Annotated in this window: 50 protein-coding genes (1 of these 50 cut by a window edge); 22 read left to right on the forward strand and 28 right to left on the reverse strand. The window is 63.6% G+C overall.

What is annotated here, in order from left to right:
- The 13 genes from C7450_RS07150 to C7450_RS07205 form a co-directional block, all read right to left on the reverse strand.
- A protein-coding gene (locus C7450_RS07150; protein ID WP_110373702.1) for a hydantoinase/oxoprolinase family protein crosses the window boundary here: on the reverse strand, positions 1-1,920 show its 5' portion. Its footprint begins 150 nt before the window's first position; the window shows 1,920 of its 2,070 coding nt (coding positions 1-1,920); its start codon is at positions 1,918-1,920; the stop codon falls past the left edge of the window.
- Positions 1,917-2,750, reverse strand: coding sequence for an ABC transporter permease (locus C7450_RS07155; protein WP_170147115.1), 834 nt, complete (start codon positions 2,748-2,750; stop codon positions 1,917-1,919). Before C7450_RS07155 ends, C7450_RS07150 begins: the two co-directional genes overlap by 4 nt.
- 4 nt (positions 2,751-2,754) lie before the next feature.
- Positions 2,755-3,633, reverse strand: coding sequence for an ABC transporter permease (locus C7450_RS07160; protein WP_110373704.1), 879 nt, complete (start codon positions 3,631-3,633; stop codon positions 2,755-2,757).
- Positions 3,630-4,712, reverse strand: a complete 1,083-nt coding sequence (locus C7450_RS07165) for an ABC transporter ATP-binding protein (protein WP_110373705.1) — start codon at positions 4,710-4,712, stop codon at positions 3,630-3,632. Before C7450_RS07165 ends, C7450_RS07160 begins: the two co-directional genes overlap by 4 nt.
- A gap of 75 nt (positions 4,713-4,787) precedes the next feature.
- The gene (locus C7450_RS07170; RefSeq protein ID WP_110373706.1) at positions 4,788-5,891 is read right to left on the reverse strand and encodes an ABC transporter substrate-binding protein; all 1,104 of its coding nucleotides are present in this window, start codon (positions 5,889-5,891) and stop codon (positions 4,788-4,790) included.
- 640 nt (positions 5,892-6,531) lie between these two features.
- A complete protein-coding gene (locus C7450_RS07175) occupies positions 6,532-7,155 on the reverse strand; it encodes a UbiX family flavin prenyltransferase (RefSeq protein WP_110373707.1) in 624 nt (207 codons plus the stop codon).
- Between the two features lie 7 nt (positions 7,156-7,162).
- Positions 7,163-8,140 (reverse strand): ABC transporter substrate-binding protein, encoded by a 978-nt coding sequence (locus tag C7450_RS07180; RefSeq protein WP_170147116.1) that lies wholly within the window; start codon positions 8,138-8,140, stop codon positions 7,163-7,165.
- Between the two features lie 38 nt (positions 8,141-8,178).
- Complete coding sequence (locus C7450_RS07185) at positions 8,179-8,958, reverse strand: ABC transporter ATP-binding protein (protein ID WP_110373709.1); 780 nt, start codon at positions 8,956-8,958, stop codon at positions 8,179-8,181.
- Positions 8,955-9,737 carry an ABC transporter permease gene (locus C7450_RS07190; protein ID WP_110373710.1) on the reverse strand — a complete coding sequence of 261 codons (783 nt, stop codon included), beginning with the start codon at positions 9,735-9,737 and terminating at the stop codon, positions 8,955-8,957. The genes C7450_RS07185 and C7450_RS07190 overlap by 4 nt, the downstream gene beginning before the upstream one ends.
- Before the next feature lie 12 nt (positions 9,738-9,749).
- Entirely contained in the window at positions 9,750-10,850 is a 1,101-nt protein-coding gene (locus C7450_RS07195) for a pyridoxal phosphate-dependent aminotransferase (protein WP_170147117.1), read from the reverse strand.
- Complete coding sequence (locus C7450_RS33880) at positions 10,847-11,569, reverse strand: maleate cis-trans isomerase family protein (RefSeq protein ID WP_170147118.1); 723 nt, start codon at positions 11,567-11,569, stop codon at positions 10,847-10,849. The genes C7450_RS07195 and C7450_RS33880 overlap by 4 nt, the downstream gene beginning before the upstream one ends.
- Positions 11,566-12,603, reverse strand: a complete 1,038-nt coding sequence (locus C7450_RS07200; protein WP_170147119.1) for a DUF4392 domain-containing protein — start codon at positions 12,601-12,603, stop codon at positions 11,566-11,568. Before C7450_RS07200 ends, C7450_RS33880 begins: the two co-directional genes overlap by 4 nt.
- Entirely contained in the window at positions 12,590-13,933 is a 1,344-nt protein-coding gene (locus C7450_RS07205) for a UbiD family decarboxylase (protein ID WP_170147120.1), read from the reverse strand. Before C7450_RS07205 ends, C7450_RS07200 begins: the two co-directional genes overlap by 14 nt.
- Before the next feature lie 132 nt (positions 13,934-14,065).
- Here C7450_RS07205 and C7450_RS07210 point away from each other — a divergent pair, with 132 nt between their 5' ends.
- From C7450_RS07210 to C7450_RS07220, 3 genes are all read left to right on the forward strand, one after another.
- A complete protein-coding gene (locus C7450_RS07210) occupies positions 14,066-14,917 on the forward strand; it encodes an IclR family transcriptional regulator (RefSeq protein WP_110373714.1) in 852 nt (283 codons plus the stop codon).
- 313 nt (positions 14,918-15,230) lie between these two features.
- Positions 15,231-15,776 (forward strand): isochorismatase family protein, encoded by a 546-nt coding sequence (locus C7450_RS07215; RefSeq protein ID WP_110373715.1) that lies wholly within the window; start codon positions 15,231-15,233, stop codon positions 15,774-15,776.
- Between the two features lie 132 nt (positions 15,777-15,908).
- Positions 15,909-16,544 (forward strand): helix-turn-helix domain-containing protein, encoded by a 636-nt coding sequence (locus C7450_RS07220; protein WP_281064261.1) that lies wholly within the window; start codon positions 15,909-15,911, stop codon positions 16,542-16,544.
- Positions 16,545-16,628: 84 nt separating this feature from the next.
- Here C7450_RS07220 and C7450_RS07225 read toward each other — a convergent pair whose 3' ends face one another.
- From C7450_RS07225 to C7450_RS07245, 5 genes are read right to left on the reverse strand one after another with little or no spacing between them, the layout of a single operon-like run.
- A complete protein-coding gene (locus tag C7450_RS07225; RefSeq protein WP_110373717.1) occupies positions 16,629-17,696 on the reverse strand; it encodes an ABC transporter ATP-binding protein in 1,068 nt (355 codons plus the stop codon).
- Position 17,697: 1 nt separating this feature from the next.
- Entirely contained in the window at positions 17,698-18,495 is a 798-nt protein-coding gene (locus C7450_RS07230) for an ABC transporter permease (RefSeq protein ID WP_110373718.1), read from the reverse strand.
- Positions 18,492-19,412 carry an ABC transporter permease gene (locus C7450_RS07235; protein ID WP_110373719.1) on the reverse strand — a complete coding sequence of 307 codons (921 nt, stop codon included), beginning with the start codon at positions 19,410-19,412 and terminating at the stop codon, positions 18,492-18,494. The genes C7450_RS07230 and C7450_RS07235 overlap by 4 nt, the downstream gene beginning before the upstream one ends.
- A gap of 29 nt (positions 19,413-19,441) precedes the next feature.
- Positions 19,442-20,641 carry a cysteine hydrolase family protein gene (locus C7450_RS07240; protein WP_110373720.1) on the reverse strand — a complete coding sequence of 400 codons (1,200 nt, stop codon included), beginning with the start codon at positions 20,639-20,641 and terminating at the stop codon, positions 19,442-19,444.
- A gap of 54 nt (positions 20,642-20,695) precedes the next feature.
- A complete protein-coding gene (locus C7450_RS07245) occupies positions 20,696-21,754 on the reverse strand; it encodes an extracellular solute-binding protein (protein ID WP_110373721.1) in 1,059 nt (352 codons plus the stop codon).
- 345 nt (positions 21,755-22,099) lie between these two features.
- Here C7450_RS07245 and C7450_RS07250 point away from each other — a divergent pair, with 345 nt between their 5' ends.
- The 17 genes from C7450_RS07250 (at position 22,100) to C7450_RS07330 (ending at position 40,634) form a co-directional block, all read left to right on the forward strand.
- The gene (locus tag C7450_RS07250) at positions 22,100-22,915 is read left to right on the forward strand and encodes an enoyl-CoA hydratase/isomerase family protein (RefSeq protein ID WP_110373722.1); all 816 of its coding nucleotides are present in this window, start codon (positions 22,100-22,102) and stop codon (positions 22,913-22,915) included.
- 22 nt (positions 22,916-22,937) lie between these two features.
- On the forward strand, positions 22,938-25,061 hold the full coding sequence (locus C7450_RS07255; RefSeq protein WP_170147121.1) for an acetate--CoA ligase family protein: 2,124 nt from the start codon (positions 22,938-22,940) through the stop codon (positions 25,059-25,061).
- Positions 25,062-25,086: 25 nt separating this feature from the next.
- Positions 25,087-25,491 carry a thioesterase family protein gene (locus C7450_RS07260; protein WP_110373724.1) on the forward strand — a complete coding sequence of 135 codons (405 nt, stop codon included), beginning with the start codon at positions 25,087-25,089 and terminating at the stop codon, positions 25,489-25,491.
- Positions 25,488-26,492 (forward strand): D-2-hydroxyacid dehydrogenase, encoded by a 1,005-nt coding sequence (locus C7450_RS07265; protein ID WP_110373725.1) that lies wholly within the window; start codon positions 25,488-25,490, stop codon positions 26,490-26,492. Before C7450_RS07260 ends, C7450_RS07265 begins: the two co-directional genes overlap by 4 nt.
- 513 nt (positions 26,493-27,005) lie before the next feature.
- On the forward strand, positions 27,006-27,620 hold the full coding sequence (locus tag C7450_RS07270; protein ID WP_245449512.1) for a TetR/AcrR family transcriptional regulator: 615 nt from the start codon (positions 27,006-27,008) through the stop codon (positions 27,618-27,620).
- A 357-nt stretch (positions 27,621-27,977) separates the two neighbouring features.
- Positions 27,978-28,709: an SDR family NAD(P)-dependent oxidoreductase gene (locus tag C7450_RS07275; protein WP_245449513.1), complete on the forward strand. Its 732-nt coding sequence runs from the start codon at positions 27,978-27,980 to the stop codon at positions 28,707-28,709.
- 86 nt (positions 28,710-28,795) lie between these two features.
- Positions 28,796-30,004 carry an acyl-CoA dehydrogenase family protein gene (locus tag C7450_RS07280; protein WP_110373726.1) on the forward strand — a complete coding sequence of 403 codons (1,209 nt, stop codon included), beginning with the start codon at positions 28,796-28,798 and terminating at the stop codon, positions 30,002-30,004.
- A 129-nt stretch (positions 30,005-30,133) separates the two neighbouring features.
- Entirely contained in the window at positions 30,134-31,156 is a 1,023-nt protein-coding gene (locus tag C7450_RS07285; protein WP_110373727.1) for a phosphotransferase family protein, read from the forward strand.
- A 110-nt stretch (positions 31,157-31,266) separates the two neighbouring features.
- Complete coding sequence (locus C7450_RS07290; protein WP_110373728.1) at positions 31,267-32,112, forward strand: SDR family NAD(P)-dependent oxidoreductase; 846 nt, start codon at positions 31,267-31,269, stop codon at positions 32,110-32,112.
- Between the two features lie 31 nt (positions 32,113-32,143).
- On the forward strand, positions 32,144-32,884 hold the full coding sequence (locus tag C7450_RS07295) for an SDR family NAD(P)-dependent oxidoreductase (protein ID WP_170147122.1): 741 nt from the start codon (positions 32,144-32,146) through the stop codon (positions 32,882-32,884).
- A gap of 199 nt (positions 32,885-33,083) precedes the next feature.
- On the forward strand, positions 33,084-34,652 hold the full coding sequence (locus tag C7450_RS07300; RefSeq protein WP_170147123.1) for an ABC transporter substrate-binding protein: 1,569 nt from the start codon (positions 33,084-33,086) through the stop codon (positions 34,650-34,652).
- Between the two features lie 71 nt (positions 34,653-34,723).
- Entirely contained in the window at positions 34,724-35,827 is a 1,104-nt protein-coding gene (locus tag C7450_RS07305) for an ABC transporter ATP-binding protein (protein ID WP_210206388.1), read from the forward strand.
- Positions 35,824-36,846: an ABC transporter ATP-binding protein gene (locus C7450_RS07310; RefSeq protein ID WP_110373731.1), complete on the forward strand. Its 1,023-nt coding sequence runs from the start codon at positions 35,824-35,826 to the stop codon at positions 36,844-36,846. Before C7450_RS07305 ends, C7450_RS07310 begins: the two co-directional genes overlap by 4 nt.
- Positions 36,843-37,784: an ABC transporter permease gene (locus C7450_RS07315; protein ID WP_110373732.1), complete on the forward strand. Its 942-nt coding sequence runs from the start codon at positions 36,843-36,845 to the stop codon at positions 37,782-37,784. The genes C7450_RS07310 and C7450_RS07315 overlap by 4 nt, the downstream gene beginning before the upstream one ends.
- A 71-nt stretch (positions 37,785-37,855) precedes the next feature.
- Positions 37,856-38,710: an ABC transporter permease gene (locus C7450_RS07320; RefSeq protein ID WP_110373733.1), complete on the forward strand. Its 855-nt coding sequence runs from the start codon at positions 37,856-37,858 to the stop codon at positions 38,708-38,710.
- Positions 38,711-38,889: 179 nt separating this feature from the next.
- Positions 38,890-39,582, forward strand: a complete 693-nt coding sequence (locus C7450_RS07325) for a hypothetical protein (RefSeq protein ID WP_146227279.1) — start codon at positions 38,890-38,892, stop codon at positions 39,580-39,582.
- A gap of 50 nt (positions 39,583-39,632) precedes the next feature.
- Entirely contained in the window at positions 39,633-40,634 is a 1,002-nt protein-coding gene (locus tag C7450_RS07330) for an NAD(P)H-quinone oxidoreductase (RefSeq protein WP_110373735.1), read from the forward strand.
- Positions 40,635-40,690: 56 nt separating this feature from the next.
- Here the strand turns inward: C7450_RS07330 and C7450_RS07335 are convergent, their stop codons facing one another.
- The 10 genes from C7450_RS07335 to C7450_RS07380 form a co-directional block, all read right to left on the reverse strand.
- Positions 40,691-41,485, reverse strand: coding sequence for an amino acid ABC transporter ATP-binding protein (locus C7450_RS07335; protein ID WP_110373736.1), 795 nt, complete (start codon positions 41,483-41,485; stop codon positions 40,691-40,693).
- A 16-nt stretch (positions 41,486-41,501) separates the two neighbouring features.
- Positions 41,502-42,137 (reverse strand): amino acid ABC transporter permease, encoded by a 636-nt coding sequence (locus C7450_RS07340; RefSeq protein ID WP_110373737.1) that lies wholly within the window; start codon positions 42,135-42,137, stop codon positions 41,502-41,504.
- Between the two features lie 5 nt (positions 42,138-42,142).
- Positions 42,143-42,811, reverse strand: coding sequence for an amino acid ABC transporter permease (locus C7450_RS07345; RefSeq protein WP_245449514.1), 669 nt, complete (start codon positions 42,809-42,811; stop codon positions 42,143-42,145).
- 79 nt (positions 42,812-42,890) lie between these two features.
- Entirely contained in the window at positions 42,891-43,763 is an 873-nt protein-coding gene (locus tag C7450_RS07350; protein ID WP_110373738.1) for a transporter substrate-binding domain-containing protein, read from the reverse strand.
- 302 nt (positions 43,764-44,065) lie between these two features.
- On the reverse strand, positions 44,066-44,512 hold the full coding sequence (locus C7450_RS07355) for an RrF2 family transcriptional regulator (protein WP_110373739.1): 447 nt from the start codon (positions 44,510-44,512) through the stop codon (positions 44,066-44,068).
- 108 nt (positions 44,513-44,620) lie between these two features.
- The gene (gene cysE, locus C7450_RS07360) at positions 44,621-45,436 is read right to left on the reverse strand and encodes a serine O-acetyltransferase (RefSeq protein ID WP_110373740.1); all 816 of its coding nucleotides are present in this window, start codon (positions 45,434-45,436) and stop codon (positions 44,621-44,623) included.
- 179 nt (positions 45,437-45,615) lie between these two features.
- A complete protein-coding gene (locus C7450_RS07365) occupies positions 45,616-46,506 on the reverse strand; it encodes an ABC transporter permease (protein ID WP_110373741.1) in 891 nt (296 codons plus the stop codon).
- On the reverse strand, positions 46,499-47,443 hold the full coding sequence (locus C7450_RS07370) for an ABC transporter permease (protein ID WP_110373742.1): 945 nt from the start codon (positions 47,441-47,443) through the stop codon (positions 46,499-46,501). Before C7450_RS07370 ends, C7450_RS07365 begins: the two co-directional genes overlap by 8 nt.
- A gap of 23 nt (positions 47,444-47,466) precedes the next feature.
- Positions 47,467-49,038 carry an ABC transporter substrate-binding protein gene (locus tag C7450_RS07375; protein WP_170147124.1) on the reverse strand — a complete coding sequence of 524 codons (1,572 nt, stop codon included), beginning with the start codon at positions 49,036-49,038 and terminating at the stop codon, positions 47,467-47,469.
- Positions 49,039-49,105: 67 nt separating this feature from the next.
- Positions 49,106-50,044 (reverse strand): 2-hydroxyacid dehydrogenase, encoded by a 939-nt coding sequence (locus C7450_RS07380; RefSeq protein WP_110373744.1) that lies wholly within the window; start codon positions 50,042-50,044, stop codon positions 49,106-49,108.
- Positions 50,045-50,218: 174 nt separating this feature from the next.
- On the opposite strand from C7450_RS07380, the gene C7450_RS07385 reads away from it, so the two are divergent.
- Together C7450_RS07385 and C7450_RS07390 are read left to right on the forward strand one after the other, a co-directional pair.
- A complete protein-coding gene (locus tag C7450_RS07385) occupies positions 50,219-50,962 on the forward strand; it encodes a GntR family transcriptional regulator (protein WP_110373745.1) in 744 nt (247 codons plus the stop codon).
- Positions 50,963-51,212: 250 nt separating this feature from the next.
- Positions 51,213-51,844: leucine zipper domain-containing protein (locus C7450_RS07390; RefSeq protein WP_110373746.1), on the forward strand; the 632-nt coding region annotated here is incomplete at its 3' end.

The raw sequence follows: 51,844 nt of genomic DNA on the forward strand, positions 1-51,844 counted from the left end.
CCGGTCGTAGAAGGCCGCCTGAACCGTTATCCCGTTCTCGATGATCGGCAGATGCCGGACAGCCTCGGGCGATGACCCCGGCGCCGCGTGACGGGTGAGCGCGGGCTGGGGCACCTTCGGCGTGATGCCGAGAACGGTGACGCGGACGTTCGTGATCTCGATCGCCCCGGCAGGATCCGAAAAGCCGTAGATCCGCTCATAGGCGGCGTGGAACGCCTCAATCAGGGCCGGCAGTCCGGACGGATCGAATGCGTCACTGTCCAGCGGGACCGTCAGGTCGAAGGACTGGCCGTGATAGCGCATATCGGCCGACAGGCGGATACGCTTCTCAAGGACCGCGATCGGCTGGTTTGCCAGCCACTGCGACGCCTCGACGACGAGTTCGTCATAGCCGGCAACAAGGGCCTGGGCGTTGGGATGACCCGCCGGCATCGTGCGGATGAAATCCTGGCGGAGGTCGGCGGCGAGGCTGCCCTGGGCACAGAGGGTTCCCGGAGACGCAGGCACCACAACCGCTTCCACGCCGATTTCGCGCGCCAGCAGGAAGGCGTGCTGCGGCCCCGCACCGCCATAGGCGAGCAGGCGGAAGTCGCGGGGATCGAGCCCCTTGCGCGCCATCAGCGGCATGAACTGGGCGAACATGTTGGCGGTCGTCACGTCCAGGATGCTCTGCGCGACTTCGGCCGTCGTCAGGCCGAGCGGTCCGGCAAGGGTGGCGAGCGCCGTCTCCGCGCGCTGGTGATCGAGCGTCAGGCCGCCGCCGAGCACCCGGCCGGGCGAATAGAGGCCCATCCGCACATAGGCGTCGGTCACGGTCGGCTTGTCGCCGCCATGGCCGTAGGACGCCGGCCCCGGCATCGCACCGGCGCTCTGCGGCCCGACCTTGAGGATGCCGGCGCTGTCGAGCCATGCGATGGAGCCGCCGCCGGCGCCGATCGAGGAAATGTCGACCGCCGGCATGATGAGGGGAAAGTCGCCGATATGGCTCTCGGTGGAATAGAGCATATCGCCGTCGATGATCGCGACATCGACGCTCGTGCCGCCCATGTCGAAGCCGATCAGCTTGCGGTTGCCGCTGGCGAGGCCGGTCATCAGAGCGCCCATGGCGCCCGAGGCCGGCCCCGACAGGAGCGTCTCGACCGGCGACCGGGCCGCCGAGGCGGCCGCCATGATGCCGCCGTTCGACTTCGTCGTCAGCACCGTCGCCTTCAGCCCGACCTCCGCCATGTCGTCGTGCAGGCGGTCGAAATAGCGGCGCATGCGGTGGCCGATGAAGGCATTGATGGCGGTCACGAGGCCGCGCTCGTATTCGCGCTGCTGGGGCCAGACCTCGTGGGAGGCGCAGACATAAAGCTCTGGCAGTTCGCGGCGCAGATGGTCGGCCAGCAGCTTCTCGTGCACGGGGTTGCGATAGGCATGCATCAAGACGATCGCGACGGATGTGACGCCCTCGGCCATGAGACCGCGCGCCGCGTCGGTCGCGGCGTCGAGGTCGAGCGGGGTGAGTATCGTGCCGTCGACGCGCAGCCGCTCATCGATCTCGCGCACATGCCGGCGTGCGACGAGCGGCTTGATCCGCTCGACATAGTAATTCGTCGGATCGGGGAGGCGCAGGCGCCCGATTTCGAGGAGATCCCGGAAGCCGCGCGTGACGAGAAGACCGGTTGTGGCGCCGTTGCGCTGCAGCAGCGTGTTCAGACCAAGCGTCGTGCCGTGGACGAAGTAGTCGATCTCGTGGGGCGCAATGCCGTGCTCTTGGCTGAGGATATTGATACCGTTGAGCACCGCCCGCGCCGGATCTGCGGGAACGGAGGGCGTCTTGAACGTCAGGAGCCGCCCGCTGTCCTCCTCGACGACGGCGAGATCGGTGAAGGTGCCGCCGATATCGACACCGAGGCGGTAGCGCGGACGATGGGTCATTGTTTGCCTGAGGTCATCATGCGAAGCAGCTCATTGCCCTTGACCGCGAAGGGAACGGCAAGAGCGATGAAGAACGTGAAGGCGATCAGGAGGGTCGAGAGCGCCGCGATCGTCGGGTCCTGGTATTGCTCGAGGAAGTGGTACATCTCCACCGGCAGGGTGTTCACGGCGGGCCGGACCACGAAGAGCGTCGTCTCCACCTCATCGAACGACGTGATGAAGGCGAAGATGCCGGAGACAAGCAGTGCCCCCTTGATCTGCGGCAGAACCGCGAGCCTGAAGGCGGCGATCGGGGAGGCGCCGAGATCGCGTGCGGCCTCCTCGACGATCGGGTCCACCTCGCCGAAGCTCACGGTGAGGATGGCGACCACGAAGGGCAGCATCAGCACGCAATGGGCGAGAATGACGCCGGTGAACGTGCCGTAGAGCCTGAGGCCCGTCGCCGTGCCCAGGGCGACGAAGAGGACAAACATCGCAAAGCCGATGGCCACGCGGGGCACGATCAGCGGTGCAAAGAGAATCGCCTTAAGGCCCGTCACGCCGCGGAGCCTGATCCGCGCGAGCGCATAGGCGATGGGCGTGCCGAGGACGAGGACGATTGCCGTCGAGATCACGCCGATGATCAGTGAGTTGACGGTGCCGCGCTGGAACGCCGGATTGGCGAGCACCTTCCTGTACCAGTCCAGCGTGAAGCCATGCGGAGGCCAGGCGTTGAAGGCGCTCGCGTTGAACGAGTTCACCACGACGATCAGGATGGGCGCGAGCATGAAGGCGAGGGTGGCCGCGAGAAAGATGTGCAAGGCCCAGCGTTTGATGGCGGATTCCTGCATCGGTCTAGTCCTGTCGCGCGGCATGGGTGGCGCGGTTGACGCGTTCCAGGACGAACAGCACCGCGAGCGCGGTTGTCAGCAGCACGATCGCCTGGACCGCCGCCATGCCCCATTCGATCAATCCGATGTTGTCATAGAGCATGCGGGACAAAGTCAGCACACGCCCCCCGCCGAGCAGGCTCGGCGTCACGAAAGCACTGATCGACAAGGCGAAGATGATCTCTGCCGCGACGATGACGCCCGGCAATGTCAAGGGCAGCGTCACCTGCCGGAAGACCGTCCAGCCGGATGCGCCGAGATCGAGCGCGGCTTCCCGGTAGACCGGCGGCACTTGGGTCATGATGTTGAGAATGGGCAGCACCGCATAGGGCAAGAGCACATGCACCAGGGCGATGATGACGCCCGTCTCGTTGAACACCATGCGATAGGGACCAAGGCCGAAAAGGCCAAAGGTCTGGTTGACGAACCCGGTATCCGACAAGAGCAGCAGCCAGCCGTAGGAACGTGAGATCACGCTGACGAGGAGGGGCGAGAACAGTGCCACATAGGCGACGACGAGATAGAAGCGATTGCGCACGCGCAGGAGGGCGGCGGCCGTCGGATAGGCGATGAGAATGGTGATGACCGTGGACAGTGCGGCGAGCTGGACACTGCTCCAGATGACACGCCAGTTGAAGGGGTCGCCCAGGAATTGCGACCAGACCGACAGGCCCAATCCCGCCCCGGTGGTATCGCGCAGGTTCAGCGAATAGGCCCCCAGCAACGCCATCGCCGCCACGAAGGGAAGCACGACGCAGATGAAGCCCGGGCCGAGCAGCAGCCCGAGCCGCGCGCCGCGCGACAGCCTGCGTCCGCTGGCGGGAGCCGCCGCGACGGCGCTCATTCGACGTCCTCCGCGACCGTCGTGCTGCGGATCGACACGGCGGCATCCTTGCCCCAGCCGAGCCTGACCGCCGTTCCCTCGGCGAGCGGCGGGGTATCGGCGAGCGCCTGGACGAACAGGATCCGGCCATCGGCGATCCGCATGCGGTAGAGCACCGTCGCGCCGAGGAACTCGACCTCTGCGACGGTGGCATCGATACCATTGGCCATCGGCGTCTTCGGCGCGATCACGATGCGCTCGGGCCGCAGCGAAAGGACCGTGCGGCCGTTGTCCGCGGGGGCGTCCGCGTCGTCGAGGACGACCGACAGAGCCCCATCTGTGACGCGGGCCTCGCCGCCGGCGAAGGTGGCCTCGCCCGCGATCAGGTTCGTGCGCCCGATGAAGCTCGCGACGAAGCTCGTCGCCGAATGAAGGTACATGTCGGCCGGCGAGCCGATCTGCTCGACGCGACCCTCGTTCATCACCGCCAGCCGGTCCGACAGCGTGAGCGCCTCGGCCTGGTTATGCGTGACATAGATGAAGGTGGTGCCTGTCGACCGCTGGATCCTCTTCAACTCGCGCTGCAGCCGGAGCTGCAGCTTGAGATCGAGCGCGCCAAGCGGTTCGTCGAGAAGCAGCACCGCCGGGGCGTTGACCAGCGCCCGCGCGATGGCGACGCGCTGCTGCTGCCCGCCCGACAATTCCGTGACACGGCGGCGCTCGAACCCCGCGAGGCTGACCACATCCAGCATGTCATCGACCCGCCGCGCAATCTCCGGGCGCGGCAGGCCCTTGAGCTTCAGCCCGAAAGCGATGTTGTCGAATACGTCGAGATGCGGAAACAGCGCCAGTTTCTGGAACACGAGATTCGTCGGCCGCCGGTTGATCGGCACATCATTCATGCGTTCGCCGCGAATGAGGAGGTCACCCGAGGTGGGGGTTTCCAGCCCGGCGATCATGCGCAGCGTCGTCGTCTTGCCGCAGCCCGAAGGACCAAGCAGCGAAAAGAATTCGCCCTGATTGACGGACAGGTCGATGGATTTGACGACCCGCTCGGAGCCGAAGACTTTCTCGACCGCCTTCAGCACAACATCGGCCATTGGTTGTTCCTGACCCTTCACCGGGATAAGGGAATGCCGCCGCGGGAAACGCAGCGGCACCCGTGTCGCGCTGCGTTACATGTTCGCCTTCACGCGCTTGTTCCACATATCCGCCCATTTCGGGCCGTTCGCGGCGATCTTGGCGTAGTCGAGCTGAATGGCGGATGCGATCGCCTTCGGCTGGATGGTGGGATCCGCAGCGACGCTGTCGGGCAGCTTGACGTTATCCATGAGGGGGATGACGTCCGCCGTCAGGCAGTAGTCGAGCACGTTCTCGGGCGACAGCGAGATATTGATGAGGTCGCGGCAGACGGGGAGCTGCGTCTCGCTTGTGCCGTTCACGAGCTGGAAGCCTTCCGGGAACGCCACTTGTCCCTCGCGCGGCATCGCATATCCGATGGGCGCGCCCGCCTTGGCCCAGGGCAAGGCGACGCCCCGGAAATGCGGTGCCAGGACCACCTCTCCCGACACCAGCAGCTGCTGCATTTGGGCGTTCGATGTCACCATGGAATGGAACTGGCCCGCGCGCGCGGCCTTCTCGTACAGGGCGATGGCGGGCTCGATGTTATCCTCGCTGCCGCCATGGAGTTTCGCGATGACGACAAGCCCGTTGCCCGGCCAGAAGCCGTCAAACAGCGCAATCTTGCCCTTGAGCGCCGGATCGAACAGGGCGTCCCAGCTATCCGGGACCGACTGGCCGAAGTATTTCGTGTTGTAGACGAGCCCGCCGGCATCCATGCAGAAGAACGCGCCGAGATCCCCCTTCTGCCGGAATTGCGGCAGAATGTGAGCCACGTTCGGCACGGTTGCCGGGTCGATCGGCAGCCACATGTCGACAAGCCGGCCGCGCTCGGAGGCATCGAGATTGAAGAAGCCCAGGTTGAGGAGCGGCGCCTTGGGGTCGATGTCGCGCGAAGCGGCGAGCTTGGGATAGGTCGCCCCGTTCGTTCCGGCAATGATGTCGATGGTGACGCCCGGATGCGCCTTCACATACTCGGCCGCGATACGACGGGGAACCGGCTCCTGCGCGCCTGTCCAGATGAACTGGGTGACCTTCGTCGCCGCCTGGGCCGAACTCCTGCCCGGCAGGAGGCTCGATAAGCCGGCACCGGCGGCGCCTGCCAGCATCGCGCGGCGGCTGATTGCTGAACGGGCGCCGGATTTGTCTATGGCTGTCATTATTATGTCCTTTCACGGGTTGCCGGCGTTGCCGCCGGTCTTGTCAAAGGCGGCTGTTCCCTGCGCGCCCCTCTGGAACGTCTTGACGGCGTGTAGAGCCCGGCGGCGTGTCGGGACATGGGAGATGTCGTGATCGAGCCCGCAAAGCGCGTCTGGGGAGGACGCGTGTCTCCGCTCGGCCTGAAATGAGGGTGACCTTACAAGCCTTCAGCATCTCCACGACGGTGTCCGCGCCGTTCATGCGCTTATCACCTGACAGACCGCTACTCCTCACCCGCGTTCAACTCTGTATGCGCATCATTATACAGCTCGGAATAATGGTCAATATCGCACCGTGTCGAATTTGCGCGCGGCCCAACGACGGGGCTTGCGCGCCGGTCAACTGATGGTGCGCAGGTCGCGTCACGGTGATCAGGAAGATGTCGCTCCAGCGCCATGACCCGCGGCACGGGTTGGGCATGACGGCACCTACCGGCAAGGCGAGGTTGGCTGGCTGGTGTATGCCTCAGGCGGCACTGCGCAATACGCCTGGATCACGACAGATCAGCTGGGGCGGAGAATCGGAATGAGCGTAAGGGGGCCAGGGCACGGCCGCGTGGTCTGGTGTCCGCGGCCCCGTGCCCCGCCTCTTTAGCCGGCTCTAGATGTGGTCAGCATCAGGGCCTCGTGGATCGCGCGGCTCGCCCCAGCGGCGAACGGTGCCGGTGTCGATGTCGAAGAGATCGAGCGCCCGGCCGACGCTATGGGCGACCATCTCGTCGAGATCCCGGGGCTTCGCGTAGAAGGCGGGTACAGGCGGCATGACGATGGCGCCCATCTCAGTCACCTGGGTCATGCTGCGCAGATGCCCGAGATGCAGCGGCGTCTCGCGAACCATGAGGACGAGGCGCCGTCGTTCCTTGAGGACGACGTCGGCGGCACGGCTCAACAGCCCCGCGGTCACGCCGCTGGCGATTTCCGACAGGCTGCGGATCGAGCACGGCGCGACCAGCATACCCATCGTCCGGAACGACCCGGAGGATATCGGCGCGCCGATATCTTCCGCCTTGTAGACGACACCCGCCAGGGCATGAACCTCAGCCACTTTCAGCGACATTTCATGGGCGAGCGTGATCTGCGCCGAGCGGGTCATCACGAGATGCGTCTCGATGCCAAGCCGGCGCAGGATTTCGAGCGCCCGCACGCCGTAGACGATGCCGGAGGCGCCGCTGATGCCGACGATCAGCCGGCGCGGACCCTCACCGTCGTGCGTTGCGCGTGTCATTGTCGTCTCACATCTTCGGCAGGAAGTCGTTGGTGTAGAAGACCGAGACGTCGTCAACGGTCTTCGTCAGACCGCCGTAGTCCTTCATCAGGGTCTGCGCCTCTTCCCAACGCTGCTTGCTGGAATAGCCGATCCCGTGCGTCTTGGTGTCCGGGGTCTCCAGCAGGGGCGCGGTCGCCTTGAGCTTGGCGACCTCGACTTCGGCCTTCAGCGAAGGCGCGCGCTTGATGAGCGCGGCGACGGCTTCCTCGGGATGCTCGATGGCGTAGCGATAGGCGCGGATGCTGGCCTTGACGAAGCCGGCGACCACCTTCGGCGAGGAGGCGATCGTGTCCTTATGCGCGGCGATGCCGTCGCCCATCGTGTCGATGCCGAATTCCGAATAGGCGAAGCACTGGACCTCGTTATTCGTCGTCGCCGCCAGCCCGATATAGGAATCGTTCGTGAAGCCGGTGATGGCCTGCGCGCGTTTTGCCAGGAAGGTCTGGGTGCGGGTGCCGCCATCGGACGCGACGATCTGCACGGCATTGCGCTGCACGTTGTTCTTGGCGAGGAGCGCATAGAGCATCGTGGTGGTCGTGTCGCCCTGCAGCGTCGCCACCACCTTGCCGACGAGATCGGACGGCTTGGTGATGTTCTGGTCCTTCCAGCTGATCAGCGCGTTGGGGCTCACCTGGTAGATCTGGGCGACCGTGCGCACCGGCATGCCCTGGGCCGCGCCCAGCATGAGGGACGGCGGATCGACGATGGTGAAGGTGTCCTGCCCGCTTGCCACGAGCTGCATGGAGGAGGTGACGCCCTTGCCTTCCAGGACCTCCACATCGAGCCCTTCCTCGCGGTAGAAGCCCTTGTCCACGCCGAGGAGATAAGGGGAGCGATGGCCGTTGTAGTTGAAGGCCAGCCGGACGGTCGCCTTGGTGAGGCCTTGAGCGCGGGCGAAGCCGCCTGTCAACCCGAAGGTGCCGGCAGCAACGGTGCCGGCCATGAATGAACGCCTGGAAAACATGTGGTCTTACCCCTCTGTCAGTATTTCTTGAGAACGCCGTGACGCTCGAAGAGATGGCGCACATGCGCCACGATCTCGACGAAACGTCGCGATTCCATGGTCTCGGGCCTGCGTGGAAAGGGCAGGTCGACCTCGACAATCTCCGCGATCCGTCCGGGACGCGGGGTCATCACCAGAACGCGCTGCGCGAGCAGGATCGCCTCCTGGATATCGTGCGTGACGAACATCACGCTCTTGCGCTCCCTCAGCCAGAGCTGGTGGAGCTCCATCACCATCTGCTCGCGCGTCAGGGCATCGAGCGCGCCGAAGGGCTCGTCCATGAGAAGGAGCGGCGGGTTGTGGATGAGCGCCCGGCAGATGGACACGCGCTGGCGCATGCCGCCCGATAGCTCATACGGGTATTTGTCCTCGAAGCCGGCGAGGCCGACGAGTGCCAGCAGATCGCGCGCCTTCTGCTCGTAAGCTTTCAGATCAAGCCCGCGGATCTGCGGCTGGATCATGACGTTGTCGAGAACCCGCCGCCAGTCGAGCAGCACGTCTGTCTGGAAGACGATGCCGATATCGGTCACGGGGCGATCGATGCGCCGTCCCGCTTGCTCGACCGTTCCGGAGGTCGGGAACTCGAGGCCCGAGGCAAGCGACAGCAGCGTGCTCTTGCCGCAGCCACTCGGCCCGAGAATGGAGAGGAACTCACCCTCGGCGATGCGAAAATCGATGCCGTCCAGCGCCTGCACCGGCCCGCTTGCCGTGCGGTAGATCTTGCCGACCTCGGTCAGCGCGAGTGCCGCCGCGGTCATGGGCTGCCTCCATGCTTCAGGCGCTGCGACACATGCCAGGGCAGCGCCCAGCGCTCGACGCGATCGACCAGTGCGAACAGGGCGACGCCCATGAGGCTCAGCACCACGAGCACGGTGAAGGACAAGGTGACGTCAAGCGCCCCGTTGGCGACGATCAGCTGGTAGCCGAGGCCACGGTCGGCCGCGACGAACTCGCCGACGATGGCCCCGACGATGGCAAGCGTGCTCGCCACTTTGACGCCGGCGAAGATATGCGGCAACGCCGCCGGGACCTGGAAATTCACGAAGGTCTGCCAGCGCGAGGCGCCCATGGAACGGGCCAACCAGCTCACTTCCTTCGGGGCGGAGCGAAAGCCGACCAGGGAATCGACGACGATCGGGAAGAAGCAGATCAGGAAGGCGATGAGCACCTTCGGCATCAGGCCGAAGCCGAACCACACGACGAGCAGCGGCGCGATGGCGACCTTCGGGATGGTCTGCGAGGCGACCAGCACGGGATAGAGCATCCGCTCAAAAATCCGGATCTGCGCGAGGAGCGCTGCGAGCGGAATGCTCACGACGATCGCGAGGACGAAGCCGATGACGACCTCGAGTGTGGTGGCAGCGAAATGGTAGAGAAGCTGGTCCCAATCGGTGAAAAGACGCTGTGCGATTGCTGAGGGCGGGGGGAGGAGATAGGCCGGCACGCCCCCAATCCTGACGCCTGTTTCCCAGACGATGAGGATGAGAAGGCCAACGATCGGGCCATCAAGCGAGGTGGGAATACGGAATCGGTCCATGGTGACTCCCCCTTAAGCGATGGTCCGGATGGCGGCGACGAGCCGTTCGTTGTCCGCCCGCCCGCGCAACGACACCCTGAGGGCGCGATGATTTTCGAGGCCGCGGAATGAGGTCGCGTCCGCAACGACGAGGCCCTGGGACGCGAGGGCTTCCGCCGCCGCCGCGGGTGCGTGATGTGCGAGGTCCATCAGGATCATATTGGCGTTGCTGCCGCGGATGGAGATCCCCGGCGTCGCCTCCATGGCTGTGATGAAGAAATCCTTCTCGGCGGTGAAGGTTTGCTTGCAGCTTGCGAGAAATGCCTCGTCCGCCAGAGCCGCCACAGCGGCTTCGACGGAAGGCGCCGCGATGTTGAAAGGCGGACGTCCCACCTCGGCCACGGCAACGAGATGAGGGTCGGCCACCGCATAGCCGATGCGCAGTCCCGCCAGGCCGAAATATTTGGAAAAGGTCCGGAGCACCACGACGTTGGAGAGCCGCTTGGGCAGGGCCATAGCGCCATCCTCGGCCGGATTGATCAAGGCCTCGTCGACCACGAAGATCGTATCCGCGTGGCGTGTCGCGAGATCGGCAGTCGCCTCGATCGCAAAGCGCTCGCCGGTCGGGTTGTTCGGCGAGCAGATGAAGGCGAGCGCGACGTTCTCGCGGGCGAGTGCGGCATCGAAGGCCGCGAGGTCCGTCTTTTCGGGCGACGGGCTTTCGACGGCGACGACGCGGCAGCCGCGCAGATTGGCCTCGAGCTCGTAGCGCGGGAAGGTCGGCACGTGGACAAGGACGGTACAGCCCTCGGTGGTCCAGGCATGGATGACGAGCTTGATGACGTCGTCAAGCCCGGCGCCGAAGAAGAGCCAATCTTCGGGAACATCATGGCGCAGCGCCACCGCCTGGCGGAGCCGGGCAAACCTAAGGTCCGGATAGAGATTACTGGTCGCAAGCGCGGCCTGTGCGGCCGCAATGGCGGCCGGCGGCGGCCCGAAGGGATTGACGTTCAGCGAGAAGTCCAGGATGGCGGCAGGGTCGAGACCATGCTTGGCGGCGATTGTCGCCACCGATGTCTCGGCCTCGTAGAGCCTGACCGAGGCAAATTCGGCATTGCGCGGATTGAGTGTCACGCCATGAGCCTCCCATAGCCCTGGAGCTTCGGCGTGACGCCCAACGCGCGAAAGATCGCCCAGAGCGTGACCTGATTGCTGGTCAGCACGGGCTTGCCGAGCTCCGCCTCCAAGGCGCCGGCCACTTCGAGAGCCCGGAAATCCGTGCAGCTCACGAAGATCGCCTCGCTGTCCGGCGTATCCGTCGCGCGTACCAGTGCGGCCACCTCCGCGGGGGGCACCTCGCGGATCGCCTTGCCGGACAGGCCGAGCCCCCGCACTGCGGTGACGGTGAAGCCGCGGCCTGCGAGAAAGCGGCTTTCCGCTTCGTTGATCACGTCGAGATAGGGCGTGGCCAGCGCGAGGCGGCGCAAACCAAGGGCCGCACATGCCTCGACGATCGCCCGTGATGTCGCGACCACCGGGCAGCCGGTGATGGCGCCGATGGCCTCGATCTGCCGTGAAAGCCCCGCCTCACCGTCGATGAAGCTGCCGCTTGTGCAGGCGAAGGCGACGACCTCCGGAGAAACGGACGCGATCAGCGTGGCGGCTGCGGCGACGCCTTCATTCATCGCGCGCAAGCCCTCGGGGGTGGTCTCGCGCAGCATCACGCGGGTGGCGTGGAAGGTCAGGCCCGGCGGGGCGATCGCGGCACAGTCGGGCTCGATGACGGCGTTGACGGAGGGGATGATGAGCCCCACCCGGCGCGCGCTGTCAGGCCTCGGGAAGGCGGTGTTCATTTCAGCTTCTGCCAGGATGTCTGATAGCCCGCGATGTTGCCGCTCTCCCGCTGGCTGAGCACGACGAGGGAGCGCAGCAGGTCCACCATCGCGGCATTGGTGCGCGCGTCGGTGCCGTCCACATAAAGGCGCAACTGGCCGCCGACCGGATCGATCGCGCCGGCGCGCACGCAGGCTTCGATCAGCCGCACCTCCTCGGCGCCGTCATGGAAGGCGGCGTCGTTGCCCGTCAGTGCCGCGAGACAGGCGGCGATGCCGTAGGCGCCCCAGTTGGAAATATTGGCGATGACCGCGACATCCGCCGGCTGCACCGCCGCGATGGTCGCGCCGAGCGGCACCTCGCGGCGCACCTCCTCCGCGACGACGCCCATGCCGAGCTCGTTGCCGAGATCGCCCACGCCGATCGTTGGGATGCCGCGCTTGCGCGCCTCGGCGAAAAGGATGTCGGTCTTGGCCGTGAAGGACGAAATCTCGAAGCCGCCGCCGCCGTGATACGCGCCGTCGCTGCCGGCGCCCGGCCGCTCCACGGCGACCAGAGCTTTCGGCTGCAGGCGGTCGAGAAGGGCGATCGCGGCAACCTCGGCGTCTGCCGGGTCGACTGGAAAGCCCACCAGCGCGCAGCGATTGCGCGCGGAATGGATCTCGTCGAGCGAGGCCGGAATGAGCCCTGTCGTGGAGAAGCAGGCCTCCATGCAGGGCACGACGGAGTCTTCCGACACGCCGACCGGGATCGCGCCGAGGCCGACGGCAAGCGCCTTGGCGATGACGGCGGCGCCGATCGGCCCGTCGGTCTCCGGCCGGCCATAGCCGCGCATGATGAAGCCCGAGAGAATGAGCACCGTGTCGCCTTCACCGACATTGTCGGCGAGCAGCCGGCTCGCGGCGAGCGTCAATGGCTGGCCGCCTGCCTTCTCGCGCGCCGCAGCGTAGAGCTTGAGCAGCGGGATGTCCTTGAGGATCGTCCAGTTCGACATCGGTGCCGTGACGAGGTGGTCGAGCGCCTCGCCGATCCGTTCGATACTAATGCCCGACATCGATGTAATCCTCCAGGCGGACGCTTTCCTCACCGGGGAAACGCCTGCGTTCGAACAATCCCTTGAGATGGACCGGCACGGTCGCGTCGATGCCGACCTTGCCGCGGTGGACGTCACGCACATCCTCGCGCGTGTAGCTCGGAATGCGTGGCACCGTATAGATCCCGGTCTCCGGCGTGCAGCGGGTCTGGATGGCCCAAAGCACGTCGGCGGCATTGAAGGGATCGACGTCCTCGTCGACGACAACGACCACCTTCGTCCAGGAATAGCCGCCGATGGCCGCCAGCAACGCGTTCTTTGGCTGGTCCTCGTTCTGCTTCTCGATGGCGATGACGCAGCCGAAGACATAGCCCGGTGTCGCGATATCCTTGATCTTCGGCACGAAGGCCGAGACCTTCTTGTAAATCTCGGTCTGGATCGGCACGCCGACCAGGTTGAGATCCTCGGTGCCGCCGGCGAGGATGGCGTGATAGACCGCGTCGCGCCGGCGGGTGATGGCCTTCACCTTGAAAACGTGGTTCTTCATCACCGGCACATAGCCGTCGGTGAATTCGCCGAACGGTCCTTCATCTTCGCGCGTGCCGCAGATGACCTCGCCCTCGATGACGATTTCCGCATCGGCCGGCACATCGACGGGGATGGTCTTGCAGCGCGTGACACGCAGCGGCTTGCCCTGCCAGGCGCCGGCGACCTCGAGCTCGTCCACCTCGTAGGGCACCTTGGATGCCGCCGAGAACATGAGGCCGGGAGGGGCGCCGATGACGATGGCGCAGGGAAGGTTCTGGCCCTTGGCTTCCGCCTCGGCGTGATAGCGGCCGAGATGTTGCGGCGGCATCATGCGCACGCGCAGCTTGTCGTCGCCGACAAGCTGGCAGCGGTTCCACGACGCGTTGTACACGCCGGTCTCGGGATGGGGGGCGATGAGCACGCCGGCCGTGATATAGGCGCCGGCGTCATGTTCGGCATAGACGATCTGCGGCAGGTCGCGCGCGACGTCGATCTCCGCGCCGATCTTGACGATCTCCTGCACAGGAGCATCCGTGACCCGATCGACCGGCAAACGGCGGTTTTCCTGCGCGACAAGAGTGCGCAGCAGGTTGCCTTCCTCGAGGCCCAGCGCGGCGGCCACGGCGCTGCGGAAGCCGAAGACATTGGTGGCGACGGGGATTTCGCTGCCTTTAACATTCTTGAACAGAAGCGCCTTGTTGTCGCCCTTCTGCATGTGCCGCATCACCGCCGTCAGTTCGTGCCGGGGATCGACGATGCGTGACACCGTGGCGACATCGCCCTTCTGATCCATCCAGTCGAGCAACTGGCGAAACGTTTCCATCGCTTGCATGCCACCGTACCGATTGATTGACCGCGCTTCGCGGATTATTATGTGTTGGCTATTGCGCAACGTCGTTGCGCAGAACTATAGTTCCACGCCGCGTCCGATTCAGTCAAGGTTTGGCAAGCGACCATGAGCGTAAAAAATAAGCAGCCTTCCGCTCAAAGAACGGCCAAGCGTGAGCCGACCGTCCACGCCGTGCGCCATGCCGTGGAATTGCTGCGTTGCATCGCGCAGGCACAGCCGGAAATCAGCATTTCAGAGGCGGCGCGGCGTGTGGGTCTCCACAAGAGCTCCGTCTCGCGGCTGATCGCCACGCTCGTGGCCGAGCATCTCGTGGAGCGCAATCCGCAAACCGATGGCGTGCGGCTGAGCTTCGGGCTCGTGGCCCTGGCCGCGCCCCTTCTGTCCGGCACGGGCCTCCCGCAAGTCGCGCGTAGCCGGATCACCGCGCTCGCCGAGCGTTCCGGTGAGACGGTGAATCTCAGTGTCTGGGATGGCGCGCAGGCGATCAGCGTTTTCCAGGCCCTCGGCACCAACGCGATCACCCACTATGCAGCGCCTGGGCAAAGTAACCCGGCCCATTGCACGGCTTCCGGCAAGTTGCTGCTGGCCTTTGCCTCACCGGGGGAGATCGAGCACATTCTGGCGGAGCCGCTCACACGTTATACGGAGAACACCTGTACCGATCCGGCTGTCCTGGCGCGCGAGCTGCCGCAGATACGCAGCGTGGGGAGAGCCGTGAACCGGGGGGAATTCGCGATCGACGTGGGCGCCGTCGCTGCAATCGTGCGGGACATGGATGGCCGGGCCAGGGCTGCGGTGACCGTGACCTTGCCAATGTATCGCTTTTCGCCCGAGCGGGAGGCGGATCTGCTCGCCATGGTCGAGGCGACGGCATCCGAGATTTCCGCGCAGCTGGGCTATCAGCGCGGATCCCCTGTCGACGCTTTTGCAGCTGGATTTCTTCCGGCCGGGCTCTGATCCGTGCCGAGATGCCCGGCTCTCGGGAAGCGAATGCGACAGCTAGATCCAGCCTCACATCGCAGGCGGCGCGCTGCAATTCGGCGGTTTATTGTACACGGCGTGATCCAGATCCGAGATCTGTGCGCCTGTGAACGCAGCGTCACTGGATAGGTTGCAGGTTTCGCCCGCGATGTTCGAGCGTCGCCGTCTGCCGCTTTCCGTGGATCGTCGGTCCGCGCGGCACGATCCAATCCGGGCAAACTTATAGCTATTGTGATGGTGTTCGATATTTTTTATTGTCATTCAAATTTCCAATGCACGGAGTGCAGGTATGCCGCTGCTCGATCGCGATCGATGCCGACTTTTGGTGGTCGACATCCAGGAGAAGCTTCTTCCCGCCATGGACGCGCAGGAGAGTTTCGTCCGGAATGCCGCGATCGTCCTGCAAGCGGCACGCACGCTTGGTGTTCCGAGCCTCATCAGCGAGCAGTATCCGCAAGGGCTGGGATCGACGATCGCGCCGATCACGAGCCTCGCACCGGATGTCCCGAGGTTGTCGAAAACGACGTTCTCCTGCGCTCTCGAGCCCCGAATGCGGGAATGGTTCGATCTGAACGCGAGCGGACAGATCGTCCTCATCGGCCTCGAGGCGCATGTCTGCGTTCTGCAGACCGCGATGGACCTTCAGCGGGATGGTTTCGAGGTTTTCGTCGTTGCCGATGCCGTTTCGTCACGCAGGGCGACCAGCGTACAGACGGCCCTCTCGCGCCTCGCGGCCGCATCCGTTTCAATCGTCACGACGGAGATGGTTGTCTTTGAATGGATGCGCACGGCGGCTTCTCCTCATTTCAAGGCACTCAGCAAGCTCATCCGCTGATTCGAAGGGAAAGCCCGCGTCGGCGAAGCCGGCATTGCCGGACCGATTTCGGCAATTTCTTGCAGGGCACGCCGGCTCAGCAGACCGCGTGCCTCGGACGCCGGAATCGTGTAGTCTTCACTCGGATTTAAAGTGGGGAAACCGTTGGCCCGTATTCGACGCAAAGACCCGGGAAGTGCGACGACCGCCGCAAGCGAGGCGGCCGCGCAGCTCCTACCCCAAATCGGGGACCGAATCCGCACCATCCGCACGACCAGGCGGATGACCCTGCAGATGCTCAGCGACCAGACGAGCCTCACGCCGTCGATGTTGAGCCTGGTTGAACGCGGCCGAACGATCCCGTCGATAGGGTCACTGATTGCTATCAGTCACGCGCTTGGCGTCAGCGTCGGCGACCTGATTTCCGATGGCAAATGGGTGACAAATGATGTCGTTGTGCGATCCCGTGATGTTGTTGCCGTCGAGACGTCGCAGCGGCTCCTGCGACGCGTGCTCCGTGACGATGCCCTCAACGGTGCATTGATCTCCACGACCCACTACAGACCCAATACAAGCAGTTCACCTGTTCTGCGGGCGCATGCCGGCTATGAGCACGGCTTCATCTTGAGCGGTAGTCTTACCGTCGAGCTGGATGGGACCGCCTATATACTGGGTGAGGGCGATCTGATCTCCTACGATTCCAACCGGCCGCATCGCATATGGAACCACACGAAGAAGGAAGCGACGGCCTTGTGGATCAATTTTGGCGACGCCGGCACGTCCCTATGAACGGGTGGTAACGCAGTTCGTCGTCCTGGAGAGGCGTATGTCGCCAGCCGCCCGCTGTGTGGGGAGATGAGGGGATGAGCTGCGTTACGCCCGGAAGAGATGGATGTCCTCCGGGCTCCAGTGCGCCCGGACATTGCTGCCGACCGCGAGGCTCGCCTCCGGGCTCTGCTGCTGAAGGGCGATGATGGATCCCCCATCCGGGAGGTCTACGACATAGCGGGATGCATTTCCGTGATAGGTGATCTGCCGAATATGTCCTTCGAGGAAACACATATCCGCCGCCGATAGATGCCCGATCATGACTTTCTCGGGCCGTATCGCCAGCTTTACTGCCTCGCCCGGCGCGATTGTGTCCTTTACGCTCGTGGAGAACACAGCCGATCCCACCCGGACCTTGGCCGAGCTCGAATCTGAATCGACGACTTCGCCCGGCAGGAAGTTGGTCATGCCCATGAAATCGGCCACGAACTCCGTTCGCGGCGCGCGATAGATCTCTGCCGGGGTACCGAATTGTTCGACGCGCCCCTTGTTCATGACGGCGATGGAATCGCTGAGCATCAGCGCTTCTTCCTGGTCGTGGGTCACGAAGAGCGCGGTGATGCCCAACTGGCGGGTGAGTGCGTGCAACTCGACCTGCATCGCCTCGCGGAGTTTGCGATCCAAAGCGCCGAAGGGCTCGTCCAGAATGAGGATGCTTGGCGTCACGGCGAGCGCCCGCGCGAGGGCCACACGCTGCTGTTGTCCGCCGGACATCTGCGCCGGATAGCGATCCGCGAGATGGTCGAGCCGGACGATCTGGAGCATCCGTCGAACCTGGTTCTCGATGTCCGCCTGCGGCATCTTCTTCATGCGCAGGCCGAAGGCGACGTTATCGGTGACCGTCATGTGCGGGAACAGCGCCAGGCTCTGGAAAACCATGCCGATGTTGCGCTTGGCCGCGCTTACCGCGGTGACGTTGCGACCATCGAACTCGACCGCGCCTTCATCAGGCTGCAGGAGACCCGCGACGATGCGCAGCGTGCTGCTCTTGCCGCAGCCGCTCGGACCCAGGAGCGTGACGAACTGGCCCGACTCGATTGTCAGTGAGACATGATCAACGGCGAGGAAGCTGCCGTAGCGCGCGACGATGTTCTTGAGTGCGACCTGCGCCATATCAGTGTCCTGCAAAAAGCCGTTTGAGGCCGAACATGCGTTCGAGCACAAGGGTGATCACAAAGGTCATCGCAATCATGAGCGAGGAAATCGCGGCGACCGACGGATCAAAACTGTATTGCAGATACGACATCACCGAGATCGGGAGCGTCGTCGTCCGCGCATCGACCAGGAAGAGCGAGACATTGACGTCATCGAAGGACAGAATGAAACCGAAGATCATTCCCGCCACGATGCCCGGCCGCACCAGCGGCAGGATGATTTCGAACAATGTCTGGCGATAGCTGGCACCGAGGGTTTCGGCCGCTTCCTTGAGCGACGGATTGATCTGCGCAAGGCTCGCGAGCGTCGTCCGGATGACATAGGGCAGCACGATCAGCACATGCCCTATCAGAAGCTTGACGGGGGCAGCCCGCATCTCCACGGCTGAGAGGGCCACGAGCAGGGAAATGCCCGTCACGAGCCCCGGCACGATGATCGGGGCGATGAAGAGGGCCTCGAGCGCGGGCTTGAACCGCGAGGAACTGCTCCAAAGTCCGAGCGCCGCCATCACACCGATCGGTGTGGCGATGAGGGTCGCTCCCAGGGCAACCCAGGCACTGACGAAGGCGCCGTTGACGAAATTGCTGTTGCGCAACGCCTCGCCATACCAGCGCAGCGACCAGGCAGAAGGCGGGAAGCTCTGCACCGGCTCGTAGTTGAACGATACGATGACGACACAGACGAGCGGAGCCAAGAGAAAGATGTAGAGCGCCCAGACGACGATGCGGAAGCTATAGCCTTGCACGATGTCGGTCATTGCCGCACCATCCACTTGCGCGTTCGCCGCGCGAATTCAAAAAGGATCACGGCCACGAGAACGAGCGATACCGCCAGCAGGATCGCGACCAGCGTAGCGCCGAACTGCCAGTTAAAGGTGACGACGAACTGCTGATAGATCAGCGTCGTGATCATGCCGGAATCGGGCCCGCCCATGAGGGCCGGCGTGATATAGGATGACATCGACAGGCTGAAGACGATGGTGATGCCGCTGACAAGGCCGGGTGCCGCCAGCGGCAGGACCACCTCGGTCGCCGTGGTGAACCGGCTGGCGCCCAGCGTGTTGGCAGCCTGCGGGACATTCGGGTCGATCCGGTCGAGAGCCGTGAGAATGGGTAAGACCATCAACGGCAGGAAGACGTGCAGGAGCCCGACGATGACGGCGCCGTCGGTGAACATGAGGCGTAGCGGTTCATTGATCACGCCGAGCGACATCAAGGTGGAATTGATCAGCCCGTTGTCGCCGAGGACGATCATCCAGCCGAAGGTTCGCGTGACGATACTCACCAGGAGCGGCGAGATCACCACGATGACGATCACGCCGCGCAGATGCTGCGGCGCCCGCCAGATGGCCATCGCCAGGATGGCCCCGAATACCGTGCAGAGCGTCGTCGTCATGGCGGCGATGTAGACGGTCTTGCCGAGGACCCGCATGTAGAAGGGCGACCAGAGGAAGCGGGTATAGTTGGCGAGCGTGAAATTGCTGCTGAGCTCGATGACGCCGGGCTGTGACCGGTTCAGGCTGAGCAAGAGTACATTGGCAAGAGGGATAAGCAGAGCAGCCGCAATGACGATACAGGCGGGCAGTACGAGGAATGTAGACTTGTCCACATGCCGGACGCGCCGCGTCGAGGCGGGTGTATTCGAGAGTGGCTTGATAGCCAGAACGGATGACATGACTTCGGTAATCCTCGGGACTGCCGCGCTCACGCCGGCGAAAGGACAGTGCCCTTTGCGAATTCGCTTTGAGCCCACTGCGCCATGATGACGTCTGAAGGTCGGACCAGACCGAAATAAAGCCCGAGAGACTCGAGGGTTGCGCGGTGGAGATCAGCGAGGTGGTCCTTGACCGCGACACAATCCTCCGCCACGACCAGATGAAAGCCGCGCATCACCGCCTCGCGCGCCGTCGTCTCCACGCAACAATTGGTCGTCACACCGGCGACGATCAGGCTGGAGATGCCGCGCGCGCGCAGAAGCCGATCAAGTCCCGTGTCGGCGAAGGCGCCGAAACGATGTTTGGCAATCACGGCTTCATCGGCCTGGGGCTCCATGCCATCGACGAATTCGGCTCCCCAACTTCCGGACAGGCAGACCTCGACCGCGGTATTCGCGAAGCGGTCCACCTGTGAAAGGTCGGCTGCGGATGCTGTCCAGACCGCAGGTTCCCGGCCGCCGGGCGTCGGAAAACGGTAGGGGGACCCGATCGACCTGAAAGCTTCCCCGTATTCCGCGCGGACGTGAACAATGCAGAGGCCGGCCTTGCGGGCCGCCGCAAGCAGGTCGCGGGTGCGCTCGACGGCGGCCTTGATCATCGTCATCGGCTGGCCGCTGCGCCCGGTCGCCCCTGCATCGGCGCAGAAATCGTTCTGGAAATCGATCAGGACGAGAGCCGCGTGACGAGGCGACACCCGCGCGGCCAGATCCGGCAGGACGGTGGGCGGCCGGTCGCTGAGGTCGCGCGCTTGATCGATGCGGTCGTCAAACGGCCCGGTCCGCCATTCGATCGCGTAGCCCTGCAGGCCGGCGAAGGTGTCGAGGGTCCGGCGAAACTCCGGGTTCCAGCTGCCGGTGAAGAGCAGGCGGGATACCCCATGCGTTCGCAAGAGCAGATCGACGCAAGACACCAGATAAACGCCGGCCGCATCACCATGGATGACAAATCGGCGGGCGTCCATATCCGGAACCACGCGGCAGCCGTTGGGCTGGCCTGGTGCGGCTGGACCGCACCAGGGCCCGTCGGGCGCAGCGACCTCATGGAGGTCCAGGATGAGCCAGCCGCGTTCTCCCGCAGCCTGGCGCCAGCCGTCCTGTCGCCAGCCGTCCTGGAGCGAGGCATCTTGAGCCGATCCGCACAGGATGAAAACGGCTGTGTCTGCTGCAGGAGGAAAGATGGAACGCGTCATTGATGGGTCAACTCATACGCTGGTTGAATCTCATTTCAAAAACGCGCCCTCTTGTCAAAAGGCGACCTCCTGATTCCAGCGGTCGGCAAGCTCCGACATCTGGGGAATGATCTTGGCCCAGCTGAACAGCTGGAGATGCTCACGCGAGGGCACGCGCTGCCGGGTCCGTTCGTTGACGACCGCATTGATATTCGTCGGTGCGGCCACGACGCCGTTGCAGAAGTTCTCTTGCACATCCTTGCCGAGCGCGAAATTGATGAATTTCTTGCATGCGTCGGCGTTCTTGGAGTTCTTCGCAATGTGGTAAGATACTGCACCCGCCATTGCGCCTTCGGACGGATAGATGAACTTGACCGGCTTGCCGGCATCGATCAATCCATAGGCCGGAATATTTGTCGTCATGCCGCAAACCCAGGCCTCGCCACTGCCGAGCAGGTTAGCGATATCGACACCGCTTTTGAAGAACTGTTTGATATTGGGCTTGAGACGCTTCAGCGCGGCAAAGGCAGGCTCCATATTGTCTTCACTTCCGCCGTTGAGGCGCGCGGCGACGACGAGCAGCTCCCATGAACCCCACTGGCCGATCTCCGGGACGGTCACCTTGCCCTTATAGGCGGGATTCCACAGGTCCTGCCAGGACTTGGGCGGCGTCGGCACGAGGTCTTCGCGATAGGCGATGCCGTATCCGACATAATCGAGGCCAATGCCGGCCTTGTCGTACTGGTCATACCATTCGGGTGCGATCTGGGAAATATTCGGGATATCAGCGACGGTCAACGGCATCCCGAGGCCTTCCATCGTCGCCTTGATACTATCGGGATAGGGCAGAAGAAGAAGATCAATTTCCGGAGATCTGCGATTGACGATGGAATTTGTCAGCCATTCACTCGACAATCCTGTCTTGGTCAAAACCTTGATGCCGGTTTCTTTCTCGAACGGGTCGATGATGTGCTTACGGTATTCGCGCTCATAGACGCCGCCAAACACCGTCGACACAAATTCCTTTGACTGGGCCTGCGCGGGCGCGCCGAAGCCTATCGTGAGGCCGGCGGCTCCCGCTGCGCCGAGAAAGCTGCGACGGTTCATGGTGCTTGAGAACTGTTCGTTGCCCATTATGATTTCCCCTCATGTCCGTCTGGTCGGACGTTCTGCGAGTTATCCCGCTGGAATTATGAAACTCGCATGAGTGGGCTCAGCCTAGCCGCATATTTAATAATGTTCAACATATCCGCTTCAAAAAATTATTCAGCGGTCGCGCCGCCGATCCGCTGGCCTCCAGAGAATCATTAAAAAACAACGTATTAACGGCTAGGGCGAGAGGCTCTTTGGCCGGCGGATGGTTGTTAATAGGAATAAAAAATCTTGATCTGCGCTTTGGTCCAGCGTTATCAAGGTCCCATCGTCCTGGCGCTCGCCGACCCTATCGTGGACCGACCGCCTTTCGGGAGTTGAGCCCGCATGTCCGACACACGACCCATCTATTATGAGCGAAAGGACGGCATTGGCTATGTCGTCCTCAACAGGCCCGACAAGCTAAACGCAATTTCCGAGCCAATGAAGGCCATGCTGGTCGAGGCCTTCGCCGAAGCCGATCGTGACAAGGAGACATGCGTCACAGTGCTGCGCGGCGAGGGGCGCAGCTTCTGTGCCGGACACGATATTTCCGGCGATGACGAAGACAATCACGAGGAAAACGCCATCAATTGGCATGAGCACCTCGCCGGCAGCGTCAGGTCCGAGATGGCGCCGTTCGAGGCGGCCAAGCCGGTGATCGCTTCGGTTCAGGGGCATGCGCTCGGCGGTGGCTGCCAACTTGCCATGTTCTGCGATCTGGTGATCGCGGCCGACACGGCCAAGTTTGGCGAGCCGGAAGTGAGGCTGGGCTATGCGGGTCCGGCCTTCATCATGCCGTGGATCGCCGGCTTCAGGCGCGCCCGCGAATTCATCTATTTCGGCGATCATATCACCGCCGAGGTTGCTCACGCGTATGGCATTGTGAACAAGGTCGTTCCGGCCGACACCCTGTCCGCGGCGACGCACGCTTATGCGAAACGGCTGTCGCTCGTCGGCCCCGAGGTCCTGATGCGCACGAAACTGGCCCTGAAACGCGGGCTCGAGGCCGCCGGCTTCCGTAACGCCATCAATGCCGGTCACGACATCGTGGCGGCTCTCTATGCCACGGAAACGCAGGTCGGCCGCGAATTCAACAGCATGGTCGAGCGCGACGGCTTCAAGGCCGCGCTCGGCTGGCGTTCCAACCAGTTTAAGACGTGATCGCCTGTCGCCCGGAGCTCCCATGACAATCGATGCCTTGCTGAATGCCCGGTCGATTGCGATCGTCGGCGCCTCTGAACGACCGTCTGCTGGACGCAATATCATCGTTTCGCTGCAGCGCATGGGATTTCCGGGAGCGATCTATCCGATCAATCCCAAGCGCGACGTGATCCTTGGATATCAGGCGTTTCCGCGCCTGACGGACGTACCAGGCCATATCGATACGGTGGCCTTCTGCCTCGGGAACGCGCATTTGCCGACGGCCTTTCAGGACGCTGCCGAGAAAGGTGTCGGCGCGGCGGCGATCTATGCCGGAGGGTTCTCGGAATCGAGCGATCCCGAGGCCCAGAAGCTTGGCGCGTTCATCACGGGATTGAGCAACGAGGCGGGCATCGCACTCTGCGGCCCCAATTGCATGGGCGCGCTGAGCCCCTCGACTCGCACCTCCACCTACCTGCATGAGGTGCTCGACCCAGCCGGGGTGAATGGGAATGTGGGCCTGATTTCCCAGAGCGGGGCGATCTGCATCGCCTTGGCCTCGGATTGCCGCCGCTTCGGTTTCAGCCACATCGTCTCGTCCGGCAATGAGGCGGTCCTGACGACCTGCGATTTCATGGACTACATGATCGCCGACCCTGAGACGCGCACCATCGCCCTGTTCCTGGAGTCCGTGCGCGATCCGGACCGCTTCGTTGCGCTCCTCGATCGTGCGGCCGATGCCGGCAAGCCTGTCGTCGCCCTGAAGGTGGGCAAAAGCGCACGCGCCAAGCATTCCATCACGACGCATACGGGCGGCCTCGCCGGCGAATCGCGGGTCTTCAGTGCCGTGCTCGCTGCCCATCGCGCGATCGAGGTGGAGACGCTCGGGGCGATGACAGAGGTGCTGGCGGCGGTGCAGGGCGGGCGCTACCCCGCGGGCTCGCGGCTTGCGGTCATGACCGGCTCCGGCGGGCAGGCGGAACTCGTGCTCGATATCGCCGAGCAAGCGGGCTTCGACCTTCCTGCACTGGCTCCCACCGAGCGCGAAGAGGTCGAATCTGTCGTCGGCCGCATAACGGGCGATGGAAATCCGCTCGACGCCTGGGGTTCGGGCGACCCCAACACGAATTATCCCCACGCGCTCCGTGTGCTTGGCCGATCCCCGCATTACGACGCGGTCGCGCTTCTCTGCGACGGCATGGATGGGCACCCGCTCGACGAACCCGCCGAGGATCTCGTCTATGCGCATATGGTTGCCGATGCGGCGCGCGCGAGCGACAAGCCCTTTTTTCTGTTGTCTACCCGTGCCGGCGTTTTTCGGCGGGACCAGGAGGCGATCATGCGGGCGGCCGGGGCCGGCGGCGTGCTGAGCGGCATCGTCGAAGGACTGGGGGCTGTCAGGAAGCTGGCGCACTGGGCGCGTCCGCCCTTGCCGGAGCGCCATGTCAGCTTGAAGGCGACAGCAATCGCGACTGACCGCGCCACGATCAACGAGCGGGATGCCAAAGTGCTGCTCGCCGAAGCCGGCGTCTCGGTGACCCGGGAATGCCTGGCGCGCTCGTTGGACGAGGCGACGGCGGCCTTCGCCAAATTTGGCGGCGCCGTGGTGCTGAAGGTTGCATCCGACGACATTGCTCATAAGTCCGAATACGGTCTCGTCGCGCTGAACATCCGGGACGAGGCGGAGCTTCGTGCCGCATGGGCCCGTCTCGAAGACCGTTTGAAGGCCGTGCCGGGCCAGCCTGTCGTTCAAGGCATGCTCATGCAGGAAATGGTGCCCGGCGGCGTCGAGGTGTTTGCGGGCGTGAACCGGGATCCCGAGTTCGGACTGGTCCTCGCCTTCGGCCTGGGCGGGACGCTCGTCGAGGTCCTGCGCGATATCTCCTTGAGGCCGCTGCCGCTGCGGCAGGGCGATGCCGAGGCCATGATTGCGGAAACATCCGTGGCGGCTCAGGTTCTCAATGGTGTGCGCGGCGCGCCGCCTGCCGATATCGAGGCGCTGGCGGCGAATATCTATGCCCTTGCCGATTTTGCATGGGCCAACCGGGACAGCATCGACGAAATTGATGTGAACCCGATCAAGGTGTTGGAGCGCGGCCGGGGATGCGTGGCGGTCGATGCGCTGATCATTCCGCGCCGTTCCACGTCAACGCAGCCAGCCCATTGATACGCGATCTTCGAAGGAATTCTCCATGAGCGAGCATAAGTCCACGTTTGTCGTTACGCCGGAGATGAGCGCCGAGCAGCATGGCAATCCCGGTTTCCCGGTGCTGGCGACGCCCGCGCTCCTCGGCTTGTTCGAGAAGGCGGCTATCGCTGCCATGGCGGATCGTCTGGCGGCCGGCGAAGGCTCGGTCGGGACTGGCGCATCGCTGCAGCATCTGGCAGCAACGCCGCTCGGCGAGCGCGTGACGATCATCGCGCGGATCACCGGAGTCGAGGGCAAGCGGGTGAGTTTCGCGCTCGATGCCCATGATGAGCATGAAAAGATCGGGACATGCAGTCACGACAGATTCATCGTAGATATTGCTCGCTTTGGTGACCGTCTCGCCAAGAAGACTGCAAATAAAGCCTCAGATTCGCCCGCACAGTCATGAAGGCGGCGCTGCTGACCAGCATCGCGCGCGATAGCATCGCGGCTTCTCTCGCGCCCTTCGGCGACGTGCGGCTGGTTGCCGACGTGCAGGATCTTCACCAGGCGATCGACGGCGCGGACGCTCTGGTGATGAGCAATCCGGGTCTTTATACGGCGGAATTTGCCGATGAGCTGTGCCGTCATGGCGGCGCGCTCAAGTGGATCCAGTTCCTCTCCGCCGGTTACGACGGGGCTCGGCTTCACGGCATCCCGGCGGGAACCGTGCTCACTAATGCGGGCGAGTGCTGGTCGCCGACCGTTGCCGAACACGCCGTGATGCTGCTCTTGGCCCTAGTGCGGCGGCTGACGGATTGCCACCAGGCCCAGGATGAACGGCGCTGGGATGCGGGTATACGTCCGCGCCTCAGCTCGTTGGAAGGCAAGACCGTCACCGTCCTTGGCTTTGGCAGCATCGGGCGGGACATCGCGACACGTCTGCGCCCGTTCGGCGCGCATGTCGTTGGCGTCACCCGCAGCGGCAAGCCGGCGGAGGCCGGCCCGGCGCCTGATCGCATGGCCGCGGTTGGCGAGTTGGACCGGCTTCTGCCTGAAAGTGACGCGCTGATCGTGACGCTGCCGCTTTCCCAAGAGACGCGGCATATCATCGACGCGGATAGGCTTGCCCGTCTGCCCGCCCATGCCGTGCTGGTCAACGTCTCGCGCGGCGGAACGGTGGATGGGGTGGCGCTCGCGGAGGCTCTCAAGGCAGGTCGATTGGGGGGCGCCGCCCTCGATGTCACGGAGCCGGAGCCACTGCCCGCGACCGATCCGCTCTGGACGACACCCAACACCATCATCACCCCGCATATCGCGGGCTTTGGCAGCGGCGCCCTCGATGGGCGTCTGGCCGCGCTTGTCGCCGAAAACGCCAGCCGCTTCGCCGCCGGGCGCGCGCTTCTCCATCGCGTCGATGTGCCGGTCCGGCCGGCCACGGCTGGCGGCCAGCACCGCGATCCGGCTTGACGGGATAGTCGGTACCGCCCAGGCCGGCGTCGCGTCGGGCTGCCGGCCCCTGGTGAGGCGATCGCAGCCACTCCCTCCAAGACAACGCTGTTCGACGCGAACCGGCGCAGGCTACCGTGAGCCTGACCGCGTCGCGCACCGGCTGGACCATGCTGATTTGATAGGGAAAATCCGCCGCCGTCCCGGGCTTGGGCTTTGCGGCCCGCCTCTGGAATGACGAGGGTGGATGTCACGTCGCTGAAAAGGTCCGGATTCGCGACGCGTCCCGATGGGAAAACGCAAGCGGTTGCCTCAGAAGGCGCGTAAAGGCTAAAGAAACGTGAGGCACTCTCGAGCCTATCACGTCATGCGGGGTGAAGATTCGGTGGTACGGCGGTGGTGGCTGAGGGATATGCAGTGATTGACGAGCAGGTGGAGCTGACGCGCATCGGCGACTTCTCGATGAATGGTCTCTGCTCGGCCATCCTCGAACAGCATCAGAGCACAATCCGCACGCGCAAGCCGCATGTCGCGGTGGCGAAACTCGCCAAGATCGTCGACACCATTCTCAAACTTTCGAACAAGCAAGGTTTCCACGCCACATCGTTGCGCGAGATCTCCATCGTCTCGGGCGTCAGTATGGGGGGATTATATTCCTATTTTGACAGCAAGGATACGCTGTTGATGATGATCCTGGGGCAGGTGTCGACCTCGGTCACGGCCGTGCTCGAAAGCGCCCCGGCCTCGGTCGCGGGCGATCCGGCCGCCCATCTGCGCTGGCTCATCAAGGCTCATGTGACTTTGACCGAAACCATGCTGCCATGGTTTGTCTTCTCGTTCATGGAGGCCAAGTCCTTTCCGCCGGTCGGGCGAAAAATGGCTGTCAAAAGTGAGGAATGGACCGAACGGGTTTTTTCCGATGTTCTGAGCCGGGGCGTCGATGCGGGTGTGTTCGCGATCGACCGACCGGAATTCACCGCCTCGCTGATCAAGCCAATGTTGCAAGACTGGTATGTGAAGCGGTCGAAATGGCGGCGACGGAGCATTTCTGCGCCGGAATACTCTGAAATGGTCTGCGCGTTCATCGAGGCGGCCATTGGCGTGAGACCTGGCAGCCGCGCGGAGGAGACCCCGCGGCCGCAGGCTTAGGTCAGGTTCTGTAAACCCCGGCTCACCGGCGGTACTTTAGGTCTTCGTTTCTGCGCATGGTCTTCACGTGAACCGGTTGCCGCTTCGCGCGCACAAGCCGCCCGTGCCGCCCGTGCCGCCCGTGCCGATCCGCTGTTCGCGGCTGGCCCTGCCAGAAAATTAGCAAGCCGAATCACCAGCTTGAAGGATGGCATAGAATTCCCTTCACACTGCATCTGCGCTGAGTTGGGCCCCTTGCCGACGCTGTCCGATCCCTTTCTCCAGACGCTTGCGCGGGAAGGCGCTTGCAAAGTTTCGCGCTTCAGATATAAAGCGAGCACTCGCTCGAAAAATGGCAAGAACATGAAACTGAGGGGAATGAGTGCGCTGGTGACCGGCGCGTCGTCGGGTCTGGGGCGGCATTTCGCGCTGCTCCTGGCCGCCTGCGGGGCAGAGGTCATCGTGGCGGCACGGCGCCGGGAGGCACTGGATGGCTTGTGCGCGGAAATTGCGGCCGCGGGTGGCTCCGCCTCGGCCCTGCCGCTCGACGTGACGGATGCTGAAGCGGTCGAACTGGCGATCGCCGGGCTGCCGCAACCGCCTGAGATCCTGGTCAATGCCGCGGGGATCAGCCCTGCCAAGCCGGCGCTGGCGCTCTCCTGCGCGGATTGGGACAGCACGCAGAACACCAACTTGCGCGGCGCCTTTCTTGTCTCGCGCGCCGTTGCAGAACGGCTCGTTGCTGCGGGGCGGGGCGGCGCAATCGTCAATGTCGCCTCGATCCTCGGCCACCGTGTCGCGGGGAACCTCGCCGCCTATGCCGCGAGCAAGGCCGGACTTGTGCGCCTGACCGAGGTGCTGGCGGTGGAGTGGGCCCGTCATGGAATCCGCGTCAATGCTCTATGCCCCGGCTATATCGAAACAGATCTCAATCGCGACTTCTTCCGGAGCGAGGCCGGTCAAGCGCTGATCAAGCGCATCCCGCAGAGGCGATTGGGGCGCCCGGAGGAATTGGACGGTGCGCTGCTGCTGCTGGTGTCGGCCGCCGGCAGCTTCATGACCGGGACATCTCTAGTCGTCGATGGGGGACATCTCGTCTCGCCGCTCTAAGTTATTGTTTTCACGCATTTTCGCCACGCGAACCGGTGTCCGCTTCGCGCGAAGATGCTCTCGGACCGCATTCTCAGGGAAGCGCAATGGACTACAGGATTTCCCGGCAGATCGACCGCTACCGCGCCCGCATCTCTCGTTTTGTGGAGACGCATCTGCTGCCGCTGGAAGGCAACCCGGCAAACTACGACACGCACGAAAACATCCGGTTCGACCTTGCCGAAGAACTGCGGGCGAAGGCACGCGCCGAGGGATTATGGTGCCTGCAACTGCGGTCCGAGAACGGCGGCCAGGGCCTCGGGCGGGTTGGTATGGCAGTGTGTTACGAGGCCATGAACCGCTCGATCTTCGGGCCGGTGGTCTTCAACGCGGCCGCTCCGGATGATGGCAATATGATGCTGCTGGAGGCCGTCGGCACGCCGGAACAGCGCACCCGCTGGCTGGAGCCGATCGCGTCCGGCCGGGTACGCTCATCCTTCGCGATGACCGAGCCGATGCCGGGGGGAGGTTCCGACCCCTCGATGATCCGGACGACGGCGCAACGCCGGGGCAACACCTATGTGATCACAGGCCGCAAGTGGTTCATCACAGGGGCCGATGGGGCGCAGCATTTCATCGTGGTGGCACGGACGTCGGACGATCCGCGGCGCGGACTCACGGCTTTCCTGTTTGATCGCAACGATCCCGGCTGGCGCGTGGAGCGGCGCATTCCGATCATGGGCCCCGAGGAACACGGCGGCCACTGCGAGCTTGTGTTCGAGGGCCTGGAAGTCCCGGCCGAAAACATGTTGCTCAGCGAGGGCGACGGGCTGAAAGTCACCCAGATCCGGCTGGGAACAGCGCGGCTGACCCATTGCATGCGCTGGCTGGGGCTTGCCAAGCGCTGTCTGGAAATCGCGGGCAGCTATGCCGCCGAACGATCGGCTTTTGGCGCGCGGCTCGCGGACCGCGAGTCGATCCAGATGCTGCTCGGCCGCTTGGCAATGGACATCGAGATCGGTCGGCTCCTGGTGATGAAAGCCGCCTGGGCGCTGGACCAGGGCTCTTTCGCGCGCAAGGAGACCTCAATGGCCAAAATTCATGTCGCCAATCTACTGCACAACGCGGCCGATGGGGCGATTCAGGTGAATGGCGCGCGGGGCTATTCCAAGGATACCGTGGCCGAATGGATCTATCGCTACGCCCGTCAGGCACGGCTGGTTGACGGCGCGGACGAGGTTCACATGATGGTGCTGAACAAGCTCTTGAATGCCGAGGGGCCCGACTTCTGGTCGTGGCCGGTCGCGGAATCATAAACATCCGAGTGGTTCTCTGCTTCCAACATTTGCTGTCGGGGCCGATACACATGGGATGCAAATGTTGGAAGCGAACCACTAGCCTGCCGCTCCTAGCCGCGAACGGCACCGCAATGCGGGTGACAGACAATGGCTGATCAGACTGTGGCGAGCAGCTTCGCCCTGGACAGGCTGCGTGACCATCTCGACGCGGAATTCGGCGTGGCGCCGCTGCATCTGGAAAGGGTTGGCGGCGGCCAGTCCAATCCGACCTATTTCGTCGATCACGGCAACCGGCGCATGGTGCTGCGCAAGAAGCCGGAAGGCGTGCTCCTGCCCGGCGCCCATGCCATCGATCGGGAGTTCAGGGTGCTGCAGGCGCTGCGGCTGACGTCGGTGCCCGTCCCCGAGACGATCCTGTTCTGCGCGGACGATACGGTCATCGGGACGCCCTTCTACCTGATGGAGCGGATCGAGGGGCGCGCGTTCCACGACTGCGCCCTGGCGGCGGCTGCGCCGGCGGAGCGGCGGCCGATGTATTTTGCCGCAGCCGAGGCGCTGGCGGCGCTGCATGCCGTGCGCCCGGACGCCGTGAACCTGGGCGATTTCGGCAAGGCCGGTGATTATTTCCGGCGGCAGTTGGCCCGTTGGTCCCGGCAATATGCCGAGTCGCCCAGCACGCGGATTGCCGAGCTCGATGCGCTCATCCTGTGGTTGGAAGAGGCGATGCCGCCCGATGATGGCGCGCTGTCGATCGCTCATGGCGACTATCGCCTCGGCAACCTGCTGTTCCATCCCGTCGAACCGCGGGTGGTGGCCATTCTCGACTGGGAACTGTCGACGCTGGGCCATCCGATGGCCGATCTCGGGTTTGCCTGCATGCCCTGGCATACGGCGCCGGACGAATACGGCGGCATTCTGGGACGTGACCGGCCCGAGCTTGGCCTGCCCGAACAGGAGGAATTCGTCGAACGCTATCGCGCCGTCGCCGGGGCAGGCCCCGCGTTGGCTCCTTTCCACGTTGCCTTCGCGCTGTTCCGTTTCGCAGTCATATTCATCGGGATTGCCGACCGGGCGCGCGCCGGCAACGCCGCGTCAGAGGATGCGGCGCGGGTGGGGCCGCTCTCGCGCCAGTTCGCGCGCCGCGGGCTCGCCGCCGCTGGGGTGGCCTGACGCGCGCCAGCTCAATAATAAAGCGAGCGTTCGTTCGCTTTTATGATTGACCTCTGCAGTTTGCCGGTGAAGAATGCCGGTCAACATAATAAGGAAAGGGAGGGCATGACTTGAGCGAGAGACGGGTGGTTGCCATTACCGGCGGGACCAGCGGCATCGGGCTTGCCATCGCCCGGCGGCATGTGGCCCAAGGGGACCGTGTGGTGATCGGCAGCATCGATGCCGACACGACGTCGATCGAAGCGTTGGGCCTTCTCCCTGCGCTGAGCCGATTGATGCGGACCGACGTCGCGCAGGAGAGCGACGTGGCCGCGCTGGTGGCCGCGGCGGTCGAGAGCTTCGGCCGGCTCGACGTCATGGTGAACAACGCCGGCATCGGCGACGGCAGCCGCAGCGTCGTCGATTTCGACGCTGAGCGCCTGTTGCGCACCAACGGCGTGCTGTTCAACGGGGTGGTGTTCGGCATCAAGCATGCCGCGCGGGCAATGCTGCCACAAGGCTCGGGTTCGATCATCAATATCGCCAGCATCGCCGGCATCTCGACCCATATCAATTCAGGCCACCTCTACAGCGCCGCCAAGGCCGCCGTGGTTCACCTGACCAAGACATCGGCGCTGGAGCTCGGGCGTCATGGCGTGCGGGTCAACTGCATCTGTCCGGGCTATATCGCCACGCCGCTGTTCGGTCGCGGAATGGGATTGGCAGGCGCAGAATTGAGTGCGTCGGTGGAGGCGGCCAGCGCCGCCTTCGTCGATCTGCAGCCGCTGAAACGCGCCGGGCGGCCGGAGGATATCGCCGCCGCCGCCGCCTGGCTGTCTTCGCCGGATGCGAGCTTCGTCACGGGACATGCACTGGTGGTCGACGGCGGCGCCAGTGTCGGCGGGGATTGGGACCCGGCGAATGGGCGCGGCCGGGTGGTGCGGCAGGCCCTGGAAACACGCAAGGCGACGGCCTGAATCTGAGATCTGCGCACATGAGGGGGCGCCAGTGACAGTCGGTCTGATTACGGGGGCAGGTGCGGGGATCGGGCGCGCGATAGCGCTGCGTCTCGCCGCGAACGGCATGGACCTGGCCCTTGTCGATATCGATGCGGACGCCGCCGCCGAGACGGCTGACCAGGTCAGGGCGGCGGGACGGCGTGCGCTGCCGATTGGCGCGGACGTCTCGCGCGCCGAGGAGGTGGACAGAGCCGTCGCGCGGGCCGAGGGCGAATTGGGACCTGTCGAGGCTTTCGTTGCCAATGCCGGGATCGAAGGTGTGGTCGGGCCAATCTGGGATTATTCCGACGACGTCTTCGAGAAGGTGTGGTCGGTCAATACGCGCGGTGTCTTCCTCGGGATAAAATACGTGAGCCAGCGGATGATCACCCGCGGCGGCGGGGCGATAGTAGTGATGGCTTCGACTTCGGCAATCCGCGGACGCGAGGCGAACGCCGGATACGTGAGTTCAAAACACGCGGCGCTCGGGTTGGCCCGTGTCGCCGCCCTCGATCTGGCGCCGTATAATATCCGGGTGAATGCGGTGCTGCCGGGTCCGATCGAGACGCGGATGATCCGTTCGCTCTTCGCCCAGCATGAACAGCGCGGCCGCACGTCGACGCCGAAAAGCGCCCGCAAGCTCGGGCAGCCTGAGGATGTCGCGGGTGTGGTGGCTTTTCTCCTGTCCGACGAGGCGCGGCATGTGAACGGCGCCTCCTGGGTCATCGACGGCGGCAACACCATCGACTGAGTGTGGATCTTATCGGGCCAGATCGACCAATTTTCGACGACGGGGAAGGCTAATCGCAAGTTTCTCAGGAGAATAATACTCGCGCAAGACAGAAAAACCAAGCGAGTGCCCAGATCAAGGGCAAGTCCGAGGGGCTTCGGACAGATTGAATACAATGCACGGCCGCTCAGGCCGGCGCGGTTGGAAACGGGAGGAAACGATGAACAATACGGCGTTAAAGCCACTACGAAGTGTCGGCCGCAGATTGCTGGCGGTGTCCGCCATGGCCGGGCTGATGGGCGCAACCCTGGCCTTGCCGGGCAAGGCCGATACGCCGGAGAGGGGCGGGACCTTAGGCCTTTCGGTGCAGTTGACGACCGCGAGCCTTGATCCTCTCTATGGCAACGCTGCGGGCGCCGACCGCACGTTTCTGAACCTCTATGCCGAACAGCTCGTCTTCCAGAATGGGAAATACGATTTCGAGCCGGGGCTCGCCGAGAGCTGGGAATTCCAGAACGATGGCAAGTCCCTACTGTTCCGTCTGCGCCAGGGCGTTAAATTCCAGGACGGCACGCCGTTCAATGCCGCGGCGGTCAAGTTCAACTTCGAACGGCTTATGAATCCGTCGATCGAGCACCGGAAGCGCGCCTCGGCCGAACTCTTCGAGTCGGTCGATATCATCGACGACTATACCGTTCGCGTGAACTTCAAGGTGCGCAGCGCCCTCTCGCTGGTGCGTATCGCCAGCGCCGAAGGCTCGATCTGCTCGCCGAAGGCGATTGCTGAACTGGGCGAGGATTTCGGCCGCCGCCCGGTCTGCACCGGACCGTTCAAGATGACGTCGTGGTCAGGCAATCAGTTCATCGCAAAGCGGAACCCGGACTACTGGCAGAAGGGGACCGACGGGAAGCCGCTGCCCTATCTCGACGAAGTCCAGATTACGGTCCAGCCAAATTCTGCCGTGCGCCTGGTCGAGCTGCGGTCCGGGAATGTTCAGTTCATCGATTACCTCCTGCCCAAAGATTTTGATCAGATCACCAAGAACGCGGACTTGGCGCTGCTCGATACGGGCAAAGGCATGCTTGAATACATCGCCTTCAACGTGTCGAAGCCACCGTTCAACAACCGGGACCTGCGTGAGGCCGCGTCGCTGGCGATCAACAGGGAAGCGCTGGTCAAAGTCGTGGCGCCGACCGTCGGAAGCGTCTTGAGATATGTCGAGTCGCCCGAGGAGATGTGGGTCTATGATCCCTCCGTCGTTGGCCACTCCTACAATCTCGAGCGCGCGCGCGAAGCCTTCCGGAAGTCAGGCTTCAACGGTGAGGTCTCGCTGATGGTGATCCAGCGTGATCCGGACATCCAGATTGCGCAGCTCGTCCAGGGCATGTTTGCCTCCATTGGCCTGAAAATGAAGATCGAGGTGGTCGAGCGCCAAGGGTTTCTCGACAAGATGAACTCCTTGCGGCATGATTTTCTGATCGCGCGGATGGAGCACAACGTCGATCCTGACAATCTCTACTCGCAGTTCTTCGACAAGAGCGGCGTATTCAACGTCACGGGTGTCGACAGGACTGAAACGACGAGGCTGGTGCAGCAGGCGAGGGGCGAGTTGGACCGTGAGATACGTCGCAGCCTCTATCGGCAGGTCACAGATAGCGTTCTTAAGGACTATATCTATAGTTGGCTGATCCGCATTCCCTATCAGGCTGCCGTGTCGAAGCGGTTGCAGAACATCAGTCTCGACGCCAATAAGTCGCTGACCTACGATAAACTCTGGCTCAAAAAATGATTGCGGGAGGTCGCGTGGGACGATCAATTCGTCCCCGCGCCTCTTGAATCGACAACGGGCGGCACCTGTCTATGCAGACCGAAATTTCCACCGGGGTGATGGTGCCTGGCGCGACGCACCATGCGGATACGCGAAGTCTTGACGACACCATCCTGAGACTTGAAAAGCTGAGCGTCCACCTCGGTGCGGGCGATCACGCGCGGACAGTGGTCGACGAGGTTTCGCTGACCATTCGCGCCGGCGAATGCACCGCGCTGGTCGGCGAATCCGGGTCCGGAAAGTCGCTGACGAGCCTCGCGATCATGCGCCTCTTACCGTCCAGCATGCATGTATCCGGAAGCATAGTTCTGCGTCGCCAGTCCGGCGCGCAGGTCAATGTCTCGTCTTTGCCGCGATCGGAACTCACGTCCATTCGCGGCCTGGAGATCGGGATGATCTTTCAGGAGCCGATGACAAGCCTGAATCCGCTGCTCACCGTGGGTGAGCAGATTTCCGAGATGTTCATGGTGCATCGCGGAGAAAGTCGCCAGGTGGCGAAGAATCATGCCGAAGAGATGCTGGTTCGCGTCGGCATTCCGGAAGCTCGGGCGAGGCTCGCGGCCATGCCGCATGAACTATCCGGGGGCATGCGCCAGCGGGTGATGATCGCCATCGCGATCGCCTGCGACCCGCGCATCGTCATCGCCGACGAGCCCACGACGGCGCTCGATGTGACCATCCAGGCGCAGATCCTCGAAACGCTGCGTGGGCTCCAGGAGCGATCCCGCGGCATGCTGTTCGTAAGCCATGATCTCGGCGTGATCGCCGAGGTCGCCGATCGGGTGCATGTGATGTATGCGGGCCAGGTGGTCGAGTCCGGCAGCGTCGGCGCCATCCTGCTCCGTGCACGCCATCCCTACACCATGGGTCTGGTGGCCTCGGTGCCACGCATCGACAGACCACAGCCGCGCGGCGCGGCGCTCTATTCGATCCCCGGGCGGGTCCCGGAACTCGCGAGGATGCCAGCCGGTTGCCGCTTTCATCCCCGCTGCGCCCACGCCCGTGCCGGTCTGTGCGACAGGGTGGTGCCGCAGATCGAGGTGACCGAGGACGGCGGCGAGGTGCGTTGCCTGCGCTGGCGGGAAATTGCTCCCACTGACACCCTGTCGGCGAGCCAAAGAGGATCGGCCCTATGACGCTGGTCGAGGTGCGGGAGTTGCATAAGCAATTCGTGTTGAGGAAGGGACTGTTCGGCAAGGTCTCGCGCGTCAATGCCGTCAGCGACGTGAGTCTCAATGTGGTGCAGGGCGAGGTCTTGGCGCTGGTCGGGGAATCAGGGTCTGGCAAGAGCACACTCGGGCGGCTTGTGGCGCGGCTCGATACGCCGACGGCCGGCGAAATTCTGTACAACGGGGCCAATGTTGCGAGCCTGAACGCGCGGCAGCTCTTCGCTTTCCGGCGTCATGTGCAGATGATCTTCCAGGACCCTTATGCCTCGCTCAATCCGCATATGCGGGTCCGCGACATGCTGGCCGAGCCGCTGCAGATCCACGGGCTGGCACGGGGCCGCAACGCAATTGGCGCGCGGATCGAACAACTCATGGGAGCCGTCGGCCTCTCGTCCACGCTGGCCAGCCGCTTCCCCCATGAATTCTCAGGCGGTCAGCGGCAGCGGTTGAGTATCGCGCGCGCCCTGGCCGTGGAACCCGAATTCATCGTCGCTGACGAAGCCGTGTCGGCGCTGGATGTGTCCACCCAGGCGCAGGTGGTCAACCTCCTCAGCGACCTCAAGCGCAAACTGCGGCTCACGGTGCTCTTCATCAGCCACAATCTCGCCATCGTCCAGAACGTCGCGGACAGGGTGGCGGTGTTGTATCTCGGGCGGATCCTCGAGGTAGCACCGACCGAGGACCTGTTCGCGCAAGCCCGGCATCCCTATACCCAGGCGCTGCTCGGCGCCATTCCTGTCCCGGATCCGACCGCGCGGCGCAAGCGCATCGTGCTCAAAGGGGAAATTCCAAGCCCGATGCGCCCCCCGTCGGGATGCGTGTTCCGCACACGATGCCCGCACGCGCTCGCGGACTGCGCGCGCATTGTGCCGCCGTTGCGCCCCGTGGGCGCGGGCCGCCTGGCTGCCTGCATTCGCGACGATCTGATGTCCGGCTCCGCGCCTCAGGCCATCGCGTCGACAACCTCCTCCCGAGCCATCCCATGATCCGCTACATCGCCTCCCGTCTTATGCAGATGCTGCCGGTGCTGTTCCTGGTCAGCGTTGCCGTGTTCTCGATGACGTTGCTCCTGCCCGGTGATCCGACACTATCGATGCTGGGTGAGAACGCTTCCCTGGCGGACAGGGTGGCCCTGCGCGAGCGGCTGGGTCTCGATCTGCCCTTGCCGGTCCAGTATCTCAGATGGGCGCAGAACGTGGTGGAGGGCGACTTCGGCCGTTCCCTGCGCAACGGCGAGCCGGTCAGCGAGATGCTCTTGCAGAGGGTGCCTGCGACGACGCAACTCGCGATCATGGCAATCATCCTCGCGATCCTGATCGGCGTTCCCTGCGGCATCATTGCCGCCCTCAACCGGAACTCGTTCGGCGATGTGGCCGCCACGTCGGTTGGCATGTTCGCCATGGCCATGCCCAGCTTCTGGCTCGCCATGCTTCTCGTCATGATGTTCTCGATCCATCTGCGCTGGCTGCCACCTTCCGGCTATGTGCCGTTCCTCCGCGATCCTATGGACAGCCTGCGGCTGATGCTGTTGCCCGCCGTTACGCTGGGCACCATCCTCGCCGGCCTCATCCTGCGGCAGACGAGAACCTCGATGCTATCTGTCCTCTCGGCCGATTATGTGCGGACCGCGCGCGCGAAGGGCATGAGTGAGCGGCGCACGATCCTGCGCCATGCGCTCCGCAACGCGCTGATCCCGATCGTGACGGTCGTCGGGTTACAGATGGGCGCGCTGCTCGGGGGAGCGGCGATCACGGAGTCCATCTTCTCGATCCCCGGGCTCGGGCAGATGGTCGTGGACGGGATTTTCAACCGCGACTTCCCGGCCGTGCAGGGCGCTATTCTGGTTATCGTCACCTCTATTCTTTTCCTCAATCTCGTAATCGACATCGCCTATTCATGGATCGACAAGAGGGTTTTGCGATGACCGGGGGACAATCTCAGTCTGCTGGTATCGTCGTGGACGACACAGCTATCCGTGTTGGAGGCGATACGCGCATGGAAACACTGGGCTCGGCTCCGCGATGGCGTCTGGCGCTGACGGCCTTGCTCCATCATCGACTGGGCGCCTTCGGGCTCTGCGTATGTGCACTCGTCGTCTTCACGGCGCTCCTTGCGCCCTGGATCGCGCCCTATGATCCGAGCGTGAGCGACTACGAGGCGATCCTGTCTCCGCCATCCCTGACGCATTGGCTCGGCACGGACGATCTTGGCCGCGATATCCTGTCGCGCATCGTCTGGGGCACGCAGGTTTCGCTTCAGGTCAGCCTCATCGCCGTCTCCGGCGCCATCGTCCTCGGCAGCGTCGTGGGTATGATCTCAGGCTATGCCGGCGGGTGGATCGATGACGCGATCATGCGCGTGATCGACGCGATGCTCGCCTTTCCGACCCTGATCCTCGCGCTCGGCATCGTGGCTGTCCTGGGGCCGACGCTTGTCAACGCCATGATCGCGATCACGATCGTCAATATCCCGAACTTCGCCCGGCTGGTGCGGGCGCAGGTGCTTTCGATCCGGCACATGGACTTCGTGTCAGCCGCCCGCGGGCTTGGCGCCAGCCGGGTCCGGATCATGTTCCGCCATATCTGGCCGAGTGTGATCGGCAATGTGCTGGTTTACGGGTCACTCACCGCCTCGACCGCGCTGATCACGGAATCCTCGCTGTCCTTTCTTGGCCTCGGGGCGCAGCCGCCGACGCCCAGTTGGGGATCGATGCTGTCATCCGGCATGCAGTATTGGGATGCTTGGTGGATGAGCGTCTTCCCCGGTGTCGCGCTGTTTAGCGTGGTTCTTGCGCTCAACTTTGTCGGCGATGGCCTGCGCGACGTTCTCGACGCACGAATTACGGAATAGAGCATGCGCGCGGGATAGTTGAGGCCGGCCTTTCGAGAACAGGACGCGCTATGAGGAATGACCGCTTTGTCGATCGAAGCGAGCGCGCTCTCGCGTAAGAACAATGCGAACACACGGAGACATTGTTCCTGATCAGGTTCAATGGAATCGAAACCAATATGGTTCATGGGAGGAACGAAATGGCACTTGCCGGTGATGGAATTCTTGGTCTTTGGTTCGACATAGCCCCGGAACAACTGGACGACTTCTACGAATGGCACAACCGGGAGCACATGCCCGAACGTCTCGGCAATGCGGGCTTTCGCTCCGGCCGCCGCTTCGTCGCGGTCCGTGCGCCGAAGCAGTTCTTTGTCCTGTATGAGACGAAGAGCCCCGATACGATCTCCGGTCCCGAATATATGAACAATGTCCGCTTCAACAGCGCCTGGTCGCAGCGGCAGTCTCTGCTCAACAACAACCGCGCCATCTTCCGCGTGCTTTTCTCCCTCGGCAGCGGACAGGGCGGATCGATCCTCTCCTTGCGCTACCGGGTCAAAGAGGGGCGCGAAGAGGAGCAACGCCGCCTGCTCGCGCACAGCCTCTTGCCGAAGCTTGTTGACGAGCCCGGTATCGCGAGCTGCCATCTCGCGCGCATCGACGCGCGGGCTATGCATGCCTCGGTCAATCAGGGCATTCAGTTCAAGGTCAATCCGGGGCAGGAGATCGGTCCCGAATGGCTGATCCTCATCGAGGGCAGCCGCGATGCGAACACGCTCGACAAAGTGGCACGCGCGCTGCTCACGGACGAGGCGCTCGCGTCGGCCGGAGCCGATGGGCCCATCCAGTCAGGCCTGTATGATCTCGAGTACGGCCTCTTCCGCATCGCCGCGTGATGGCCGCACCAAGCCGCGCGTTCGGCGGGCGGCGAAACGCTGGAGACCCCATGATCGACCTTCCGCCGGATATGCTGGCCGTCGCCATCGCGCGTCCGGGCCCACCCGAGGTGCTGGCGCCGGTGACGCGCCGACGCCCATCTCCCGGCGCGGGCGAGGTTCTCATCCGCGTGCACGCCGCTGGCGTCAACCGCCCCGATGTCCTGCAACGCATGGGGCATTACCCCCCACCGCCCGACGCCTCCGACCTTCCCGGGCTGGAGGTGGCTGGTGAGGTCGTCGCCTGTGGGCCGGGCGTGGAATGGCCTCTGGCCGGCGAGAAGGTCTGTGCGCTCGTGAACGGAGGCGGCTACGCCACCTATGCGCTCGCCCCCGCGCCGCAGTGTCTTCCGATCCCAAGCGGGCTGAGCATGGTCGAGGCGGCGGCGTTGCCCGAGACCTTTCTCACTGTCTGGGCCAATGTCTTCGCGCGCTGCGGCCTCAAGCCCGGTGAGATTTTTCTCGTCCATGGCGGGGCCAGCGGTATCGGAACGACGGCCATCCAGGTCTGCGCGGCGCTCGGCGCGCGCGTCTTTGCAACGGCCGGCTCGGCCGAGAAATGCGACGCCTGTGTCAGGCTGGGTGCCGAGCATGCGGTGAACTATCGGCAGGCGGATTTCGTCGAGGAGATCCGCCAGAAAACCGGCGGGGCGGGGGTCGATGTCATTCTCGACATGGTCGGCGGTGACTATACCGCGCGCAATCTTCGCCTTCTGCGCCAGAAGGGCCGTATCGCGCAGATCTACTTCCTGCGCGGCAGCGTGGTAACGATCGACCTTGCCGATATCATGACCAAACAACTGGTCCTGACGGGCGGCACGTTGCGGCCGCGTACCACCGCGGAGAAGGGTGCGCTGGCGCTGGCACTGCGAGGCCGGGTGTGGCCGCTGATCGAAAGCGGCGCGGTGCGGCCGGTGATCCATGCTGCACTGCCGCTCGCTGAGGCCGCTGCCGCGCACCGGTTGATGGAGGCGGATGCCCATATCGGCAAGATCGTCCTGCGCGCCGTCTAAAGCACTTCCGGGCGGAGACTGTCCTCCAAAAAAGCGGGCTTGCCCCAAGGCGGCGATCAGCGCGGTCGGTGGAACGCCGCAAAGCGGGACAGGAAGCTGCGGAGGCGCTCGTTGGGCTGGTCGTCGAAGACGGTCGCCGGTGGCGCGTCGATCACGATGCGCCCCTGATCGGTGAAGACGACGCGGTCGGCAACCTCCCGTGCGAAGGCCATCTCATGGGTGACCAGGATCATGGTCCGCCCTTCGGCCGCGAGTTCCTGGACGACCGCCAGCACCTCGCCGACGAGCTCCGGATCGAGCGCGGACGTGATCTCGTCGAGGAGCAGCACTTTCGGCTCCATTGCGACGGCACGGGTGATACCGACCCGCTGCTGCTGGCCGCCGGAGAGCTGGGACGGCAAGGCGTCGAACTTTGCGGCGAGGCCGACCCGCGTGAGCCATTTCTCGGCGATCTGGCGCGCCTCGCCCTTGCTCTTGCCGCGCGACTTCACCAATCCGAGCATGACATTCTGCGCCGCCGTCAGGTGGGGGAACAGATTGAATTGCTGAAACACCATCGCCGCTTCGACGCGGATGCGGGCAAGCTCGCGGTCGCTACGCCGTCGCCGGCCGTCGGCGGTGTCCTTGTAGCCCACCTCGACCCCGTCAATCCGAACCGAGCCCCCGTCGTACTCCTCGAGGAAATTGATACAGCGCAGGAGCGTCGTCTTCCCGCTGCCGGATGGACCGATGATCGCGACGACCTCACCCTTGCCGACAGCGAGGTCGATGCCCTTCAGCACTTGGTGGGATCCGAAAGACTTGGTGATGCCGGCAATTCGGATCACAGGCTCGGCCGGGGCCGCGGTCATGGTGGTCCTTCCGCTCTTAGATGAAGCGTTTCTCGAGCCGCCGACTGAGGGCCGAGAGCGGGAAGTTGATGGCGAAGTACATCAGGGCGCCGATGCCATAGAGCGGCAGCGCGATATGGGTGCGCCCGATCACCTGCTGAAGCGACAGCATCAGGTCGACGACGCCGAGAAGTGAGACGAGCGACGAGCCCTTCACGGTATCCACGACACTGTTGACGAATGGTGGCAGGAAACGCCGCACCGCCTGGGGGGCGAGGACGTGGACGAAGCGGTCGGGGAGGGTCAAGCCGATGGATTTTGCCGCCTCCATCTGGTCCACCGGGATGGATTGGAAGGCGCCGCGGGCGATCTCGATGATCTGCGCCGTCTTGAAGGCGGTCAGCGCCACGACTGCAGCGGGGAGGCTCGGCAGATTCACCGCGATCACGGGCAGGCCGTAATAGACGAAATAGAGCAGCACCAAGATCGGCACACCGCGTACGAAATCCGCGTAGAGCCGGATCGGCAGGCGGGCCCAGAGCGGTCCGAAGACCAGCATGCAACCCAGTGGAATACCGATTGCCAGCGACAGCACGACCACGCTCACAGAGACCAGCAAGGTGGTCAGCAGGCCGTCCAGCAGGAAAGGAAGTGTCTGGAAAAACAGCGCCATGCCGCTCACCGCGCAATGGCATAGCGACGCTCCGCCAGCCGCAGCAGCAGCAGCATCGCGTAGCTCGTGAGGAGGTAGATCGGCGTGGCGATGAGATAGACCTCGACCGTACGAAAGGTCTGCGTCTCGATCCAGCGCATGCTGTAGGCGAGTTCGGGGACGGCGATCGCAGATGCGATCGAGGTGTCCTTGAACAGGGCGACATAGGTGTTCGAGAGCGAGGGCAGCGCGATGCGCAGGGCGGTCGGGAGGCGCACATGCACGAGCACGCCCAGAGGCGTCAGGCCGATCGCCTTGCCAGCCTCGATCAGCCCCTTGGGAACGGCCTCGAGGCCGGCGCGCAGGATCTCGACCAGATAGGCCCCCGCATAGATTGCCAACGTCGCGACGAAAGACGTCGTCGCGTCGTATTGCAGGTCGATCGCGCTCGGCACGCCATAGAAGACGAGATAGACGAGCAACAGGAGCGGTACGTTGCGGACGAACTCGACATAGGCCCGGATCAGCGGCTTCAGCCAGCGCGGACCGTCGAGCTCCGCGAGCGCAAGCACGAGGCCGATCGCCATGCCGATGGCGACTGTCGCCGCCGCCAGCTCCAGGCTCAGCAACAATCCGTCGAAGAGCTTGCCGGCATAGCGCCAGACGATGGCGAAGTTGAAGTGATAGTTCATCATGATGCGCGCCTGCCGGCTTGTCGCGCGTACGGGACCGCGAGCGGCCGTGCTCGGCCGCTTCCACACGGCGGCGAGGTTCTCAGAACTTCGGGAGTCCCGGCGCGCGTGCCGGCGGCGCGATGCCGAAATAGTCGCGGATCGCGCTATCGTAGATCTCGTTCTGGTGGCCGTGGATTGCGACGTCGAACGTCGTGTTGACGAAGCGGACCCAATCCGGGTCTCCCTGCTTCATGCCCGCGCCATAGAGCATCGAGTTCCAGGACTTGCCGGCGTCGGCATATTTGTCGGGATGACGCTTGGACAACCACCAGACGGTCGACAGGTCGACGGCGGCCGCATCCGCGCGCTTGGAGTCGAGCGCGAGGATGACGTTGGCTTGGCTGTCGAGCTGCATGACATTCGCCTGCGGCAGGACCTTCCTGACCGAGGCCTCGGCGTCGACGTTCTGCAGGATCGAGACGCGGGCCGAAGAACCGGCCGCGAGCAGCGCATCGAACGTCTTCTTGTCGCTGTCCGGGCGTGTCAGGAGCGCGATGCCTTCGACATAGTAGGGCCGCGAGAATGCAATGAGCTGGGCGCGGGCCGGTGACATGGTCATGAACTGGATGACGATATCGACCTTCCCCGTATTGATGTTGGGAATGCGCTGGGCGGCGTCCTGCCGGACGAACTCCACCTTCTTGTCGTCATCGAACAAGCCCTTCGCGAGAATGCGCCCCATGGCGATATCCATTCCCGCGAGCTGGCCATTGTCGTCTTCGAAATGCCACGGGGCGTTCGTCGAGCCGGTGCCGACGATCAGCTTGCCCCGATCGAGCACTGTTCGCAGCAGGCTATTCGGAGCGGCCTGGGCCGCAGCGGTTCTGGCCGAAGCCGCGGTCGCGGCGAGCGCTAGTCCGCCGACCAACCCGCTTTTGAAGAGGTTTCGCCGGCTTCCAACGATATCATGCATGATTATCCCCTCGGCGCGAGTGGCAATTGTTATGATAAATATGCCTAAATATAAGTTGTCCCCCGCCAATTTAGAGTATATTTGCGACTGAATTCGGCTGTCAAGCGAACTGCCGCGCGCATCGCGGATGCGCTGCGTGGCCGTCGGACGCTCCCTCAAGGCGCCGGGCCTTGTGATGCCACGGTGCGGCCCGCTCCGGCGTTCGGAGCGATGGCTTCGTCGGCTTTACCGACCCCGCATCGAGATCAGCCGCGCGCCGGGGCATTTCGAGTGAAGGGGAAGCCGGTTCGCGCGAGAGTACTCTAGATGTGATATACGAAGGATGCCATTCTATCATCAGTCAGCTCACGCATGTCGGCGAGCGTACGGTTGTCCAGGACTTTTGCGATGGCTTCGCGGACTTCGAGCATGACGAGGCGGACTTCGCAGCCGGCTTCGTTGCAGTCATCGCATCGGCGATAGGCGGTGCGGCTGGCGCATTGGATAGGCGCGAGTGGACCATCAAGCGCCCGAATGACGTCGCCGACAATGATCTCTTCGGCAGGGCGGGCGAGCATATATCCGCCTCCTTTCCCCTTCCGGCTGTTGAGATAGCGGGCGTTGCGAAGCTCGGCGAGGATTGCGTCGAGAAATTTCTTCGGGATGTTGTTGGCCTCCGCGATATCGGCGACCTGGACTGACTCGCCAGGCTTCAAGCTCGCGAGAAATACGACCGCCTTCAGACCATATTTTCCTTTCTTGGTCAGCATGCGCGAACCTCTCGCTGCCTCGAGCCAGTCTTGATGGAGACCGAACAGGTGTTCGCGGGGACATTACCCCGCAAGGGCGCTGCCTTATACCGCGTGCCCATGAGATCGCTACAATCCGACGTCATAGAACATCTGGTCCATACTCTTGGCCGGCTCGATCATACGATTGACCGTACCAACCTTGACTGCAGGCACGCCGGCGACCGTCGTAAAGGGCGGGACCGAATGCAGCACAACCGATCCCGCGCCGACCATCGCGCCATGGCCAATCTCAATGTGCCCGAGCAGCGTGGCGCCGGCTCCGATCAGGACGCCCGAGCGAATCTTGGGATGCCTATCACCGCCTTGACTGCCGGTGCCGCCCAGTGTGACCCCCTGCAGAATCGATACATCGTCCTCGATCTCGCTCGTCTCCCCAATCACGATACCCGTTGCGTGATCGAAAAAGATCCCACGGCCGATCTTCACCGCCGGATGGATATCGACCTGCAGCGCCTCGGAGGCCGCACTTTGTACAGCCAGCGAGAGATCCCTGCGCCGCTCGCTCCAGAGCCAGTGAGACAACCGGTGGGCCTGGAGCGCATGAAACCCCTTAAAATGCAGCAGGGGTTCAAGGTATCGCGTGGTGGCTGGGTCCCGATCGAGAACCGCTGCCAGATCGGCCCTTATGGCCTGCCGCATGCCTCGATCGGCACGAAGAGCCTGTAGGAAGACCGCCTCGATCAAGTCGGGCAGCAGAAAGTCATGCGCGATGCGACTGGCCACGCGCGCCGCGACCGCCTCCTCCAGGCTGCTGCGATGCAGAACGCCCGCGTATAGCAAGCTCGCCAGTTCAGGCTCATGCGCGACGCCTTCACGCGCTTCGGCTTGGATTGTGAGCCAGATCGGATCGGCCAGACCCATGCTCTGACGTGCGGAACGCATCGTGATCCCTCTCCAGGGACAAGCCTCACGGCCCGCGGTCCCCGCTATGTGTCTCTCTTTACATCATACTAAATCGATCAATTTTATCATATATCGATTGTTGCGCTTTCGCAAACACTCCTGTCGCAGGCCAGGGGCATCCGCCCGGCATCCTGCCGGCGTGGTCCGCACAGGACAGCCTACAAGCGGGGATCAAGCACGTCGCGCAGGCCGTCGCCGAACAGGTTCAAGCCAAGCACCGTGAGCCCGATCACGATGCCGGGGCAGATCGTGATCCAGGGCGCTTCCACGATATAGTCCCTCCCGTCCGCGATGATGTTGCCCCAGCTCGGCGCGGGCGGCGGCGGGCCGACGCCGAGAAAGCTCAGCGCAGCATCTGCCAGAACCGCATAGGCAAAGATGAACGTCAGATCGATGATCAGCGGCGCCATGCTGTTCGGCAGAATATGCCGGAACAGGATGCGCATATGCCCTACGCCTGCGACCCGTGCGGATTCCACGAATTCCGCGCTCCGCAACGTCATCACGCTCGCCCTGACGATCCGTGCCGTACGCGGCATATAGGCGACCGACAGCGCGATGACGACATTGGCTATTCCGCTGCCGAGTGCTGCCGCTATGCCGATCGCCAGCATGAGGGACGGAAAGGCCATGAGCGCATCCATCACGCGCATCAGGATCGCGTCCAGCCGCTTGAAATAGCCCGCCAGCGCGCCGATCAGCGTGCCGCCCGTTCCGGCGATGAGGACGACGGCAAGGCCGATGGCGAGGGACAGATGGCTGCCATAGATGACGCGCGTGAAGATATCGCGTCCGTAATGATCGGTGCCGAACCAGTGCTCGGCGGAGGGGGGAAGGAAGCGGGTGCGGAAGCTGAGCTTCATCGGATCCCCCTGCATGACCAGGGGGCCGACGAGGGCTGCGATGACGACAAGCGATACGATGGTCGCGCCGATGGTCAGCCCCTTGTGGGAGAGGAGCTTTGAGAGGATCCGGCGGCGCGCCGGCGCCCCCATATGGTCGACCGTTGCAGGCGCGACTGAATCGGCGATCGCGGCGGATCTAGTCATTCTCTACTCGCGGATCAAGATAGGCATAGAGAAGATCGACCATGAGATTGATGAAAACCATCAGCATGGCGACGACGAGAAGTGAACCCTGGATCACCGGATAGTCCCGGCGCAATATTCCCTGCACGACGAGACGTCCAAGACCCGGCAGCGAGAAGATCTCCTCGATGACGACGGCGCCGGACAGCGCCACATTGACGATGATTCCGATGACCGTGACGACGGGCACAAGAACGTTTGCGAATGCATGTCGGCCGAGGACCTTGTTTTCGGACACGCCCTTGGCCCGCGCGGTGCGGACATAGTCCTGGCGGAGGATTTCGAGGGTTGTTGCACGCGTCATCCGTGCGAGCAGCCCGATCTGGAAGGCGGCGAGCGCCAGGGCCGGCAGGGTGAGCGAGCGGATGCAGGCCAAAAGGTCTTCGGTTGGTGGGACATAGCCCCCTGACGGCAACCAGTTGAGGTGGACGGAGAATAAAAGTATGCCGGCAATGCTCAGCCAGAATGTCGGAAGCGAAACCCCTAGAAGTGCGACCGTCATGATCGCCGTATCGGCCCAGCGGTTGTGCTTATAGGCAGCGATGAGGCCTGCGAGAATGCCGAGCGGAACGGTCAGGACCATCGAATAGAGCGTGAGCAGGAGCGTCACGGGTAGACGCTCGACGATGGCTTGGGCGACGCTGCGACCCAGCATGAAGGACATGCCGAGGTCGAAACGCGCCAGATTGCCGAGCCAGACCAGGAACTGTTCCAGGATGGGCCGGTCGAGACCGAGGGTCGCGCGGATCGATGCGATCTGGTCGGCAGTTGCGTCCGGTCCCGCTATCACCTGGGCGGCGTCGCCCGGGATGATATGAATGAGGGCGAATGCAAGCAGGCTGACCATGATGAGGACTGGTACAGCCCCCAACAGGCGTCGTGAGACGTAAATCAACATTATGTGATCGCTTGTGAGATGCGTCAGCTATACCAGATGTCCCAAAGCCGAATGCCGTCATAGGGAACAAAGTTGGTGATCGACGATTTCGTCGCCTGGTTCAGATTGCGATCACCAATTTTGATCTGCTGGACCTGGTTGTTGACACGAAGTTCAATGTCCTGCCAGGCACTCCGCTGGTCTTCCTTGGATGTCGCAGAGAGAAGCTTTTGCCAGGCATCTTCCATCGCCTTGTCGTCTTTATAGAATGACCAGTTGCTCGGACCCGAGAAGAGCCTCTGATACTGGAATGGTCCTAGTAATGGCTGGATGGCATAGGCCGTGCTGAACAGGTTATGCGTCGTCGGATCGTTCCGGCGCGCATTCGCCCCCGGCCAGTCGAGCACGTCGAGGCGCACCTTCATGCCGGCCGATTTCAATTGCTCCGCGATGACGACGGCGACCTCCTGGAGAGACGGAATGTCACCGCTTGTCAGGATCACGATCTCTTCGCCGCGATAGCCGGCTTCCGCGAGCAGGGCTTTCGCGCGGGCTGGATCGTTTTGGTTATAGATCAGCCGATTGGCCTCGGCCGGATAGAATTCGCTGTCCTTGTAGACGAATGACGGGTTGAGTGCGAAGGCGCCCTCGGCGGCGATGGCCATGGCCTCCTCCTGGCCGATGGCGGCCTGGATCGCCTGCCGCACCAGAAGATTGTCGGTCGGCGCTCTTTGGACGTTCACCGGAACAACATTGATACTACGCTTGGTCTGTTCATATATTTTGAAGCGCTCATCTTTTGCGAGGCGCGCGGCCGCCTGGACAGGCACTTCGTCGAGTATGTCGAATTGACCGCTCTGCAGGCCGGCGACACGCCCGCTGGCCTCGGAAGCCACGGCGAATGTAATTTCGTCGAGATAGGCTTGCCGGCGTCCGCCGTAGCCGTCGCGCCCGGCGTAGGCCTTGTTGGGGGCATAGTCCGCGAAGCGGCGCCCGTGGAGCTGGGTGACGCCGTCCCAGTCGACGAAGGAGAACGGGCCCGTGGAGATGGGCCTTACCTGATTGGCGTCCTTGTCGCATTCCTCGGCCGGAATGATCGTCATCGGGGATGCCGGCGATTTGATGAGTTCGATCCAGCTCGGCATCGAGGATTTGAGCTCGACGACGAGGGTGCTCGCATCGGGCGTCGTCATGCGATCCACATTCGCTAGCCGTGCCTTCTCGGGGCTGACGCGTGCATAGCGCTCCAGGGAACGCTTGGCATCTTCGGATGTCATCTTCTTGCCGTTGTGAAACGGCACGTCCTTCCGGAGGCGGAAGGTAAAGGTCTTGAAGTCTGGCGATATAGCGAGTTCTTCGGCCAGTTGAAGTTGCGCCGATCCCCGCTCGTCGATCGTCACAAGGGTCTCGCACATGTGCATCAGGACGTTTCGGGCGACCTGGGAGCGCGAGAAATGCGGATCGACGGTCTCCGTTGCCGCGCTCATCGCGACAGTGGCGCGCCCGCCCGGCTTGGGTTGCGCAGCCGCCTGACCAGATGCGGCTCGCGGGAGTGTCGCGGCCGCAGCGACGGTTGCCGATGTTGCGAGAAGTCGGCGGCGGGTCCATTCAGCCATGCTTGTATCCCCTCTTGCGCTGTTTTGATGCGGATGTCGGATGCGGGCTTGCTGACGCGACCCGCGTTTAGAAAACCGGGGTCGGAAGCGGCTGCCCGGCGAAATGGGCGCGCACATTGGCCCGGACGAGGTCGCAGGCGTCCCGCCATGTCTCGAAAGTTCCGCCGCCGCGATGTGGCATCAACACGGTATTCTGATTGTCGAGCAGCCTCTGAGGCACGGACGGCTCGTGCTCGAAAACATCGAGACCGGCGCCCTTGATGACGCCTTTCTCCAGGGCGTCCGCGAGCGCCACTTCATCGATGATCGATCCGCGGGCAATGTTGACGACAATGCCGTCCGGGCCGAGTGCCTCCAGGACCTGTGCATCCACGAGATGGTGTGTCGCGGCGCCGCCGGGGCAGGCGACCACGAGGAATGTCGATCTTGCCGCGAGGTCCACGGGGGTCTCGCAATAGGTGTAGGGCACACCCTCCACCGCGCGTCGATTGTGATAGAAAACGGGCATATCAAAGCCCGCGGCTCTGCGGGCGATCGCCTGGCCGATCCGCCCCAGCCCGAGTATGCCGATGGGCTGGCCGTGCACGCGCGGGACAAGCGGAAAATCCCCGCTTTCCCAAGCCCTTGCCCGCACGAAGGCATCTCCGGCGGTGATGCGTCGGCCAACCGCGAGAAGAAGGGCGAAAGCCATGTCCGCGACGCAGCCGTCGGTGACGCCCGGCGTATTCGTGAGGCGGATATCGCGGGCGCGCAGGGCGCTGACGTCAACCTTGTCATAGCCTGCGCCGCCGTGCGCAACCAGACGCAGATGGGGAAGCGCTGCGATCAGCTCGCCGGATAGCACGCCGCCTGAGGTCAGCGCTTCGACGCGCTGCGCGACCGCCGCGTCGAGTTCTTCGGGACGTCCGGATGGCAAAAGATGAAGCGTGAACTCAGACGCCAGCCGCTCAAGATACCAATCCGGACGTTCTCCTACGACCAACAGTTCCGGCGTCCCCTCTGGCATTGATGTCTCCTCCGCGGGTTAAGCTGTCTAATTGTATACCGACCGTCGCGATGCCCATGAGGCCACCTTCCGGGAAGATTCATGCAGCCATGTCGGTTTGCTTTGGATTGTATAACAGTATACGATTTGCAGATGGTCAATAGGCATTGAGGCGATCGGAGCGAAAATCCGTCGATGGCAGCATCTCAGCGTCCGAAAAGTGATCGGGGGGATGGGTGGGTTCCGCTGAAGCCGAGGACCCTGGTCGATATGGTCATCGACGCGATCGTGGCGGCCGTTTCACGCGGCTTGATCCTCCCGGGCGACCGGGTGGTCGAGACGGAGCTTGCGCAGCGCCTCGGCGTCAGTCGCGTGCCTGTAAGGGAAGCGTTGCGGATTTTGCAAAGTCAGGGCCTCGTCCTGAGCGAACCGCACAAGAGCATGAGGCTCATGCCGGTCACTCAGGCGCGGATCGACAACCTGATCGAGACGCGCGTGGCGCTTGAGACGACGGCCGCGATCCGCGCCATCAGGAATGGGCTCAATGACGCGGCGGGATGCGGACGGCTGTCTGAATGCATTCGTGAGATGGAGGCGGCCTTCGCGCGCAGTGACGCCTATGGTTTTGCCAATGCGGATACGGAGTTTCATCGTCGGCTATGCCAGCTCAGCCGGAACGATGTGCTGTGCGAATTGTGGGAGGGGCTGTCAAAGCAGGCGACGATCTACTTCGGGCTGTCCACGCTGGTCAAGCCGATGGACGAGATCATCGCCGAGCATGTCGTGCTGCTGGACGTTTTCCGGAGCGGGCATATCGATGCGGTAACGCGCGCCCTTCAGGAGCATATTGCGGTTCAGACCCACAAGGTCGATTTCGCAGCGCTCATTGCCGCGCGGCGCGCCGATCGGGAGACTGGGGGCCGCGAGGACACGTTCTGAATGCACGCTCGTCAGGCTTTCGCGATGAGGACTTGCGGAACAGAAGTTGGCTCTCGCGTCTAGAGCATTTTCGAGCGAAGTGGACACCGGTTCGCGTGAAGAAAATGCGTAGAATCAAAGATCTGGAGCATTCCCCGTGAACCGGAGTTCACCGGGAATGCTCTAGCTGTCGAAGCTATGAAGGTTGTTCATCCGGGGCCGGGATGTGAGGCTGGGGTTGCGAAGCACCAACCCTAACCGGAGCACCCGGATGAACGTTCATAAGAATGCGCGCCTGACGGTGCATGGTCGAGTCCTTCTCGTGCGGCGTGTCGTGGAAGAAGATTGGACAGTGGTAGCCGCGTCTGAGGCAGCGGGCGTCTCCGTGCGAACAGGGTTCAAGTGGCTTGCGCGGTTCCGGGCGGGCGGCGAGCGGATGCTGCACGACAGGAGCTCGGCGCCCGGCCTGATGCCGCATGCGACACCGGTCGCGACGATCGAGGCCGTCGAGGGACTTCGCCGGCTGCGCCTGAGTGGCCCGGCCATCGCGCGCGAGCTCGGCCTGCCTCGCTCGACCGTCGGCGCGATCCTGCGGCGGCTCGGGCTCGGCCGCGTGTCGGCGCTCGATCCGCGGGCACCGGAGAACCGCTACGAGCGGCAGCTTCCCGGCGAGCTGATCCATGTCGATACCAAGAAGCTCGGCCGCATCCAGGGCATCGGCCATCGCATCACCGGCGACCGCACCCGTCAGAGCAACCGGCGCGGGCGTGGCGAAGGGCTCGGCTGGGAGTGCCTGCATGTCGCCATTGACGATGCCTCGCGGCTTGCCTACACCGAGGTGCTCGCCGACGAGAAAAAGGACACCACCTGCGCCTTCACGGCCCGCGCCATCGCCTGGTTCCG

This window comes from Chelatococcus asaccharovorans, from assembly GCF_003201475.1.
In the GTDB taxonomy this organism is placed as follows: Bacteria; Pseudomonadota; Alphaproteobacteria; order Rhizobiales; family Beijerinckiaceae; genus Chelatococcus; species Chelatococcus asaccharovorans.

Coding starts and splice junctions, on each gene's coding strand:
- C7450_RS07315 (WP_110373732.1), top strand. CDS start 36,843: ATGATCCGCTACATCGCCTCCCGTCTTATGCAGATGCTGCCGGTGCTG.
- C7450_RS07380 (WP_110373744.1), bottom strand. CDS start 50,044: ATGCCAGAGGGGACGCCGGAACTGTTGGTCGTAGGAGAACGTCCGGAT.
- C7450_RS07200 (WP_170147119.1), bottom strand. CDS start 12,603: ATGTCGGGCATTAGTATCGAACGGATCGGCGAGGCGCTCGACCACCTC.
- C7450_RS07235 (WP_110373719.1), bottom strand. CDS start 19,412: ATGTCATCCGTTCTGGCTATCAAGCCACTCTCGAATACACCCGCCTCG.
- C7450_RS07230 (WP_110373718.1), bottom strand. CDS start 18,495: ATGACCGACATCGTGCAAGGCTATAGCTTCCGCATCGTCGTCTGGGCG.
- C7450_RS07205 (WP_170147120.1), bottom strand. CDS start 13,933: ATGGAAACGTTTCGCCAGTTGCTCGACTGGATGGATCAGAAGGGCGAT.
- C7450_RS07280 (WP_110373726.1), top strand. CDS start 28,796: ATGGACTACAGGATTTCCCGGCAGATCGACCGCTACCGCGCCCGCATC.
- C7450_RS07245 (WP_110373721.1), bottom strand. CDS start 21,754: ATGGGCAACGAACAGTTCTCAAGCACCATGAACCGTCGCAGCTTTCTC.
- C7450_RS07320 (WP_110373733.1), top strand. CDS start 37,856: ATGGAAACACTGGGCTCGGCTCCGCGATGGCGTCTGGCGCTGACGGCC.
- C7450_RS07365 (WP_110373741.1), bottom strand. CDS start 46,506: ATGACTAGATCCGCCGCGATCGCCGATTCAGTCGCGCCTGCAACGGTC.
- C7450_RS07325 (WP_146227279.1), top strand. CDS start 38,890: ATGGCACTTGCCGGTGATGGAATTCTTGGTCTTTGGTTCGACATAGCC.
- C7450_RS07375 (WP_170147124.1), bottom strand. CDS start 49,038: ATGGCTGAATGGACCCGCCGCCGACTTCTCGCAACATCGGCAACCGTC.
- C7450_RS07240 (WP_110373720.1), bottom strand. CDS start 20,641: ATGACGCGTTCCATCTTTCCTCCTGCAGCAGACACAGCCGTTTTCATC.
- C7450_RS07160 (WP_110373704.1), bottom strand. CDS start 3,633: ATGAGCGCCGTCGCGGCGGCTCCCGCCAGCGGACGCAGGCTGTCGCGC.
- C7450_RS07275 (WP_245449513.1), top strand. CDS start 27,978: ATGAGTGCGCTGGTGACCGGCGCGTCGTCGGGTCTGGGGCGGCATTTC.
- C7450_RS07255 (WP_170147121.1), top strand. CDS start 22,938: ATGACAATCGATGCCTTGCTGAATGCCCGGTCGATTGCGATCGTCGGC.
- C7450_RS07330 (WP_110373735.1), top strand. CDS start 39,633: ATGATCGACCTTCCGCCGGATATGCTGGCCGTCGCCATCGCGCGTCCG.
- C7450_RS07215 (WP_110373715.1), top strand. CDS start 15,231: ATGCCGCTGCTCGATCGCGATCGATGCCGACTTTTGGTGGTCGACATC.
- C7450_RS07355 (WP_110373739.1), bottom strand. CDS start 44,512: ATGCTGACCAAGAAAGGAAAATATGGTCTGAAGGCGGTCGTATTTCTC.
- C7450_RS07170 (WP_110373706.1), bottom strand. CDS start 5,891: ATGACAGCCATAGACAAATCCGGCGCCCGTTCAGCAATCAGCCGCCGC.
- C7450_RS07370 (WP_110373742.1), bottom strand. CDS start 47,443: ATGTTGATTTACGTCTCACGACGCCTGTTGGGGGCTGTACCAGTCCTC.
- C7450_RS07345 (WP_245449514.1), bottom strand. CDS start 42,811: ATGATGAACTATCACTTCAACTTCGCCATCGTCTGGCGCTATGCCGGC.
- C7450_RS07335 (WP_110373736.1), bottom strand. CDS start 41,485: ATGACCGCGGCCCCGGCCGAGCCTGTGATCCGAATTGCCGGCATCACC.
- C7450_RS07155 (WP_170147115.1), bottom strand. CDS start 2,750: ATGCAGGAATCCGCCATCAAACGCTGGGCCTTGCACATCTTTCTCGCG.
- C7450_RS07250 (WP_110373722.1), top strand. CDS start 22,100: ATGTCCGACACACGACCCATCTATTATGAGCGAAAGGACGGCATTGGC.
- C7450_RS33880 (WP_170147118.1), bottom strand. CDS start 11,569: ATGAACACCGCCTTCCCGAGGCCTGACAGCGCGCGCCGGGTGGGGCTC.
- C7450_RS07185 (WP_110373709.1), bottom strand. CDS start 8,958: ATGACCGCGGCGGCACTCGCGCTGACCGAGGTCGGCAAGATCTACCGC.
- C7450_RS07350 (WP_110373738.1), bottom strand. CDS start 43,763: ATGCATGATATCGTTGGAAGCCGGCGAAACCTCTTCAAAAGCGGGTTG.
- C7450_RS07190 (WP_110373710.1), bottom strand. CDS start 9,737: ATGGACCGATTCCGTATTCCCACCTCGCTTGATGGCCCGATCGTTGGC.
- C7450_RS07385 (WP_110373745.1), top strand. CDS start 50,219: ATGGCAGCATCTCAGCGTCCGAAAAGTGATCGGGGGGATGGGTGGGTT.
- C7450_RS07180 (WP_170147116.1), bottom strand. CDS start 8,140: ATGGCCGGCACCGTTGCTGCCGGCACCTTCGGGTTGACAGGCGGCTTC.
- C7450_RS07165 (WP_110373705.1), bottom strand. CDS start 4,712: ATGGCCGATGTTGTGCTGAAGGCGGTCGAGAAAGTCTTCGGCTCCGAG.
- C7450_RS07260 (WP_110373724.1), top strand. CDS start 25,087: ATGAGCGAGCATAAGTCCACGTTTGTCGTTACGCCGGAGATGAGCGCC.
- cysE (WP_110373740.1), bottom strand. CDS start 45,436: ATGCGTTCCGCACGTCAGAGCATGGGTCTGGCCGATCCGATCTGGCTC.
- C7450_RS07175 (WP_110373707.1), bottom strand. CDS start 7,155: ATGACACGCGCAACGCACGACGGTGAGGGTCCGCGCCGGCTGATCGTC.
- C7450_RS07265 (WP_110373725.1), top strand. CDS start 25,488: ATGAAGGCGGCGCTGCTGACCAGCATCGCGCGCGATAGCATCGCGGCT.
- C7450_RS07305 (WP_210206388.1), top strand. CDS start 34,724: ATGCAGACCGAAATTTCCACCGGGGTGATGGTGCCTGGCGCGACGCAC.
- C7450_RS07310 (WP_110373731.1), top strand. CDS start 35,824: ATGACGCTGGTCGAGGTGCGGGAGTTGCATAAGCAATTCGTGTTGAGG.
- C7450_RS07225 (WP_110373717.1), bottom strand. CDS start 17,696: ATGGCGCAGGTCGCACTCAAGAACATCGTCGCGCGCTACGGCAGCTTC.
- C7450_RS07285 (WP_110373727.1), top strand. CDS start 30,134: ATGGCTGATCAGACTGTGGCGAGCAGCTTCGCCCTGGACAGGCTGCGT.
- C7450_RS07300 (WP_170147123.1), top strand. CDS start 33,084: ATGAACAATACGGCGTTAAAGCCACTACGAAGTGTCGGCCGCAGATTG.
- C7450_RS07340 (WP_110373737.1), bottom strand. CDS start 42,137: ATGGCGCTGTTTTTCCAGACACTTCCTTTCCTGCTGGACGGCCTGCTG.
- C7450_RS07210 (WP_110373714.1), top strand. CDS start 14,066: ATGAGCGTAAAAAATAAGCAGCCTTCCGCTCAAAGAACGGCCAAGCGT.